This window comes from Bacillus sp. COPE52 (assembly GCF_003355115.1).
Classification (GTDB): Bacteria; Bacillota; Bacilli; order Bacillales; family Bacillaceae_G; genus Bacillus_A; species Bacillus_A toyonensis.
In genome coordinates this window covers 3,188,150-3,245,820 of the sequence record NZ_CP031292.1, presented here as the reverse complement: position 1 = coordinate 3,245,820, position 57,671 = coordinate 3,188,150, and the positions used below count along the sequence as shown (strand labels likewise).

Below are 57,671 nucleotides of genomic sequence, written 5' to 3'. Positions count from 1 at the left end.
ATACCGATAACGCCAAATACAGGGCTATATCCTTCGAGAGACTGTGCGAGTTGATTAACAATTGTATCAAGTAATTTGCCTTGTTCTAGAATGACTGAAATAGAGCGAGCCATTCCGACGATCAAAGCACCGTATATGAGATTTTGGCAGCCTGCTAGAAAAGTAGAAGCGATATCGTTCGCTTTCATACCGCCTATTATTCCTGCTGTAATTGCGATGAAAATAAAAGTAGCGGTCATTTCTGCATCTGTCCAATGTAGTCGAAAAGCCCCTATTAAAAATACAATTAATGATAAAGCTGAGACGAGTAAAATTAATTTGTGACGTATTGTCCAAGGAACTTCAGTTTTCTCTATTTCTCTCTCTCTTGAAAGAGCATTACTTGGAAACCAGTTATCGCCGAGTATGCTTCCTTTATTCGATTTTTTTAAACGTTTTATATACCAATTAATATACAAAATGGTAGCAATTAAAAAAGAGATATAGATTGCTGTACGTAACCCAATCCCTGAAAACATCGGAAGTTCTGCGATTTTTTGTGAAATGCCTAAAGGTGAGGGAGATAATATAGTAGCATTAAAACCAGCATAAGTGCCTAAATAAATAATTGCTACGCCAACGATAGCGTCCCATTTCAATGTGCGTGCAACGATGATGCCGATGGGGATAAAGCCGATAACTGAGTTAACGATAATGCCAGTCGTTCCGAGAAGAGAAAAGAGTGCGGCGACAATACAAATGAAAAGTAATTGCTGATTCCGAAATTTGTTAATCACATGATAGATTAAACCGTCAAGAGCACCTGCTTTTTCAAGAATGGCAATGGCACCACCTGTAAATAAAATTAAGAAGATGATAGGAGCAGCAAGTGTCATTCCTTTTTCAATAGCGGTAAAAAAAGAAACAAACCCTACCGGTGATTGCGGAACAGAATGGTAACTTCCTGGTATTGTCGTTGTAACAGTCCCGTTTGTTACTCTTTTAAATTCTCCAGCAGGAACGAAATAAGTAGCTATGGCACAAAGTAAGGCAATAAAAAATAGTAGTACGTACGCGTCAGGCATTTTAAACTTTCGTTTACTAGGTTGTTTTTTTATCTCAGTTTGTAATTGCATAAAATCCCTCCTTTTTCACTTGGTTAATTTTTAATATTCTGAAATTTATCTGTGAAATAGATTATAATAAAGGTGGCTTCTTAAGGCAATAGTTTTTCTGTCCTTTCCTGCACATACAAATTATTGCAACATTAGACAGGGAAACGAAAATAATCCAAGAATATGTTAAATAGAAAGTAAAAGGAAAAGAGGGAAAAAGATGTGGAAAACTACGGATCTATGTGATGAGTTTGAAAAGGAGCTACAAATATGTCGCCAGTCTTTTCGATCTTTTGGGAAGAAAGAACAATTCCACGGGAAAATTGCAACGGTGAAAGTGAAGGATGATAATGTACTAGTGAAGGAAGGATTACAAACATTACCGGAAGGAACGGTATTAGTTGTTGATGGTGGAGCGTCTACGAATTGTGCGTTACTCGGTGATAATTTGGCAGCTATTGCAGAGGAAAGAAAGCTGGCAGGAATTATTGTAAATGGATATGTTCGTGATTCTAGTGAACTAAAGAATATTAATATTGGTATTTTAGCGTTAGGGACGATGCCAAATAGAAGTGTAAAAGAAGGGAAAGGAGAACGAAATATTTCATTGCAATTTGGACAAGTAGAATGGAAGCCAAATGATTATGTTTATGTGGATGAAGATGGCGTCATTATTAGTGAAAAAAGTTTGCGTCGTTAAAGGTTAGTAAGTTACTATTCTTAGAAAATAAATCCGATAAAGCATGGACAAAATTCTTTGTCAATAGTAAAATAATACAGAAATTTAAAATTAACAGAATGTATAGGTTTATCGTTTTACGATAACTTAAATGGAAGTAAGTCGTGCCTAAAAAAGTGAATGTTATCACAATGATACGTTCATGAACAAAATTATTTTTCCTATACAAATATAGCCGCGAATGATGCGGGTAGGAGGTGTTGCACAGTTTGTTCGACACTTATAAAAAAGAGTGTCAATTGCACGCCCTTGAAGGGTCTTTTTTTGTGTGAATAGTAGTAAGGGAGGAAATTTTGGGATGGCAATGTTGAAAAAATGGCTGCTTACGTCGTTAATGGCAGTTATACTTGTATTTGTTTCTTTTGCGAATACAGTACATATTACGTTTGCTGAAGGAAATACAGCAAAACTTGCAATTGTTGGTGAATCACAAAATGGCATTATGTTATGTCCGAAAGAAGAGCAAATTAAAGATGGGGAAACAGCTTTAAGTTTGCTGCAAAAAGTCATGGGGGACAAAGTAGAAGCTGAAACGATGTCGTTTGGAACGTATGTAAAAGGCATTGATGGGCTAATGGCCGGGGCTACAAGTGGTTGGCTGTATGATGTAAATGATAAATCTGCAGAAGTTGGAGCGGATAGTTATAAATTAAAATCTGGAGATGTTGTTGTTTTCCGTTTTGTTTCAGACTGGAGCAATATGAGTCAAGAAACATTACAACAAACATTAGATAAATTTGGTACTTGTAAAACGGTAGAAGAACCAAAAACAGATGATCCAAAACAAGAAAAACCAGAAGAACCAAAGACGGATGATCCAAAACAAGAGAAACCAGAAGAACCAAAGACGGATGATCCAAAACAAGAGAAACCAGAAGAGCCAAAAACAGATGATCCAAAACAGGAAAATCCAGATGGAACAAAAACACCAGAACAACCCAAGCAAGAGAACATTCAAGTTCCAGCAGCGCAAGTAAACGAAGCAATTTCTAAAACGTCTGAAAAGATGTTACAAGATGGAATAGAGAGTGATTGGGTAGCTCTAGGGCTTTCTCGTTCTGGAAAGAATGTACCAATTGAGGCGCAATTAAATTATGTTAAGGCAGTAACAGAAAAAGTGGAAAAGCGTATAAATCGTTTTTCAGCAACAGATTTAGCTAGAACGATTATTATGATGAATGCAATGAGTGCAGATCCTAAAAAGGTAGGCGGACATAACTTAGTTCAAAAATTGTATGAATCTGATAAAGTAAATTCTGTTACAGGTTATACATTTGCGTTACTTGCCTTTGATACGAATAAATATGAGATTCCAGTCGAAGCAAAGTGGAATCGAGTTGCTTTAGTAGATGCAATTTTAAACACGCAACATACAGATGGTGGCTGGACTTATACTAGTTCAGGTAGTAAAGATAGTGCTAGTAGCGTCGATGTAACAGGTATGGTTTTATCCGCGTTAGCACCTTATCAAGATCGATCAGATGTGAAACCAGCTGTACAAAAAGCTGTTGCGTATTTATATAACGAACAGCTAAAAAATGGTGGTTTTTCTGCTGATGGACAAGAAAATTCTAATAGTACTGCGCAAGCAATTATTGGATTATCACTTGTTAAAGATGTAGATCAAAATCGTCTTCATAAGGCAGTGCAAAGTCTGCTGTCATATCAACTTCCAAATGGTGAATTTAAATGGTTACCAAGTGATCAAAATGGTAACGGAATGGCTACAGAGCAAGCTCTTTTAGCGTTAGTTCAATTTAAAGAAATCGGAAAGTCTATTTATGACTGGTCTAATGTAGGCGATGATGAAGTAATTAAGCCGAAACCGATTGAAGAGCCAGAAAATAAGGTAATAGAAAAAGAAATTACTGAAGAACCGAAAGAACAAAAACAAATACAACAAGAAACAAAAGATGAAGATGTAAAAGTTGTTGTAGATAATAAACCAGTTAAAAATGAAAACATGCTACCGAAAACAGGAGCATCTTCTCATAGTACAGCAACAGAAGTAGGTATGGGTGTATTATGTATTGCTTCTGCATATGTATTATGGAGACGTAAAGCAGCTTAACAAAAATTAGGAGCAATGATTTGCTCCTAATTTTTATATGAAAGGTGAGAGAGAACATGAGTAAGATGAAGTGGTTCATTTCTTTAATGCTTTCACTCGGGCTACTTGCCGGATGTGAAGAGGCGGCTGTAAAGCCGGAGAAGAAAGCAGAGCCAAAGCAAGAAGAGGTAGCAAAACAAGAAGAACCGAAAGAAGAAGTGAAACCGGAAGAGAAACAAGCTGAGCCGGAACAGAAACAAGAACAAAAAGTAGCAGAGAAGCCGAAAGAGGAAAAGCCGCAGGAACAACCTGAAGTAAAGAAAGAAGAGAAACCTCAGGAGCAATCTGCTACTAAACAACCAGAACAACAAAAAGCAAACGAAGAGAAACAACAGCAACCGAAAGCACAGGAAGTAAAAGAAGAAGCAAAGGTTGTCAATCAGCCGAAAGAAACACCAAAGCAGGAGCAAAAGGTAGATCCGAATAAAGAGAATAAAACGATACCGACTCCGCCCGTACCAACTCCTGTACCACCAAAACCAGATCCAGTACCGGTACCTAAACCACAGGTAAAACAAGTTACTATCTCCGTAAAAGGACATGAAGGATACTTATTAGGTGCGACAAAGGTTGATGTACAAGAAGGCGATACTGTTTATAAAGTGTTGCAGCGTACAGGATTAGATGTTGATGCAAGTGGATCAAAAGATAGCATTTATGTAAAAGGTATTAATGATTTATATGAAAAAGATATTGCTGATACTAGTGGATGGAAATATCGTGTGAATGGTGCATTTCCGAACCGTAGTGCTGGTGTAGTTACAGTAAAACCAGGAGATACAATTGAGTGGGTATATGTATTAAAATAAGAAAGGCATTCGGTAAAGGACTATGAAAATAAGTTTTTCTTCTTTACATCCTTTTGTGAATTTTTTCTATTATATTGGGGTGATGATACTATGTATGATGTGTCTTCATCCTCTTTTTTTAATTGGAGCAATTTTACTAATCGTTATATTAAATGTGATGCAAGGGAATAGCGAAAAGATAAGAAAGATGTTACCGAGCACAATCGTATTCTTTTTTATGGTAATTTTATTTAATTCGTTATTAACGCATAGAGGTCGAACTACGTTATTTTGGTTAGGTGATAGCCGTATTAAGCTGGAGGCAATTATGTTTGGACTAGTAATGGGGTTATTACTAGTTGCGATTATGTTTACGTTTGCTTCGTATAATGATATTATTTCAAGTCATAAATTTTTATATTTGTTTTCGAGAATTTCACCGAAAGTTGCATTGTTAACGATGATTACAGTGAGATTTGTGCCTTTGTTTATTAGACGATTACAGAAAATAACACTCGTCCAAAAGACAAAAGGTGTGCAGGTAGATTCAGGTTCAATTGTTGAACGAGTGAAAAATGGCATGCAGTTACTGCAAGTATTATTAATTTGCTCGTTAGAAGATGCACTTCAAACGGCAGATTCTATGCAAGCTCGTGGATTTGGTGTAACGAAACGTACGACGTATATTCGGTATAGAATGGAAAAACGTGATTGGTATACGCTCAGTTATTTAATGATTTTATTTATAACTGCTATCATATGTAGTAAGTATGGCGGGGGAAAATTGATCATTTATCCGAAAGTCGAATCTATTCTATTCCAGCAATACGATGGAATGATGTTTGTAGCATTTACGCTGTTTATTAGTTTACCAATCATAATGGAAGGAAGGGAATGGATATGGTGGCGCATGCAGAAATAAACAATTTATCATTTGTATATGCTGATGAAAATGAAAAAGCGTTACAGCATATTTCTCTTTCTATTCAAAAAGGAGAGTTTATAGCGCTAGCTGGAGGATCCGGATCTGGGAAGACGACATTATTAAAACATTTTAAAAAGGAGTTACTTCCAATTGGCACGCGTTCGGGAGAGCTGTTTTATGAAGATGTATTATTAGAGGAAGTACCTGATTTATTATCTGCGCAAGAAATTGGGATGGTATTTCAAAACCCAGAAAATCAGCTCGTAATGGATACAGTGATTCAAGAATTAGCATTTTCTTTAGAAAATATCGGATTACCATCACATATTATTCAAAAACGAATAGCCGAGCTCATTAGCTTCTTAGGATTTCAAGATTTATTGCATCAATCTGTTCATACGTTATCTGGTGGGCAAAAACAACTTGTCAATTTAGCTGCGGTATTAGTTATGCAGCCGAAACTATTATTATTAGATGAACCGACAGCGCAATTAGATCCAATTGCTGCGAAAGAGTTTTTAGGATTGTTAAAACGTATTAATGAAGAACTTGGAATTACGATTATTTTAAGTGAACATCGTTTAGATGAAGTGATACCACTTGCAACACGCGTTGTTTGTATGGATAACGGCCGAATTGTTTATGATGGTAGTCCTAAAACAGTTATAGCGAAAATGTGGAAAGTAGAAAACTTCCGTCCATTTATTCCGCAAATTCCAAGGTTGTTTTTAGAATGGAATGCGAGAGATATTCCGTTTACAGTGCGAGAAGCACAAATGAAAATGAATGACTTTTCAGCGATATCATATGTGAATGAGCAGATGGTACAACGTGAAAAACAAGAAGTAATGTTAAGTGCAGAACATATTTCTTTTCAATATGAAAAAAATAGTCCGCTTATTTTACGAGATTTAACAGTTGCGATTGAAAAAGGAAAATGGGTAGCGCTCGTTGGGAAAAATGGTACTGGGAAGTCTACACTGTTAACGATTTTAGCAGGATTACAAAAAGCGAGAAGAGGGAAAGTAAAGTGGCATGGTAAAGTGATACATAAAATTGATTCGAAAGAACGATTTAAAAGGATCGGGTATGTATCACAGCATCCGTATTATCATTTTACATTTGATACAGTGTGGCAAGAAGTTTATGAACGTGCTCGTGAATTATATGGAGAACAAGGAAAAGAAATAGCAGAAGATATGTTGAAACAGTTTTGGTTACATTCGCTTAAAGAGCGCCATCCACATGATTGTAGCGGGGGAGAGCAACAACTACTTGCATTATGTACAACGTTATTATCAAAACCAACGCTATTACTACTTGATGAACCGACAAAGGGGTTAGACCCATGGAAGAAAGAAAGAGTAGGGGAGCTATTTAGGAAATTAAAAAAAGAAGGTACAACCATTGTAATGGCAACGCATGATATTGAGTTCGCAGCGAAATATGTTGATCAGTGCATGATGTTATTTGATGGAACAGTCATTATGAATGATGCACCGAAAGAATTTTTTAGCGGTAACTTCTTTTATACAACATCTATTAATCGATTCATTCGAAAAGAATTGCCATATGCATTAACGTGGGAGGATGTGTACGAAGCGTGTCCAAACGATATATTGCATTCATAATATGTATTTTTGCGTTTATAATAGGCACATTACTCTTTACTACACTCCTCATGGACGGCTATTACATGGTAAGTAGTTTGTTTTTATTAGCTGTTATTATGTTACCTTTCTATATCCGTTTTGAAAGGAAGGCGTTTGTTTCACGTGAAATTGTTCTCGTTGCCGTGTTAGCAGCAATTGCTGCGGTTAGCCGTGTACCATTTTCTATTTTACCGAGTGTACAACCAACTTCTTTTGTCATTATCGTTTCTGCAATCGTGTTTGGGAGTGAAACTGGTTTTATGATCGGGGCAACAGCGGCTATCGTATCGAACATTTTTTTAGGACAAGGTCCGTGGACGCCGTGGCAAATGTTTTCGTGGGGTATGATTGGTTTTATAGCTGGACTATTACGTAATACATTTTTCATGAAAAAGCTCTGGGGAAGACTCCTATACGGATTAATTGTTGGATTTTTATTTGGTTGGATTATGAACTTCTGGGGACTTCTCGGTTTTATACGAGAAGCAACGTGGGAGACCGTCATTGCGTACTATGTCGCGAGTTTTTACTTTGACTTAAGTCATGCGATTTCAAATGTTATTTTCCTACTACTATTTAGTACTTCATGGATTACGATTCTCACAAGGTTTAAAAAGAAATACGGTATATTAGATGAGCATAACATGACATAGAAAAGCATACTTATATAAGGTAGGGTCGCGACTTACATATTCGTTTGCCTCTTTCATGCTTCTTACATATTGTAAGGAGCATTTTTTATTGTCAAAAAATAGATCCAATATACATCCGTTAGTATATAAAATTATTTGTATAATAGTAGGTGAGAACTTTTTTCAAGAGGGAGGTGTATAGTTAATGAAGTTAGTTATTCCGAAGCAACATGGTGCATGGGCTATGCTTGTTATCCCATTTCTATTAAGTGTCATACTTGGGAAACCTACTTTTTATCATATTCCATTGTTTTTAGCTTGGTTCTGTATCTATTTAGCTACGTATCCATTTCTCATGTACATAAAACAAAAACGAAAAAAAGAGTTTTTACATGCAGCAATTGTATATTTTATTATTGCGTTCGTATTTGGGATGATTTCTCTATTATATGAATGGCGAGTTCTTTTATTCGTAGCAGCAATGATTCCATTATTTATAGTAAATATGTATTACGCTCGTCAAAAGAATGAAAGAGCACTGTTAAATGACATTTGCGCAATCATCGTTTTCTGTATAGGTGGTTTAGTTAGTTATTATTTTTCAATGAAACTTATAGATAAAACAGCATTATTTATTGCGCTTATTTCATTTTTATATTTTTTAGGAAGTACGTTTTATGTGAAAACGATGATTCGTGAGAAGAATAATCCGAAGTATCGTTTTATATCTTGGGGGTATCATATCGTGTTAACGGTCATCGTATTTGCTATCAATCCATGGTGCTCTCTTATTTTTATACCAAGTGTCATTCGAGCAATTATGTTGTATGGCAAAAAAATTTCTATCATAAAAGTAGGGATTTTAGAAATTGTTAATTCTGTATATTTTTTAATCATAACGGCAATAATTATGAAGTATGCCATTTGAAAAAACTTCCCACCTTATGATGGGAAGTTTTTTTCAATCTTGTTCTAAAATGTGAACCGTGTAATCGCAGCGTTGAATAGCTTGTTCGATCGCATAAAGAGATTGCTCAATACGAGCACGATTAAAATCTTTTTCGACAGTCTGTAATGCTTCTTCTAAACAATGTTTTGCTTCTTGTAATGATTGAAAAGAATCTTGTACATATCCGCGAGCATTTTCGTGCATTTCATAATCCTCCTTGCATATTCATATATGTATAGTATGAACAGGAAGAAAGAAAATATAATTTGTTGTATTTGTTTGACAATTGAAATGAAATTACGTATAGTAAGATTTAAGTGAATATTTTCTTATCCAGAGAGGTGGAGGGACTGGCCCGATGAAACCCAGCAACCGCGATGCAGGTGCTAATTCCAGCAGAACATATTTGTTCTGGGAGATAAGACGAAGATATATACGTAACTTCTTCTTATCGGAGAGGTTTTTTTGTTGCAAAAAAACCGATTACGAAAATTTATATTAAGAAGAAAGGGGTTGCGGATTACTGTGACACTCGAAAAATACGTAAAACTGCGTAGTACAGTTTATGAATATATGATAGAGCAAGATAAGCCAATATCATTGTTAGATATTCAAGAACATATCGTTTCGCATCATGAAGGAAAATTCACGAAAAAAATGTTACATCAATTTTATTTATCAAGACTATTAGATGAACTCAAACTGGATGGGAAAATTACATTAGCTGATGATGAATATCTCTATACTGAAAAAGGGGTATTTTATAAGGCGAGAAAAGGGAGCTAGTCTCTCTTTTTTTCTTGAAATAGCGAAGTATGTAGAGTAAAAGACTGCTAATGCAGCCTGATACAGGGAATGGTGTTGAGTGTGTAGTGTCAAAAATTGAATGTGCCTGAAAGAGGCAATTCATATCGGCTGCAAATGAAAAGAGACACCTCCGCCGAATAGGTGTCAGTCGTTTTGTCACGTAGACTCGCTACTTGACAGTTATTAGAATAACATGCAGGTTTTTTAAAGTCAAAAGGGAATTAAAGGAAGAGGTGCAAATATGTACGCTTACTTATTAAAAGATATAACGAAATGGATCCCAAAGTACATTATAGATAAGGGATATGAATATTATGAAGATGGACATGTAGAAGATGTTGAAATACAAGACAAGAAAGTAATTGCTTTCGTTACTGGAAATGCAGGAAATTATGAAGTGATTATTGATCTTGAAGATTTTACAGAAAGTAGCTGCGAGTGTCCTTATGAGAATCTTTGCAAGCATATGGCGGCAGTTGTTTATGATATTCAAGGTGCTGGTGAGCGTACGGTGAAAGAGAAACTGAAAGATTTAGACAAGGAAGAGTTACTTACCGTATTAAACCGTTTATTACAAAGTTCGAAAAACGTACAAATTGTAGAGAAGATGTTAAAGAAGGGGAAACTTTAACTATAGAGGGAGTTGTTTTGTAATGAACGTATTAATTATATACGCTCATCCTAATCCTTCCAGTTTTAATGAGGCGATTTTAGAGCATGTGCAAAAAGGACTACAGGGGACAAATCATTCTGTTACAGTACTTGATTTATATAAGGAACAATTTGATCCGGTGCTCGTATTTAATGAAGAGAAGAAAAGGCGTGATTTAGTAAATGAAGAAGAAACAGCTTGGTACAGAACGTTAGTGGCAGAAGCAGATACTCTTTTATTCATATATCCGATATGGTGGTGGGGGATGCCTGCTATTTTAAAAGGGTTTATTGATCGCATTTTCGTAGCTGGATTTGCTTATAAATATGAAGGTGCCTTGCCGAAGGGCTTATTGAAAGGAAAGAAGGCGTGGGTAATTAATACGTTAGATTCACCGTTATGGTACGTCGCCCTATTATATCGATCAGCAGATTGGATTATGATGAAGAGAGGTGTTTTACGTTTTTGCGGCATTCGCGATATAAAACGATCTGTTTTTCAATCTGTGAAAACGAGTAAACGAGAGAAGCGGGAAAAGTGGTTATTACAAATAGAAGAAAAGGCTCGTACATTATGAATGAAATTGCTCGTATTATAAATTGTTGTCAGTATGATAACGAACTTTTTCGTACCTATATTAATTGCTTAATCCAATTGAAGAAATATAGTGAAACGTTTCAACAAATGAAGATCCAATTAAGAAATGATTATTTAATAAGAGGGATTTGTGAAAGAGAAGTCGATGAGGTAGTAAGAGGAAGTAAAGAGTATGAAACGTATTTTCTCCCTAAAGCGTTACAGTGGAATTTCTTGAGGGAAAATCCATATCTGATTGAAAAGATATGTAAAGATTTTTTTGCATTTGAGGCATTAAACCTTACGGAGATAGAGTGGAAGATGATTATAAATTGCGTGGGAAATAAAGTGAAACTTTAATCAGTGGGGGTTTTGTTCTTCCCACTGATTATTAGCCTTCACCAATCGGGCATTTACAGGCAGTTGATTTCCCACCTAACCGCTTTGCTCTAGCTGGTATGGGTGTATGGGTGGGAGTTTACTGCCTGTTAATGCGGGGTAAATGATTTATTATGTAAAAAAGCTAGTATAAAACTAGCTTTTCGTTTAAATAAATAAGAAGCATAAACTAATGATAAATCCTGCATATAGTAAGTTCACAACGCAAAATCCCATAATATCACGAGCACCTAAACCAGCTATCGCTAACGCTGGTAATGCCCAGAAAGGTTGAATTAAATTCGTCCAAGCATCGCCCCACGCAATTGCTATTGCTGTTTTTGCAGCAGGTACACCAAGTTCAGCACCAGCTGGAATCATAATGGGTGCCTGTACAGCCCATTGACCGCCACCAGATGGAACAAAAATATTAACGATGCCAGCACTTAAAAAAGTAAAGAGCGGGAAAGTCGTTTCGTTTGAAATACTAATAAAGAAATTAGAAATAGCTCCTCCAAGAGAAAGACCTTCACTATTTACTCCAATCATCATACCCATAATTCCTGCGTAAAACGGAAACTGAAGTAGAATGCCAGAAGCACTTTTTGTAGAGTCTGAAAAAGCACGAATATATTGAATCGGAGTCCGGTGAAAAATAAGACCAGCAATTAATAACATAAAAATAACGATATCGAGTGTAAGGTTAAAACCTTTCGTATAAAAGTAATTGAAAATATAAATGAGACCTAATAACCCAACGCAAAGTGTAATAATGATGCTATTTTCCATTTTTTCAGCGAGTGTTTTTGGCTCTACTTCTATAGCAGCAGCTTCTTCATGAAATAAGCTAGGATCTACTGTTACCGTATGTTTTTCATCGGGATGCATTGCCCTGTTAATGAGTGGCATCGTAATGAGAAAGATAATAACTGGAACGAGAGCGTATGGTGAGAATAACGTTTCTGTTATTGGAATCGCTTCTTTAATACTTCCAGCTGTCGTTTTAATTAACGTTTCACCGCCCGTAGCTAACGTAAGAGGGATAGAAGCGGAAAGACCCGCATGCCAAATGAGAAATCCAGAGTAAGAAGAAGCAATTGCTAATCTGTAATCTAATCCTTCAAGTTGTCTTGCAACTTCTTTTGCATATAAAACAGATACAACAATACCAAATCCCCAGTTTATGTATGCACCAAGTAAACTTACAATTGAAATGGCAATAATACCTTGGCCATTCGTTTTCGGTAGCCTGGCAGCTTTCGTTAACCCCTTTTTAATAAGAGGAGCGTTCGCTAAAGCAGATCCAGTGACAAGTACTAGTGCCATTTGCATAGAAAAGGCGAGAAGTCCCCAAATGCCATTACCCCAATGATTAATCATTTCGACCGGTGTTTGGTGAGTTGCAAACATGCCGAAGAAGATAACAAAAACAGTTAATAAACATGATAAAATAAACGGTTCTGGCAAGAAACGTTGCACTAAGGCGACGCAACCATTTGTAAAGGAACGAAACAAAATAGATCAACCTCCTTATGTATGTTTCTTACAATGTTCGAGGTTGTTTGGAGGATAACCTTTAATAAAAAGAAAATTCTGATATTTATAGATTTTTGTTGTAATGGATTGATAGATTTAATTTATATTTCAAAACGTTTTTTCATTTTGATTTGAAATATTTTTAAGAGGGGAGTACTACATGCCTTTTAATATAAGAGGAACGAATGGAGCAAATGCTTATTTCTACCTGTAAAAAAATGAATGAACTTATAGGAGCATTGTAATGAATATAAAAGAGAGGTGAAAGGATTGGTAAGGAGAAATTTGAATGTATTTACTAAAATATCCTCTTTGATAGCGATTGCTACGATTATTATCTTACCAATTTATTAAGTAGTGTAGACGATAGTGGGAATTATATGATAAGAATGTTAGTATTACTCACATTCTATCTTTCTATATTTAGTGTACCTGTAAGCATTCTTTCAATGTTCAGCACAGAGAAATTAAGTAAAAGAATTTTCGCTTTAGTTGTAAATGTATTACCTATAAGTCTTATCATTTATGCTTTGATTATGAAATTTATAGATGAATTTGTCAGACTAGTACCTTAGTTAAAAAGGGTTCTGCAACACCTCATTGACGGCATGTTTTAAATCCTCGGCCGATAATTGCTGAATATGTAACATAAACCCTGCGCCAAGTTCGTGTACTCGTTCAGCGATTGTATGCTGATCATTTATTAAAGGGAGCATAACTAGAAGAACTTCAAAATAAAGTGATTCACTTATGCTGTTTATCCCACAATGGCTAATATTGTGCGCCTGTTTGTTTCAAAATCATTTGCTGAATACTAGACACTATTATCTCCAAGTTCTATTAAATTGTGCACTAATCTTAACGTTGGATTTAAGTGTCACATGAAGTGATTTGTTTTTATCGTTGTGGGGGACACCAAAAGCTCAGGGTGATGGGCATATGGTTCTATTCCATCATCAATCTAGCAAAAAAATGTTTTTCCTCCAATATGTAATATTGCATATAAAAATGAATTGATGCAAATGTAAAAGCTTATTATAATGAAGACATAAATATTCAACACATCTTTAATACAACAAAGAGGAGGAAGTAATATGGAAATCGCAATGGCAGTTTTGAAATTTTTAGGTGGGGTAATTCCGTTAGTTCAAGAACTTTTAAAAGCATTTATGTAAGTTTATTAATTAGCAATCATTATCATATTTAATATAAAAAAAGAACGAGGTGATTTTTCTGAAAATTAAGAAAAGTAATAAAAAAATAAAATTCCTAGCATGTGTATTAGTTAGTTTATGCACTATTCATTATTCATCTATTTCTTTCGCGGAAACGCAAACAGGTAATGCAACTGATGCAACAAAAAATGCTAGTGACATTAATAATGGTATAGCAAATTTAAAGTATGATAGTAGAGATATTTTAGCAGTAAATGGTGATAAAGTAGAGAGTTTTGTTCCGAAAGAAAGTATCAATTCAAATGGTAAATTTGTAGTAGTTGAGCGTGAAAAAAAATCACTTACAACGTCACCGGTCGATATTTCGATTATTGATTCTGTAGCTAATCGTACGTATCCAGGAGCAGTACAACTTGCAAATAAAGCTTTTGCCGATAATCAACCTAGTTTATTAGTGGCTAAGAGAAAACCTATAAATATTAGTATAGACTTACCTGGAATGAGAAAAGAAAATACGATATCTGTCCAAAATCCGACATATGGTAATGTGTCTGGAGCAGTAGATGATTTAGTATCTACTTGGAATGAGAAGTATGCATCAACACATTCGTTACCTGCAAGAATGCAGTATACAGAATCTATGGTATATAGTAAATCACAAATCGCAAGTGCTCTTAATGTCAACGCTAAATATCTTGATAACAGTCTAAACATTGACTTTAATGCCGTTGCAAATGGAGAGAAAAAAGTGATGGTTGCGGCATATAAGCAAATATTTTATACCGTAAGTGCTGAACTACCTAACAATCCATCTGATCTTTTTGATAATAGTGTTACTTTCGGTGAGTTAACTCGTAAAGGGATAAGTAATGCGGCTCCGCCTGTTATGGTGTCAAATGTAGCCTATGGCAGAACCATTTATGTGAAATTAGAAACAACATCTAAGAGCAAAGATGTACAAGCTGCTTTTAAAGCGTTACTTAAAAATAACAGCGTCGAAACGAGTGGACAGTACAAAGATATTTTTGAAGAAAGTACCTTTACCGCTGTAGTATTAGGCGGAGATGCAAAAGAGCATAACAAGGTTGTTACAAAAGATTTTAATGAAATCCGAAATATCATTAAAGATAATGCAGAGTTAAGTAAAAAAAATCCAGCATACCCAATATCATATACGAGCACTTTCTTAAAAGATAATGCAACTGCTGCTGTTCATAACAATACAGATTATGTTGAGACTACAACTACAGAATATTCAAGTGCGAAAATGACGCTTGATCATTACGGTGCATATGTTGCTCAATTTGATGTATCTTGGGATGAATTCTCATATGATCAAAATGGGAAAGAAGTACTAACACATAAAACTTGGGAAGGAAGCGGCAGAGATAAAACTGCTCACTTCTCTACAGTTATACCACTTCCACCGAATTCAAAAAATGTAAAAGTCGTAGCGAGAGAATGTACAGGTCTTGCATGGGAATGGTGGAGAACAATTATTAATGAACAAAATGTTCCATTAACAAATGAAATAAAGGTTTCAATTGGAGGAACGACATTATACCCAACTGCTAATATTAGTCATTAGGTTGGAGCAAAGCGCCCTGTGTACAGGGCGCTTTTTTACTTGTTTGAAAGTATATCGGTGTTTTTAGATGTATCATAATCAATTCGCAAATCTTGTAATCATATTTTTAAATGGATGTATCAATGTTTTTAATGATTGCATTCTCCATTATTAAATCCCCATAAATGTAGCCTATCTTAGGTTGATAGTGATGCATGGTGCCTCCATGTATATAAATGCATTTTGTCGAAATTATTAAAAAGGGGAATTTTTCTATTTGAAGAACTAATAATTGATTGTCAATATGTATTAGAAATCTCAATCTAAACTAAAGGAGAACAAAATGGGACAAAACAATAAGGGCTTTTCTGAAACAGGATTGCGCAAAATGCGCAATGTATTGGCGCGGCATGTCGATTCTGGAAAGATTCCTGGGCTCGTCGCCTTAGTCAGCCGAAACGGCGAGACGCACGTCGAAGCGCTTGGAACAATGAGGCATGATGGCGGTGCACCAATGCGTCGGGACACGATTTTTCGATTGGCGTCCACTAGCAAGCCAATCGCAGTTTCACCAGTAATGGTTTTGCTCGATGAGTGCAAACTGCATTTAGACGACCCAGTAGACAAATGGCTACCGGAACTCGCCGACCGGCAAGTGTTGAAACAGCCCGATGGCCCGTTAGAAGAGACCGTCCCAGCACGGCGTCCTATCACTGTACGAGACTTGTTGACCTCCACATTCGGGCTCGGAGTGGATCTCACGTTGATGGGTTCTCCCATCATGAACGCGTTCTTCGAGAGTGGGATATTCGACACGCCAGGGCAGGATATGCCCGATCCAGATGAGTTTATGCGTCGCCTAGGTGCACTTCCGCTAAGCTATCAGCCCGGAGAGCGGTGGCAGTATCATATCAGTTTAGAAGTAATCGGCGTTCTTGTTGCCAGGGTCACGGGTCAGACGTTCGGGTCGTTCTTGCGCGAACGCATATTCGATCCGCTAGGAATGAAGGACACTGGATTCTACGTACCTCAGCTCAAGATTGACCGGCTTCCACCAGCCTTCAACCCCGATCCGCAGACAGGTGAATTCGTCGTGTGGGATGAAGGTGTGGGCGGACGTTACAGCAAACCTCCAGCATTCCAAGCAGGCGGTGGAGGACTGCTTGGAACCGTCGATGATTATCACGCGTATTTGCAGATGCTTTTGAATAAAGGGATGTACGGTACTAAACGGATCCTGTCTAGGCCCGCAGTCCAGCTGATGACCACCAACCGTCTTACTCCTGAACAACAAGTATACCGAGACGATTTGGCCAAAAATAACATCCATTTGTCGTTCGGACAAGGGATCCAAGGTGGCTGGGGCTTTGGGATGGCGGTGCGTACCTATCTTGGAGACTACGCGTCTATCGGTCAATTCGGCTGGGATGGCGGAACCGGCACTTCAGCTTACGCTGATCCAGATAAACAGTTTATTGGAATTCTGTTCACACAGGTTGGGATGTCCACTCCAGCCCCATCGCATCTTATCCAAGACTTCTGGACCACGGCCTACCAAGCGATCGAAGATTAGGGTATCGTTTAAAGGAAAACGCCAAGACGGATAGATAATCATAGGCCTGATGGCCACGATCAACACCATGGTTAAAAGTTATGATAGGACGGTGTTGGAAGTACTGCGGTAACAGTTGAGCATTATTAGTAATAGCACAACAAAAAATCCTCTTGGATGCAAGAGGATTTTTTTATTGGGAATAGTAAGGAGGAGGGAGGTGCATTACATATGGGAAAAGGTAGAAGTAATAATACTGGTAAAAAGCAACCAAATTTTGATGATTCATCTAATTTCGCTAAACAAAGCCAACCGACAGAAAAGAAGAAGAAGTAAAAAAAGGATCTCTCTATATTAAGAGAGATCCTTTTTTACTATATTGACGTTTCAGCACAACATATCGATTGATTAATCAAATAGTCATTCATGCAAGGATTAAAATCCTGCTTCCACTACTGTGAAAGCTTCTCCAAATGATGGGCAATATCAACATACATATTGGAATAAACCGAATGTATTTCATTACTAGGTGTAGCATTAGAAGAGAAGTGGACGATTACCATATTTGCTTTCGGGTCGATATAAAGTGTTTGTCCGTAACTGCCTAACACTTCGAAAGCACCTTGTTCATTGTGTGGAATCCACCATTGATTATGATAAGAAATAGAAGCGCCATTGCCAATTGCGAGTTCACCTTCTTGTACATTTTCCACACTTTCTGTAATGGAGGAAGGGATGATTTGTTTTCCGTTATATTCCCCGTTATTTAATAGTAGTTGACCGAATCTTGCCATATCTCTAGCAGTTGCATTTAAACCAGCGCTTGCTTGTTCTACTTTTGTTTCGTCTGTAACGTAATACGCATTTTCTTCCATACCAATTTGAGACCATATTCGTTCGCTAACATTTTCAGCTAATGATTTACCAGTGATAGTTCGAATAACCCAAGCGAGTGTTTCCGCTGATCCGTTATCGTAAGAAAAACCGGAACCAGGCGGTGCAGTTTCTTCTGCTTCTCGTAACATATCATAAATTTTCATCGGACCGTCGTAGTTTTTACCTCGGGGTAAAATATTGCTCGCTAAATATAGTTGTGCATCTTGATTTTCTAACGCTGGATGTTCATATCCATGAGTAGGGTACTCTACAGAAACTTGCATGTCCATTAATTGCTGGAGTGTAGCTTTACCGAACGGTGTATTGTTTAATTCTTTTATATAAGTGTCAGCTGTTTTCTCTAAATCGATACGATTTTCTTCAGCGAGAGATTGTATCATTGCCCCAGTAAAGACCTTTGCTAATGAAGCCATACCATGCGGTTCACTCTCGTTATATCCATTGAAATATCGTTCATATACAAGTTGCCCATTATGTACAACGACAAAAGCATCTGTTTTGTTATCGTCTAAAAGTTTTCTTAAAGGAGTCGTAGTTCCAAATCCACGCTCCACAGCAAAAGCATCTAATTTTTGTAACGCAGTAGGGAAGTGAGCCACTTGGTCGGGATTGTTTTTGACTTCATTAATTAAAGTGAATTCTTTCATATGTGTGTACGACCAACGTAAGTAAGGATCATCTAACCAATTCTCCTTTGTCACGTTATTTTTTGATGGGGTTGTTTTATTATGTTTGAAGTATGTAAAACCAAGCCCTGTAATTACAAATATGCATGTTAGTATAAGTAAGAGTAGGGGAGATTTTTTTAGTTTCATATAGGTCCCTCCTTTATTTGCTACTATAAGTATACGCTCGTCTTAAAAGAAATACAAAATAAGGAAAGTAAACGGGGAAGTTTACTTTCCTTATTAACGTTAAGCGGAAATTTGTCCGTCTGTACGTTGTTTCTTGAATTTTTGTTTTCGACCGTGTAATCCATAATATAGAAGTAAAGTGAACGCAACGATAATAGCTGCGATAAAATACATATTATGATAACTTGATTTCGCTGCGACGATACCTAAAATGAAAGAACCAAAGCCAATACCACTATCAAAGAATGAGAAGTACGTAGCTGTCGCAGAACCACGTCGATGATTTGGCGCCGCAGAAATTGCAATCGTTTGGAAACTTGGAATTAATGTTCCATAACCTAAACCGATTAATACACCTGCGCTTAGGAACCAAAATGGAGTTTGCGCTTGACTTAATGCGAACATCCCAATTGTGAAAATAATAATAGCTGGATAAACAAGTACGTTTTCGCCGTAGCGGTCAAAAATCTTTCCTGTAAATGGACGAGAAATTACAACAACAAGTGCGTATACAATGAAGAAATAACTTGCAATATCGGCTAAACCGAGCTCTTTCGCATATATAGGAATAAAGGATAAAATACCACTATAAGAAAAGGCTAAAACAAATCCTGTCAGAGCGATTGGAATAGAAGATGGTTCAATTAAATCTTTCCACTTCATTTTTTCTCGTTTTTGTTTTTTCACTGGTGCTTCATGTGGAATATTTACAAGTAATCCTAATAAAAATGCAAGTAATGAAAATACGGAACAAACGATAAATAGTACAGTAAACGAAAAATGAGAAATAATTGTTAAACCTAAAAAAGGACCAATTACCATCGGCAGACTCATAAATACGCCGAAATAAGCAAGTGCTTCGCCTCGTCTATGAGCTGGCGCAACATCAGTTACAATCGTACCAGTTGCTGTCGTCGCCATCCCAAAGCCAATACCATGTAAGAAGCGAAGGGCAAGTAATAAAAATAAACTTTGCGCACCGAAATACATAACAGTAGCGGCTAAAAATAATGAAAGTGAAATAAATAATATTTTCTTTCTTCCTAAGTCATCGAGCCATTTTCCTGTAAATGGTCTACATAAAACAGAAGAAATAAGAAAAACAGTTGCAACTAAACCAATTTCCTCAGGTCTTCCTTTTAGGCCGTCTATTACATAGACAGGTAAAGTAGTCATAAGCATATAGAATGTTAAAAAGAGAAATAGACTACTAAAACAAGTTCCGAGGAAATCCTTGGTCCAAAGTTCTTCACTTTGCATCGTCATCCCTCCAATTTAATCTAAGTTTTTAATAATTTGTTGTAACACTTGAAATGCTTGATGTAAGTCATCTTCGTTAATACCATCTAGCGTCTTTTCTTCGAAAGTATCCACTTCTTCTTGCCATACTGGAATCATTTTTATAGCTGTTTCGGATAAAGAAATAAGCTTCTCACGGCGATCTTTTCCTTCTGTACGAATAATCCAGCCCATCGTTTCCATACGTGTTAACGTACGAGTCATCGTTGGTGATTCAACATTTAAATACTGGCATAATTCTGTTTGTGTACAAGAACCGGTTTGATTAATGCGAAAAATAACAGCCCACTGCGCACTAAATAACCCAGTTGGAGATACGCGTTCATTAAATTTCTTCGTAAACTTTCGAGAAGTCTGGCTGACGATGTGAAAAAAATGTTGTTTTTCGTCCATATATTTTGATCCTTTCAAATTAGTTACCTAGCTAACTATATCTTTTTTTATTATAGTTGTCTAGTAATAGGCATTTTGTTTTATGTAAAAATTTCGCATAGGTTTTATGTTGAGAACATATATTCTGTATGTTATTCTTTAATTATATAAAGAATTTTCTTTCTATTAAAAAGAATGGGGGAACTTGTGATGATTAAGCCTGCAACAATGGAGTTTGTTTCACTATCGAATGGAGAAACGATTGCGTATCAGGAAGTTGGAAGGCGAAATACAGAAACTCTCGTACTCATTCACGGGAACATGACATCGTCACAACACTTTGATTTAGTTATCGAAAAGTTGCAAAATCAATACCATATTTACGCTCTTGATTTAAGAGGATTCGGACAATCGACGTATAATAAGTCGATAGATTCATTACAAGACTTCGCAGAAGATGTAAAATTATTTATCGATCAATTAAAGCTAGAGAAGTTTTCGTTAATGGGATGGTCAATGGGCGGTGGTGTTGCGATGCAATTTACAGCGAATCACCCAACTTTTGTAGAAAAGTTAATTTTAGTAGAATCAGTAGGGATGAAAGGCTATCCAATCTTTAAAAAAGATATTAACGGGGAACCGATCGTATCAAGTTTAGTAAAGACGAAAGAAGAAATCGCGCAAGATCCCGTAGAAATTGCTCCAGTACTAGATGCGATAAAAAATATGAATAAATTATATTATCGTACAGTGTGGAATCTATTAATATATACACACAATCAACCGGAACCGGATCGTTATGAGAAGTATTTAGATGATATGTTAACGCAGCGTAATTTCGTAGATGTGAATTATGCGCTCATCACATTTAATATTTCGGATGAACATAATGGTGTGGTAGAGGGAAATAAACAAATTCATCGTATTAAAACTCCTACACTCGTCATACAAGGTGACAGGGATTACGTCGTACCGCAAGTAGTCGGTGAGGAATTAGCAAAACATTTGCCAAATGCAAAGTTGCAGGTGTTAGAAGATTGTGGGCACTCACCGTTTATTGATTGTTTAGATGTATTTATAAATCATGTAGAGAATTGGTTAGAACAGAAATAGTCCCCGAAAGCAAAAGTATTGCATATACTATAACATTTGTAGGTAAAAGGGGAGATTACTAGTGCATCAACCGTTTTTAATTGCGTATTCGCCATATAATCATCACTTATATGCAAAAATAATGATAAGCCCGATGTATTTGCAAGTTTCACCAGCTGTAGTTCCTTTACAAATACAGCAGCCACCAATCGCTCATTCACATCCGTACTTATATGGCCCTTCATTTTATGAAAATCCATATTTTAAACATTTTCATTACAATGTGAAAGCACAAGTTTGGGAAGGATAAGAAGCTAAAAGGCTCATTCTTTTAGCTTCTTTTTATTGTTAATATTCGTACACGCATTTGAAGAAACCGTTTATAATGAAAAGTGGAAAGCGTGAGAAGGAGAGGGAACAGGATGTCGATGCGTTTTACTTTTTGGATTATGGTTGGGATTGTGGCAATCTCAGGTTTATCACAGGGGATGCTCTTACCTGCCATTGCAATGATTTTTGAACAAGAAGGGGTTAGTTCAAGTATTAATGGTATTCATGCGACGGCATTATACATTGGGATATTAGTTATTTCACCGTTTCTTGAAAAACCGATGCAAAAGTTTGGAATGAAGCCAATTATCGTCATTGGTGGGTTTCTTGTTATTATTTCATTATTCTTTTTTACACAAACATTTTCGTTTTGGGTATGGTTTATCCTTAGATTTCTAGTTGGAGTCGGAGATCATATGCTTCATGTTGGAACGCAAACATGGATTACGACAACATCGGATCCGAGTAAAATAGGTAGACAAGTATCGATATACGGTGTATTCTTCGGAATTGGTTTTGCCGTCGGTCCGTATTTAGCAAGCACTGTTCAGTACGGTCTTGCAACACCATTTATCATATCTACTATACTTTGTTTAATAGGTTGGCTTTTACTACTCCCAACGAAAAATGCATTCCCAGCACAAGATGAAAGAGAAGTGAAGAGTGAATCATCATTTTCTCGTTATAAACAAGTTGTTGGATTAGGGTGGATTGCATTACTGGGACCACTTGCATACGGTGTGCTTGAAGCAATGTTAAATAGTAACTTACCAGTATACGCACTTCGTAAAGGGTGGTCTGTATCGGAAGTTTCCTTCTTATTGCCAGCGTTTGCAGTTGGGGGCATTATTACACAAATTCCTCTCGGTATATTAAGTGATAAATACGGAAGGGACCGTATATTAACGTGGACGTTCAGCATAGGTACGAGCATTTTTCTACTTGCGGCCGTATTTGATCAATATTACTGGATAGTCTTTGCCTGCATGCTGTTAGCTGGTATGGTCATTGGATCTTGCTTCTCTTTAGGACTTGGATTTATGACAGATTTATTACCGAGACACTTACTACCAGCAGGTAATATATTATCTGGAATCGCCTTTAGTTTAGGAAGTATTATGGGGCCTGTATTAGGAGGCGTATTTATAGAAAAAATACAGTATACAAGCTTTTTTATTGCGGTTATGATTATAATAGGGATTCTCGCAATGGTATATATGATCTACATGAAGAATCAATTCGCATCAAGAAAAATAGAAAGTAGGTTAGGGCATGACAAAACAACCTAATAAAAAGAAATTTGAAGTACTCGAAAACGAAACAATTACAGACTGCTTAGCTCGCATGGAACAAGAAGGATACGCCCCGTCTCGTCGTATGGAAGAGCCAATCTTTCATGAAGTGAAGAAAGACGGAAAAACAGTAGTTGAACCGTGTGGTAGAAAAATTGTTTTTGAGGGAAAATTGAAGTAATACAAATAGAACATTTTCTTTATAGTATAAGGCCATCCAATTCGTTCGAGTTGGATGGCTTTTTTTTACGACTGGTCAATGGAGGAAAAGGGATTTTAGGAGGGGGATAGAATGAAGAGATATTTTCTGGGAAGAACGAATAAAAATGAGTTGCGCTGTCTTCGTTAGTAAAGGTAGTACTGTGAGACCTTTACTAAATAAAAAAATCTAATAGTAGTCCGAAGAATGCTAAACGTATAGAGTTTTGGAGTTGGGACAGGAACTATAGAGCCGTGACTATAATTCATTTAAATAAGATTGATATGTAAACGTTGTAGAATGAAATTGGCAAATCGAAAATGGTAGTGCGGGTGCTGATACCCGCACTACCATTTTAGCTACAAAGGTGCTACTCATTTGTGAAATAGTATATTTTTCGGACAAATACTTTTTGTATGCTATTTGTTCGTACTAGCCAAATACATGAGCATGTGGAATTTTTCGTCTATTACATGATAATCGAAATAAGGTCCTGGATCTGTACAGTAACCGATATTTTCACTTTGCGTAATTTGAAATCCATTGACTGATAAATTTTCTTCTAAGTATTTGGGATACAAAATATGCTCGTTGGAATTTGGATATAAGCCTGAAATGTTTTTCAAGGATTTGGCCGAGCTATCATAATACGAGTATCCGCCGACAATTGTTGAACTGTTATGTAAATAGTTTTTTAGAACGTGAATGGGGAATTGCGGATTGAGCAATGAAAAATCAGTTACTGAAAAACTATCTACAAAAACATCGATGCTAAGCGGTTTCAATGGCAAATTTAAATCGGAATTCAAAATATAAAGGACGCGTGGCTTCGGATTCATACGCTCAATTCTGTTTCGAACCTTCTTGAGCATCTCAAGTGAATAGCCACTGAATACATAGGATGCGCTCGTTTCAAGAACATCGATATATTTAGGTAGTGACACGAAAGCGTCAACGTTTGTTTCCACAATTAATTTGTTTTTCAAATCTATATTTTGTAGAACTTTTTGAAAATGAAAATTAATTTTTTCAAATAAGTTAATCATTTTGGGATTAATCTCTTTAATCGTTTCTTTATCGTAAAAATAAGATGGATAAGGAGACGTCTCATACAAGTTCGCGGTAATGATAATACCTTCCTCGATAGCTGCTTCGTATCCACAGGTACAAGTTAAACTTCCCGTGTGAATGTAAACTTTTTTAATCGTTACATCTTTCATTTCAAGGGGAATTTGGCATTTCGGACAATAGAGCAGATTTACAAAGTCAAGCGGGATTCCTGTAATATTCTCTTCTTTGGATGAAGGCGAACTGGTTTGAACCGCTTTTTCAATCAATTGGATAGCTTTTGATATGTCTTCTTTTTTTTGGATCAGTTCGTTCTTTTTATCAGTGAGCAAGTTGTTGTAGTAGTCGATATCCTCATGGTCCGAGAAGCTTGTAACACGCCGATACGATAAAATTCGTTGGATTTCTAACAATGAAAAATGAAATTTTTTCAACTCGGTAATAAAAGCCATGTCGTCGAAACACAATTGGTTCATTTGATACTGGGTGTTTTTTTTGTCTGGTATTAATAATCCAAGTTCAATGTAATAACGAACGGTATCAGTCGTAACATGAAAAAGTTTTGCAAATGCACCAATTTTCATAGATGTGTCCCTCCGATGAAAAAAGTGGAGTTACTCCACTTTTTTCGTAAAATGAATTCAAAAAACTCTTAAATGACTATTGACTTGGAGGAAACTCCAAATCATATTATTAATTCAATAAGAGTGAATATTGCGAATATTTTTGACTGTATTGTAACATACATGTCACGAAAGGAGAAGGATTAGCTATGGAAAAGATGGATCGAATGGATACGCTCTCTCTGTGGACAGCGACTGGAAACAGCTATGATAAAGGAAAACCTCTTGAAGGAAATGAAGAGGCGGATGTTGTCATTATTGGCGCAGGTTTCACAGGTCTTTCTTCTGCATATCATTTGCAAAAATTAGGAAAGAGTGTCATTGTCCTTGAGCAGGAAACAATCGGATATGGCGCAAGCGGTCGCAACGGCGGAATGGTATTGCCGGGCTATAAGTCAACGATGCAGGAGCTTGCTAAAAAATATGGTGCCGAAGAGGCGAGACAGCTTAACGATCTTTCTCTGCTTAGTGTTGAATTAGTTAAAAACATTATCGACGAGCATCAAATCAACTGTAATTTTAGAAAGACAGGTCACATTGTGGCAGCTTACAAAGCCAAACATTTTGAAGGATTGAAACATGAAAGTGAGTACTTAAACAAAAATTTTGGATATGAATGTAGCGTGCTTAATCGAAGTCAGTTGCATCAAGAAATTGATTCCCCGCAATATTATGGTTGCTTAGTCGACAACTCGAGTTACTCATTCCAACCACTGAACTATGCAATTGGTTTGGGAGAAGCAGCGAAATCAATTGGTGCAAAAATCTTTGAGCATTCGAAAGCATTATCTATTGAGTACGGCCGGAATAGTGTGAAAGTTGTTACAGAAAAAGGTACTGTTACAGCGAAAGACATTATTGTTGCTACAGATGGTTACTCTGGAAAAATCATGGCTGAACTGAATAAAGGCGTACTGCCAATTTCGGCACGCATTATTGCTACTGAACAGCTTTCAGAAACACTTTTGAATAGCGTTATTCCTAAAGATCGCATGGTTTTTGATACGAGTAGTTTCCTTTACTATTTCAGGCGTACACCAGATAATCGAATCGTATTTGGCGGTGGTGATATTCGTCCGAACTTAGGTGATGCCGTTTATCAAAGTGTGTACGATGCTATGGTTAAAATAATGCCAAAACTAGAAGGAAGCAAGATAGATTACAGGTGGGGTGGATTTATCGGTGTGACAATTGATACGTTCCCGGTTATCGGTAAATCTAAAGAAGGTGCATATTTTGCAACTGGTTATACAGGCCACGGCGCGTCTCTCTCAACATTGTTTGGTAAGTTATTGGCACAATGGATCGTTACGGGGAATGCAGGTGGATATCGATTTGAAAAGGAACGTCTCAAATCATTCCCATTCTATAATCAGAAAACGATGCTGGTCAATATAGCACATATTGGTTTCAAGCTGGTAGATATTATTGCGTAAAGGAGAGGTGTTTATGGAAATAAACATGTTCATTGACGGAAAATGGGTAGAAGCATTATCGGGTGCTAGACGAAATATTATCAATCCTGCAACTGAAGAGGTTATTGCAACGTCCGCTCATGGATCAGCAGATGATGCGAAACTAGCAATAAAGGCGGCTCGTAAAGCGTTTGACAGCGGAATTTGGTCAGATTTATCGGCTGATGAAAGAGCTGATTATCTATATAAGATTGCAGATCGTCTTGAAGAGAAGACAGCTGAAATTGCCCGTTTGGAAACTGCAAATAACGGTAAGGTTATTCGTGCAACAACCTATGTAGATATTCCAGTATCGGTTCAATGCTTCCGCTATTATGCTGACTTGATTAAAGGTATAAAAAAGGAATCTTACAATCGTGATGATTCTTCAGAAACGATTGTTATTCATGAACCGATTGGTGTTTGTGGACTGATTGTACCTTGGAACTTCCCGCTTATGCTAGCTGTTTGGCAAATTGCTCCTGCACTTGCCGCAGGGAATACAATTGTAATTAAACCTGCTGAGGTCACTCCTGTAAGCGTATTCAAGTTATTTGAAATTATCGAAGAGATTGGGCTTCCAGACGGAGTGGCAAACTTAGTATTGGGACCTGGTTCAAAGGTTGGGAATGAGCTTGCAGAGAGCTATGATGTTGACAAAATTGCCTTTACAGGTGGAACAAAAACAGGTCAAAGTATTATGCGAGCAGCCGCGGGCAATATGAAAAAAATTACACTGGAACTAGGGGGGAAATCTCCACTTATTGTGTTCGACGATGTGGATTTTGAAACTGCTGTCGATAATGCGATGTTTGGTATTTTCCACAACGCTGGGCAAGTTTGTTCAGCTGCATCCCGTTTGCTTGTACAAGAGACCATTTACGATAAATTTGTTGAAAGATTGGCCGAGCGTGCAAGTACAATTGTAGTTGGCAACGGGGAAAGCGAGAATATCGAAATGGGAGCTCTCACAACCGAGTCTCATATGAATGACGTTTTACATTATATAAAGAGTGGAATGGAAGAAGGTGCAAAATTAGTTTGTGGTGGTAAACGTTTAACAGAAAATGGGCTTGATCGAGGTTTTTTTATCGCACCAACAATCTTTGCTGATGTAAATGCAGATATGCGTATTGTTAAGGAAGAGATTTTTGGACCAGTCCTTGTTGTACAGAAATTTAAAGGTGAGGAAGATGCGATCCAAAAAGCGAATGATTCCATTTATGGATTAGCCGGTGCTGTATTTACTGAAGATATGGACCGAGCAAAACGTGTCATTAGTAAATTGCGTGCGGGAATTACTTGGATTAATAGTTATCATCTTGCTTATGTTGAAGGTCCTTGGGGCGGGTATAAGCAAAGTGGAATCGGTAGGGCTTTAGGTGTTGCCGGGCTGGAGCACTTTATGGAAACGAAGCAAATCAATATCCACCAGCATGCCAAGCCTGTAGGTTGGTATGTGAATTAATTGAGCTTAACTTGCTATATAAATTATTTGTAAGGGGATATGCTCATGAAAATAGTGGACAACCGTCCGTCATCGAACATAGAGAAGCCAGAAGGAATGAATAAGTCGGTGGATGATTCAGTGCTCGGAACCAAAAGTATTCCGTTACTATATTTACGGTTTGCTTTGGCAGGAATTATGGCTAATGTAATTCTAGGAGTTGTATCGGTTATTGATGGCTATTTCGTCAGTGGCTTTCAGGAGCTAGAAATCGAAGGAATCGGAATTGGATTTACGGTCATGGTTATTACCCGTATGATTGGGGTTCTTTTGGGGATAGGAGCCGGAGCGGTCATTTCACTTCGAATGGGGAAAGGGAAGATAGAAGAAGCTAGAAGTATTATGGGACAAACTTTATGGTTTACTCTTTTCCTTTCCACTTTGATAGCTGTACTTGGATTGGTCTTTGAAACTGATATTATGATTCTATTTGGAGCAAGTGATGAAGCACTTCCGTATGCGGTGCAATATAGCCGACTACTATGGATTTCGTTGCCATTAACGATATTGGCCGTTGTATTAAGTATTTTAGCTAATATCGATGAAAAACCTATATTGTCAATGAACAGTTGGTTAGTCGCAGCAGTTGTTGCTGGAGTTATGGAATGGATTATGGTAGTGAAGTATGACATGGGGATGATGGGTTCTTCATGGGCTAATACGATTTCGCAATCGATTCCTGTTCTCTTAATCTTTTATTTCTGGTTTGGTAAAACAAAACTGAAGCCAAAAATGAAAGATGTGATGATTAATCTTAAGAAGATTGGTGAAGTAGTTTGGACGGGGTTTGCATCTTTCTCTAGTCAGTTCATGATGTTTATAGCAATTATTTTCACCAACAATTTACTGCAAAGCTACGGAGGTGGTCTGCACGTTGCAGCTTTCACGATTCAAAATGGTTACATTACAAATCTTCTCGCTTTAGCGGCGCTCGGTGGAATGACAGGGCTTCAACCGATCATTAGTTATAATTATGGTGCAGGCAACCTTGATCGTGTGAAACAAGCAATTAAGATGGGACTCATTTTTACAGTTTCCTTCTTTGTAATTGTGACAGCTATATTAATCATTTTTGCAGATCCAATTGTGTCATTTTTTTCCGGTGGTAATCCTGAATTGCAAAAACTGGGCATTTGGACGACGGTTGTATTCAATTGTTTGTTTACACTTAGTGCAGTTAGTTTGCTTGTCTCTGGTTATTTTGAATCACAGGAGAGAAACTGGTCCGCAACGTTTATTAGTGTTAGCAAAATATTGTTGTTCATGATACCGTTTCTATTTGTTTTTCCGAAGTTCTGGGGTGTAGAAGGTGTATGGTACGCTGCTCCTGCTGCCGAAATTCCAGGCGTTCTCATTGCCATATACTTTATGAGAAAAGAGTTCAAACGTTTAAAGGTTACCAATGTTAATACAGATACCAATGTTAAAACAGTAGATGTATAGGAACGTATTCCGTCAAAATTACTAATAAGAGAGAGGGGTATCATCATGTTTTTTGCGAAAAAAATTACAGCAGAAGAAGCAGAGCAACTAGGTGCCAACACATGGGAACCATGGGTAGGTGAACCAAATAAAGGAACGTGGCATGTAGAAGAACAGGAAGTTTTCTATGTGACAGACGGTGAAGTGTTTATTATTGTTGATGGAAAAAAGTATCATGTTACAAAGGGCTGGGTTGTTTCCTTGGATAAGGACCTTGTTTGTGAATGGGATTGCCCAGTATTTTTGAAAAAGAATTATAAGATGAACCATGAGATTAATCTGAAATAATGTGAACTGGGGAGTGGACAAATGCTAAGCAGATGACTGCTCCTGCATATGCAATCGATAAGAGTAAGATTAGTAATGTTAGAGAAATGTATATAAATAAGTTTATATACCGTCTAATGAATACGCTTTCTTTTTTGTGAATGCAATACATACATAGGACGGCTATCTTAAAATTAGGAGGTTTCACCATGGTAGTAACGAAAAATGTACAAACGTTAAAAAATTATATTGGTGGACAATGGATAGAATCTAAAAGTAAACAAGTAGAAGATGTACCAAATCCAGCAACAGGAGAGACTATTGCTCGTGTGCCGCTTTCGACTAAAGAAGATTTGGATAGAGCTGTAGCAACTGCGAAAGAAGCATTCCAAACATGGAAAAAGGTCGCTGTACCTCGGCGTGCTCGGATTCTATTTCGCTACCAACAGCTTTTGATTGAAAACTGGGAGGAGTTAGCGAAACTCGTTACCTTGGAAAATGGAAAAAGTTATAAAGAAGCTTACGGTGAAGTACAGCGAGGGATTGAATGTGTTGAATTTGCAGCAGGTGCACCTGCTTTAATGATGGGAGGGCAACTTCCTGATATTGCTACTGGTGTTGAATCAGGGATGTATCGTTATCCAATCGGAGTAATCGCAGGAATAACGCCATTTAACTTTCCGATGATGGTGCCATGCTGGATGTTCCCACTCGCGATTGCATGCGGAAATACGTTTGTATTAAAACCATCTGAAAGAACACCGTTGCTGGCGAATCGCATAGCTGAACTGTTTAAAGAAGCAGGTCTTCCAGATGGAGTACTAAATGTTGTACATGGTGCACATGACGTCGTGAATGGCATTCTTGACAATGAGGATGTGAAGGCTGTATCTTTCGTTGGTTCTCAACCTGTCGCTGAGTATATATATAAAACAGCAGCAGCAAACGGCAAACGTGTACAAGCTCTTGCAGGTGCAAAAAATCATTCGATCGTATTAAAAGATGCGGACCTTAGTTTTGCAGTGAAAGAAATTACAAGTGCTGCCTTCGGTTCAGCGGGTGAAAGATGCATGGCGGCGGCTGTTGTTGTCGTGGAAGAAGACGTTGCAAATGAGCTCGTTAATAGACTGCTTCAAGAGGCGAATGCAATTACGATTGGTAATGGTCTGGAAGAAGATGTTTTTCTTGGTCCCGTTATTCGTGACGGCCATAAAGAGCGTACACACGGATACATTCAATCTGGTATAGAGCAGGGAGCGACACTTATTCGTGACGGACGTGAAGATGATGCAGCAAACGGTGACGGTTATTTTGTCGGTCCAACGATTTTTGACAATGTGACACAGGAAATGAAAATCTGGCAAGATGAAATCTTCGCACCGGTTCTTTCTATTATACGCGTAAAAGACTTGGCGCAAGCAATTCATGTTGCTAATGCATCACCGTTCGCAAATGGTGCATGCCTATACACCGATAGCGCGAAAGCAATTCGTGAATTCCGTGAAGAAATTGATGCAGGTATGCTTGGGGTCAATCTTGGGGTTCCTGCTCCAATGGCATTCTTCCCATTCTCAGGTTATAAGAAATCCTTCTATGGTGATCTCCATGCAAATGGAAAAGATGGCGTAGAATTTTATACGCGCAAGAAAATGCTTACGGCTCGTTATTGATAGAGTGATAGAAAATCATAAACGGATAGAATGGAGTTGGTGATTGTGCAAGCGACAGAGCAAACACAAAGTTTGAAACAAGCAGATGAAAAGTACCTTTGGCATGCAATGAAAGGAGCATCCCCTAATCCAACGAATTTAATTATTACAAAAGCAGAAGGAGCATGGGTGACGGATATTGATGGAAACCGTTATTTAGACGGCATGTCCGGTCTTTGGTGCGTGAATGTTGGATATGGCCGTAAAGAGCTTGCAAGAGCGGCTTTTGAACAACTGGAAGAAATGCCATATTTTCCTCTGACACAAAGTCATGTTCCTGCTATTAAATTAGCAGAGAAATTGAATGAATGGCTTGATGATGAATACGTTATTTTCTTTTCAAACAGTGGATCGGAAGCAAATGAAACAGCGTTTAAAATTGCTCGTCAATATCATCAGCAAAAAGGTGATCATGGACGCTATAAGTTTATTTCACGCTATCGTGCTTATCATGGTAACTCAATGGGGGCTCTTGCGGCAACAGGACAAGCACAAAGAAAGTATAAATATGAACCACTTGGGCAAGGATTCTTGCATGTAGCACCGCCTGATACGTATCGTAATCCAGAAGATGTTCGTACACTGGCAAGTGCTGATGAAATCGATCGTGTCATGACATGGGAGTTAAGTCAAACAGTAGCCGGCGTAATTATGGAGCCGATTATTACTGGGGGCGGCATTTTGATGCCTCCTGATGAATATATGGCAAAAGTAAAAGAAATTTGCGAGAAGCACGGTGCGTTGCTCATTTGTGATGAAGTAATATGTGGATTTGGGCGGACAGGGAAGCCGTTTGGATTTATGAATTACGGTGTCAAACCAGATATCATTACGATGGCAAAAGGTATTACAAGTGCGTATCTTCCTTTGTCGGCAACAGCAGTTAAACGAGAGATTTATGAGGCGTACGTAGGCAGCGAAGATTATGATCGATTTCGCCATGTGAATACGTTCGGAGGAAACCCTGCAGCTTGCGCCTTAGCTTTGAAAAATTTAGAAATTATGGAGAATGAGAAACTCATTGACCGTTCCAAGGAATTGGGTGAACGACTGTTAGATGAACTAGAGGATGTAAAAGAACATCCAAACGTAGGAGATGTTCGCGGAAAAGGTCTTCTTTTAGGTATTGAACTAGTGGAAGATAAGCAAACAAAAGAACCGGCTTCCATTGAAAAGATGAACAAAGTCATCAATGCTTGTAAAGAAAAAGGTCTAATTATCGGTAAAAATGGTGACACTGTTGCCGGTTACAATAATATTTTGCAACTTGCACCGCCATTAAGCATTACAGAGGAAGACTTTACTTTTATCGTTACAACAATAAAAGAGTGTTTAGCTCAACTTTAATTTGTTAAAAGGCGGAAGATCCTATTGAGAGATGTAACTGTAAATACGGAATGAATTACTCGAAAAGGGTAATTCCGAAAGGGTTGAGTTTATGAAAGCTGATGTTGTCTTGTTAAATGGAGAAGTTATTACAGTCGACCAAAAGAATACAGTAGTCAAAGCTGTGGCAATACAAAATAATCGTATCGCATTTGTTGGTTCGAATGAGGAGGTTAAGAGTTTTATAGGAGAAAAAACGGATGTAATTGACTTGCAAGGAAAAACGCTTCTTCCTGGATTCATTGATTCCCATCTGCACCTCATTTCTTATGGACAAAATCAGTTGGCTGTAAGTTGTAAAGCTGAACATATTGATTCTATCGAAGCTTTGTTAGATGACCTAAAAAAGAAGGCATTAGAAACGCCAAAAGGTGAATGGATACGTGCTTGGGGCTTTAATGAAACCGCTGTGAAGGAAAAGCGTTATCCAACAATTACTGAGCTGGATGACATTTCAGTTGACCATCCTATTATTATAACTCGTACTTGTCACCACATAAGCGTAGTGAACAGCAAAGCATTAGAAATTGCGCAAATTAACGAGAACACACCGAACACGAGTGGGGGAGTTATTGAAAAGGATCAGGCAGGAAAGCTTACAGGAAGGTTAATTGAAGCAGCAAATATGGAGATGAGTGAAGTTGCAAGTTATAAAGAAAGTGAAATGATGAAGGCTGTGAAAATTGCATCAGATCATTTCGTTGCAGCTGGTATAACGAGTATACATGACGCAGGTGGAGATGGACCTGAGAGTTTTCGTTTACTACAACGAGCTGTGAAGAGTAGGGATATTCGTGTCCGAATATATGCAATGATATGTCAAATAAATAACTCCCATGAATTTGTTAATAAAATGGTCGAAGCTGGTGTGATAACTGGTACCGGAGATGAGAGGTTCAAGGTTGGACCAGCTAAACTGTTTACAGATGGAAGTAGCACTGGACCTACAATTGCAACCCGTGAGTCGTATTCGAGTGATCGTAACAATTATGGCATTCTTTATTATAATGAGGAAGAAATTTATCAAGTGTTAGGCGAAGCACACAAAAAAGGTTATCAAATCACTGTGCATGCACAAGGTGATAAAGCTATTGAAATGTATTTAAATTGTGTAGAAAGGGCGTTAGAGGAATCACCAAGAAAAAATCATCGTCATCGAATCGAGCACGCGGGAATTTCTTCACCAGATTTACAAGAGAGAATGAAAAAACTTGAGATAGTTCCAATTCCAAACCCTCCATTTCCATATGAATTCGGAGAGATATATGTACGGCACTATGGTGATCGTGTTAATCATATGTACGCTGCTCGTGATTATATTGATCGAGGCATCATTGCAGCAGGTAGTTCGGATGCACCAGTTACCGACTATAACCCTTTATTAGGAATTCATGTTGCTGTCAATAGAAAAACGAAGTCTGGAATAGAGGTTGGTGTGAATCAATCTATAAGTGTAATGGAAGCTATTAAACTATACACATGGAATGGCGCTTATGCGAGTTTTGAAGAAGAGATAAAAGGAAGCATAGAGGTCGGAAAGTTGGCGGATTTAGTTATATTAAATGACAGCATTTTAAGTGTGAATCCAAACCGAATTAAAGGTTTAAAAGTAGAAATAACTATTATTGATGGTGAAATTATTTATCAAGAAGAACAATCAGTGAAAATTTAATATTTCATCGTTTACATACCACGTAACTCTTGTAATGTTACGTGGTATTTTAGTTTGTTAGTTTTATGGAAATATAACGGTGCCATCGTATAGTCGTTTCATAACAGTATTCATTTACATAATTTTCGATATAGGAAATAACTATTTTTTCTTTTAACTGTTGTTAATAGTACAGATTAACTTTTTTAATACTTGAGTTACATCATCTTTATCAATTGTACGATAGAGATAACGACTTCCTTTTTCATTTCTCCTAATTGGCTTCTTTATATGAATCGCAGGTGATATTGCTACTTTTTTAATATATTGGTAAAATAAGTTCTTGGGTCTTACTTATTGTGATTCGTATAATGATTGTCGCTCGACTTAAAGAAAATAGGTACAAAAATTTTGCACTATCTAAAGAGAGGACGGCAACGATTCCCTCTTTTTGGAGCCACTCACAAATGTAAAGCAAGAGAAGAGGCTATATCTCCTCTCTTGTTTAGATTAACCAGCTACTACAATTGGAAGAGGTATATCAAATTCAATATATGGAGGATGTTGATTGGAATCTAGTCGGCATCCTGGTGGATAATGCTTTTTTAGCAATCTATCAATTCTAATAGAATCGATAGATTTCTAGAAAGTGGAAAATGGTTATCCGTATATTCCGAAGCAGTTGTAACAAAGTGTCCTTCCATAATGAAGTGTAAAACCAAAATACGTTGTTTAAAAAGTTATTTGTTAAAATTGGTTATAAGTAATAGAACAGAAAAGAGGATTACATGTTACATAATTTACAGAGAAGTAAAAATAAATTTTTATTATGTCTTATTTTTTTAGTACTTTTAACCGCTTGTGATAATACAGATATTAAGTCATCTAAAGCTTCATCACCACCGGCTCAATCAAATACAGATACATCATTAAAAGCACCAAACTGGGTAGAGAAAAGTCCCATTCAACAGTCTCCTAATTTTATTGAAGATAAAAAAGTAAAATCGGTTGTGAATGTAATGGCAACGGGTGATAATTTATATCATGATGCAGTAATTAAAGATGGCAAACAAAAAGACGGTTCATATGATTATCACTATATTTATGAAAATATCAAAAAAGCTGTTCAATCAAGTGATCTTGCTATAGTGAACCAGGAGACTCCAATAGCAGGAAATAATCTAAAAGTACAGGGATATCCGACTTTCAATACACCTGAAGAAGTAGGTCAATCTTTAGTGGACACTGGATTCAATATAGTGACGCAAGCGACAAATCACGCTATGGATATGGGTATTAAAGGTGTTGCGAATACAAGAGAATACTGGAAGAAATATCCGGATGTTATCCCATTAGGCATTAATGAGAATCAAAATGAGCGTAATGAAATAAAAACGATTACAAAAAATGGTATTCGTTTTGCGTTACTAAATTATACATACGGTACGAATGGAATTAAAATTCCAGCTGATAAGTCTTGGGCATTAAATGTAATGGATAAAAAAGCGATCCAAAATGATGTGGAAAAGGCAAAGAGTAGCTCTGATATGGTGATTGTTATGGTGCATTGGGGAGTAGAATATACCTCTACACCTTCAAAGCAACAAAAAGAAGTTGCTCAATATTTAACAGATTTAGGTGTAGATGTAGTAATTGGAAATCATCCACATGTAATTCAACCAATTGAGTGGAAACAAAATAAAGATGGACATGAAACGCTAATCTATTATTCTCTTGGAAATCTTATTTCTGCTCAAGAAAAATTAGAAACATTGGTAGGAGGATTATCTTATATACAATTTGTTAAGTATGAAGATAAAACTTTTGGTATACGACAAGCGGCACTCGTACCGACAGTAACCGACTATGCTGATGGTAAGAAACAATTTAAAATTCAATTTTTAAAAGATTATTCGGATGAAGATTCTAAAAATCATGGGATTAAAAAATTTGTCGGCCCCGTTTCTTTAGAGGATTTCAAGGAGATTCCTAGAGATGTGTTGGGAAATTGGTATAAAGACTAATAAACAAAAAGGGAATGAGATACAATTAAAAAATTTATAATTTTAGCATTGGTATTGGCAATGGGATGGAGCCTTGCTGCTTGTAGTGGAAAGCAAACATCTCAGGAAACTACTAATAATAACGATAAAAATAAAAATGAGATAAATGCGAATAAAAAAGATGTTTTACCTATCTCTGATGTTAATGATTGGAGAATTATTCTTGTAAATAGAGAGCATATGTTATCAAAGGAACTAGGAATTGAATTAACAAGTATTACTCAAAATGCGAAGCCAAATATGAAAATAGATAGTAGAATTGCAACTTCCTATCAGGATATGGTAGCAGCTGCAAAAAAAGAGGGAATCAATCTTTATTTAAGATCAGGTTATCGAGCTATAAAATTACAACAAACTTATTATGATGCTTCAGTTAAAAGCTATAAATCTCAAGGTTTGTCGGATAAAGAGGCTAGTGCTAAAGCATTGGAATATCTTCAGTATCCTGGTGCAAGTGAACATCATACTGGATTAGCGTTAGACATTATTTCAGTTGAATGGCAGAATACGGTAGAAGATTTAAATGCAAAATTTGAAACGACTGATGCATTCAAATGGTTAGATAAGAATGCTGCAGAGTATGGGTTTACTCTCCGCTATCCGAAAGATAAAGAGAATATTACTGGTATTAAGTATGAGCCATGGCATTATCGTTATGTAGGAAAAGAAGTTGCTGTGTATCTAAAAGAAAAAGGGTTAACTTTAGAAGAGTATAGCGAAAAAATTAAGTCAGGCAAGTAAAAATACACTTGGATTCTATTAAAAATTATGCACTGCCACAGGAAAAGGTGGATCTGAGGATGTGTTAACCTTCCGCCTAGTATTGTAAAAACTGTGTATGATAATTTGAGCACGTATGAACCAGTTATCGTATGAAACGATGTATGTATCAAGAAATTAAATTTATAAAAGAAGCAGTGGAAAAGGATCTGATATTTATATCAGATCCTTTTTCATTCGTAACATAGAATACTTACTTAATTAGGCCTTAAAGACTGCCTGCTTTTGAGGTATTACAATTGAAGAAAAATGCGAAAGCTATTTATAAAATATGGAAATGTTAAAACCCCTTTGATAAAATAGCAATATGCAAAAATAATTATTTGTTAATTCTTAATGTAATGAATATTCATGTTTATATATACGAATTTAACTACATAATTATTGTAATAAAGGGGGAGAAAGATGTTAGATGAATTGTACAATGCTTTTTTAAATGCCTCTGGTTTTACAGAAAGTGCGAGGAAACGAGATCGGTATGATGATTTACATGATTATTTAAAAGATAAAGAAAGAGAGTTAAAGCAATTCATTCAAGAGGCTGAATCAGCGAAGAGAGATTATGAGAGTAAAAGTAATGGCTTGGAAGCTAATAAAATTCCGGCAGTTGAATTTGAACAAAAACGTCATGAAAAGGATGAAGAATTAAATACATTAGTATCCTATTTTAAAAGTGCATTAAGCGATGTTGGATCTGCAAAAGGTACAGCTTATGCAAAGTATTTGGAATATAAAGCGAAAGCAGAATCGGAGAAAGCGTCAGCATACGCTGCAGCGACTAAGGCTTTTGAAGAAAAGAAAAAGGAAATTGAAAAACTTATCCATTAAGCATACAAAGAATGGAGGGAACCAACATGAGTGGTAAAGAGGTTGAAATTATAGGAAGTAACACTGCAAGTGCCATTTCTTACGCACAAAACATTGAAAATGGTATGAAGGATTCTTTAAACGAAGCGAAAAACTTAAAAGCATACGTTACATGTGCAAACTGGAATGGAAAAACGAGAGATGCCTTTTTAAGTTATCTAGATTTAATCATTCAATATAACTCAGAACTGGTAGATGCATTTGAAGGACATACGAAAGCTTTGAAAGAGTTAGATAAAAGTATTCAAACGTACGGAGATAGATCGGAAGTAAGGGCGATAAAACAGTTGTGATGGAGAAATGAGGGATAAAAGAATGGGGAAAGAAATGAGTTTTGCACCTGCTGAATTATATGTTCTCGCAGGTGCAGCTGGGGTTACCGATATATTTGGATTGCCAAACCGTGACGTAATTATTTTACTTGATGCAGAATGTGTCACGAAAGCAACTACGAGTTTAAAAGAAAAAGGCCTACTTACAAGTGAAAATGGAATTACACCTGCAGCTTTTCAAATAATTGAACTATTAAAGGAATATGAAAATTGTCATGAATACACGAGAATGAATAATGTATTAATTGGCTTTTTGAAACATGATAAAGACCGAGTGGCTGTATTAACAGAAGTAGAGCCAAATAAAAAATACGAGATCGACTACATACCAAAGCCAGATGTATATTTTTCATTATTAACACGCATCCCTTTCTTATTGAGAGAACCGAGAGAAATAGAAGATACATTTTTCTCAAAGAGAATGACAGAAACAGAACAACAAACATTTGAGGGAAAAGATTTATCAAATAAAGACGTTATAGCGATAGAAACGTATACGAGGCCTCGAAGTAATAGAGGAGGAAAATGGGAATGTTTCTTATATTTCACTGAAGGAGAAGATTTCGTTCAAATAGATGTAGATCGTAATCGATATGACTGGGTGAGCCTCTATGCGGTTAATAAGAAATTGTATGACGTGTTAAAAATGCCATATAAAAAGTTAATTGACCCGAGACAATTCTCGTTAGGAGGTATTCAATAATGCAAGTATCAATGGGAGATAGTGGTTCTGGTGGTGGAGAAGAAGTATTAGTTAATTTTCAAGAACTACTTGATATAGTAATGAAGTTAGAAAATATATATAAAATCCATTTAGACGTCATTGGAACAAATATTGAGAGTTTATTAAGCAGTGATTTTTATCAAAAAGGTGAAGCGATGAGAGTAATTGAAAAATATCCTGATATATTACACAAAACACTAGAATTGGCTGAACACTATTCTAGGTCGGCGACAGTTGTAGGAAATGTATGTGTAGAAATGCTTGAAAAGGACGAACAATTACGTGAAAGATTAAGTAAGTTGTAGAAATCACCATATGGCTGGGGGATGAAAACGAAATGGATGTGAAATATAGACCTGAACCATGGCAAGACATGGGAGATGGTATGAATCGAATCAAACTAGATGCACTCATGAAATTACGGGACGCAAATGAATCATTAAAAAAAATTGATGGAAGAATACGAGAATTAGACTCGGATGGTAGTATACATTTTAACCCAAAAGATCAATCGCAAAAAATTGGGGAATTACTTGATAGCTATTCGACATTACAAAAATATTGCGGAGAAGTAGGGCGAGTAGTCTCTGAACATATAGATAAACCTTTTTTAGTAGAAATGGATAAATTCGCTCAAAAAATGAGAGATACATCTATTCTCAGTTTCGAAACAGATAACCGAATTGGCTCCACAACAACGACAGTATTACCAGATGCGCATGCAGGGTACGGAAGTGTACCACAAACAATAAAAACAAAAAAAGATAAAATAACAATAGAAGATATTTTTAAAGATTCACCTGCATTTGATAACGTACTGAGAGAGGAATACAAAGAACTAAAAAAACAAAATCCGGATGCAAAACTAAATTATGAAGAATACAAGAAAGTAGTCCCATCCACACGAGGATTTGAATACAAATCGATAGAAGATGAACAGAAAAAACTAGAAATGGTGCGAGACATAGGAATAGGCGTAGGAATCATCATCACAACAATCCTTTGCCCACCACTCGGGGCCGCTGCCGCAGTAGTATACGGCGCTGTACAAATAAAAAGCGGTATCGACGGAGAAGACTGGGGAACACACCGGAAATTGAGCCAAGAAGAGCGGGTAGGAAACATCATTTTTGGCGGATTAGATGCAATCCCAGTTGTTGGAGCAGTAGGAAAAGGAGTAAAAGCATTCAAAGGCACGAGTGAATTAGCTGATTTAGCGAAATTATTAAAATTCAAAGAAGGAATGCCTGGTTTTAATCCAAATTTGGGTAAAAATGTGGTACAATCGCTTAAGGAAAATAAGACTTTAAAAAATGCACTAGATGCTATGAAAAATACTCCTATTCCAGTAGCAGTTAGGACGGTGGATACTGGAATAGGAATGAAGCTTCCTTATATAGAATCTTCAACTGTTGGAGAAGTAGCTGGAAAGTTTTCAAAGGCAAGTACGACAGCTAAGGATGACGCTTATCAATTTGCTAAGGGTACGGGTAATAGAGAGGTTGAAGTTCCACCTGCTTTTAGACAAACTGATTTTGCTAGTTCGTATGAATCAAGGATTAATCAAACACCTGCACAGATTAATCCAAAGATTGAATTTGAAGGAATTAGGGGAGAATCTTTAAGTACGCTTAAGCCGCCACCAGACCCTAAATTGAAAAGCATATTAGATGAGGCTGGTATAAAGGGTATTCAATATAAAAATGGAGTTCCTGATTTTTCACCAGTATCAAAAGCACAGGTAGAAATCAATCATATGGTAGGCGGCACTGGTGGAAATGGATCCGCAGCAAGACGTCTTAATTTCACTCAAGCAGATGAAAAATTGGCTGAGCAATTGAATAATTCTCCTGAATTAGCACGTAAGTTTGGGATGGAATCTGGTGAAATTACATGGAAGCAAATAGAGAAATATCGACGTGCACACAAGTTAACTTGGCATGAATTGAATGATGTAAAGACAGTGCAACTTGTACCGACAGAGATAAACAGTAAATTTGGACATCTTGGTGGAGTAGGTGAAATCAATGCAGGAGCGTTTATGCCAGATGGATTTGCTAGTAAACAATAAAGGAGAGATATATAATGAAAATAAATGATGCAGTTTTTGGCGAACTTGAGTTTAATAATTATGATTGGATTGGATATAAAAACATTGAGTTTTTTGGGAACGAAGTTAAGGTGGCATTAATAGTCAGGGGAGAAGATGATGGTCAGTTTGAGGAAGAACAATATATGGCATATAATTTTTTAATAGAAAGATGGCAACAATTACAACAAAGTATTTTGGAGCCTATATTAGATTATTATAAACAAAAAAGATATGAACTTGGTTACGATGTTGAATTTAACGAAAATTATCCTTTAATAGAAACAGCTACTCAAATTCTTGAAAAAATAACCTTAGTTGGAATTTTTGTTCCAGATAATGACCTTATCGACTTTCTTGATATCGGACTTACGTTTGACTGTACATGGGATATGGAAAATGGATTAGGCCTTTGTTTTGTGAAAGGTGAAGTAACTGAGGTAGGTTATCAGGACGTTGTACTTTAAACTTCGAAGTTTATTTTTATAGAGACAATAAAATTGTTTTTTTATTCATTCGGAATATATGGGCTGATAGAATTAAGGGATAGTTGAAGTGTACAAAAAAGAAAAGGTCATTTTGAAGTACGCACTTCATGATGGTTGTACCGTCATGGAGTACTGTGTGCAATGATAGAATAGAAAACGAAGTACGAGCTTAGGCGAGATGACATTTTACATGGCGATGAATATAAACACATGGAATGTACATTAAACTAACGAACTCGTACAAACTCGTAAATTTTAACGTAACACTTGTCGCGATATGTAAAAGGTGTCATACTTGTGCTACAAAACTTACAAAATTAATGCTACTTAAAAACATATGAACTTAAAGCACTTGATTGTCAATTATGGCAACAAGTGCTTTTTTGCATTTTAGCGTAGAAATAAGTTGGTAAACGTATAATTTTATAAGTGTATTAAGTGTTAAATTTTATAGATTGTAGTGGCGTCGTACAGTGTACGACATTACTAGAGAAAAAATTATTTTAAAAATTAAGGGTTGTATTATGTTTTGAAGTCATCGTAAAGTACGTTTTAACGGATTTACGTTATGAACACGTTATCCGCAAAAAACAGGTAAACGTTACAGGGACTAAAATTACTGTAACGGGAGGGAATTTATAATGGGAGAGAAAGTAGTTGGTTACGTACGAGTTTCAACGGAAGGACAAGTACGTGATGGGTATAGTTTAGCGTATCAAGTAGAAGAGATTGAACGTTACTGTAACGAAAATAATTTAGAATTACTTCGTATGTATGAAGATAGAGGGTTAAGCGGAGCGACTGTTGATGAAGAGGGATTAACAGTTGAACGTGATGGACTACAAGAGCTATTGTCCGATATGGCGTATAAACAAGTAAGCTATGTTGTTGTTTTGAATACATCACGATTGTGGCGCTCTGATATGGCGAAAGTATTAATACAACGAGAACTAAAGAAACATAAAGTAGATGTGAAGGCAATTGAACAATCAAGCTATAGTATTTACACACATGATCCAAATGACTTTTTGGTGAATGGCATGTTAGAACTATTAGATCAATATCAACGACTTGAAATTGCATTGAAGTTAAGTAGAGGTAGAAAGAAGAAGGCTGAACGAGGTGGATATGCAGGTGGTGGCGTACTTTTTGGCTACAAGGCCAAAAAAGGACAAAAGGTGTTAGAAGTAGATGCTAGGAAAGCAGTTGTTGTACGTAGACTATTTGAGTTAAGACAAATTTTTAAACATTGGTCACTTAACCAATTAGCAGAACAATTGAATGTAGAAGGCTACTGCACAGCGAAAGGTAAACAATTTACGAAAGTACAAGTAAAACGCATGTTAGATAGAGAGAATTTTTATCGTGGCATGTATAAATACGGGAAAATACAAACAAAAGGAGAACATGCAGCAATTATTTTATAAACTCACTTAAAAAATTAGCTCATTTTACTATACATACCACTAGAGTTATGAAAAATGGATAGGCTTGCGTACCTATGCGCATCGAAAGATGTACGCTCGAACTAAGGTTGCCGACATTTTTGTATATGACTAAATTATTGAATAGAGGGATGAGTTATGCATATTAGGCAGAACTATTTGTATGTAGGAGTAGATTTACATAAGGAGCATCATACGGCTGTTATAATTAATTGTTGGCAAGAGAAATTAGGAGAAATACAATTTGAGAATAAACCATCGACATTTTCGGAGTTTTTATTAGAAGTAGAGACATATGTGAGTAATGGTTTATCAGTTGTATTTGGTTTAGAAGATGTTGGTGGTTACGGAAGAGCGTTAGCGAAATATTTAGTAGATCATGAACAAGTAGTGAAAGAAGTAAATCCAGCTTTATCATTTTTAGAACGAAAGAGCCAAGTGATGATACAAAAAAATGATAGTTGGGATGCGGAATGTGTGGCACGTATATTGGTAAACAAATTTAATCAATTGCCAGATGCAAAGCCAAACGATTTATTTTGGTCGATACAACAATTGGTTTCAAGAAGGAATGCATTAGTAAAAGAACAAAGTGCATTAAAGAACCAATTACATATTCAATTAAATCACCATTATCCAAGTTATAAAAAGTTTTTCTCAGAGTTAGATGGAAAAACAGCATTAGCGTTTTGGCAGCAATATCCGTCACCCTCTTGTTTAGAGGGGACGAATATAAAGCGATTAACAGCTTTTTTATTAGATGTTAGCAACAATACATGTTCAGTAAAGAAAGCAAGCGAAATATTAAAACTTGTAAAAGAAGATGGACATACAATGAAGGAATATCAAGAGACACGAGATTTTTTAGTAAGAAGTATTGTACGGGATATTGAGTTTAAAAAGACAGAAATGAAATACATCGAGAGAGAATTAAAACAGCTAGTAAAACTACTAGATTATCAATTAGAAACGATGCCGGGAATAGAACTTGTGACGGCATCAGCATTAATTGCAGAAATTGGAGATGTAAGACGATTTCCAAATGCCAACAAATTAGCACGATTTGCGGGGATTGCGCCTGTTTACTTTGGTTCTGGTGGGAAAGGTAAGGTGCATAAAAGCAAACAAGGAAACAGGGCGCTACACGCTTTATTTTATAATTTAGCTGTACAGCAAGTGCAAGTAGCAAAAGGAAGTAAGTTACCTAGAAACCCAGTGTTTCATGCATACTATCAAAAGAAACTAAAAGAAGGAAAAACAAAGGGACAAGCATTGGTATGTATTATGAGAAGGCTTGTAAATATTGTATATGGCATGATGAAATATAAAGCAGCTTATGAGTTGCCGGTAGTGGAAGAAAAAGAAGTAGTTCAATAAGGTTTACATGGTTTGTTTTTTATTGTGAGGGTTTAAGATTAGAACATAGGGTACGGGTGAAGGTACTCAAACTAAAAAAATTAAACCGACTAATGAAAGAACTGCAGAATATGAAGAAGCTATGACAAAAGCAGCTAGAGATTTACCTCCTTATAGTAGAAAACCTAATAAACCAAGAGATTTTGAAGAAAAAGTAGTAGATGATTCTACAGGAATTACTACTTATACATTTACATCTAAGAAAAATGAGGAAACTTATAAAGTTAAATATGATAAAGATGGTTACCCAATTTTTAATTCAAAATATGAAACATCTTTATCAGAGTCATATTATATAGAGCCTGACTCAGTGCAGTTTAAATATCTCTCACAAAAATTATATGACGATATAATGAAAGATCCAAACTTGGCAAAACAATTCAGCCAAACAGATATTGAGCTATTCAAATTAGGTAAGAAGCCAAAATCAGTCACATGGCATCATCATCAAGAGACTGGTAAAATGCAACTTGTTGATTACTATGAACATCAGGTTGCGGGTCATACAGGTGGTAGAGCAATTTGGGGTGGTGGAGATGACGGTAGAACAGGTAAACTGAAGAAAATTATTTTGGAGATGATAAAATGAGCCGAGTAACTTGGCTATTTACGGATGGAGCGATAGATGAGCAAGTAATTATTGCTGTGGAGAATTCATTTGGTGTCAGATTTCCAGATGACTACCGTGAATGCATTAAAAAAAATAACGGTGGTTATCCTGAGCCTAATATTTATGATATTAATGATGATGAGGGTGGAGCAGTCTTTGATTGTCTATTAAGTTTTACAAGCAAAGATGCAAATATAGAAGTTGTTTATGAATTAACTTCACTTCCGGAAGGTATTATTCCATTTGCAAGAGACCCATTTGGGGGACTGATTTGTTTTAATTACTGTGATACTAAAGATTCTCCGTCAGTAGTTTTCTATGATCAGGAATCAGTGAATGAGGATAAAGTTAAATTAATATGCGACTCTTTTTCTGAATTGATTGAGAGATTATACTCTGATTGAGAAAAACAAAATGAACAGGAAAGAAGGTTAAGTGTATGAGGAATTTAGATTTTGAATATACTTTTACCCCTATTGGCATTGAAGATATCGAAGATTTCGAAAATAAGTATGGTATATTGTTACCTGATGATTATAAACAATTTTTGCTGTCTGAAAATGGAGGGAAAACTGAGCAACGAAGATTTAAAACTAATGATACAACTAAGAAAGGCGTAATAACATCGTCTGTTGCAATGTTTTTTCCTCTATCAATAGAAAATGAAATAAATCTAGAAGAGAAATTAAGAAGTTATAATTTGATGCAAGTGGTACCAAGTAATTTTCTTCCAATTGGAATTGACCCAGCGGGGAGTTTGATTTGTTTATCAATTGATGGGAAAGATAGAGGTAGTGTATATCATTGTGATATGGATTACTTTGAAGAAGATAACGAGTTAAGAGAGGAATACATCCGACTAATTTCTAAAAGTTTCTCTGAATTTGTGGATAATTTATATATTCCTGAAAACTAATGATAGGATTTTATTGATTGGAATTAGTTAATAGTTGGTTAATCTCTTTAATTTAAACGGGGCTTTCTTTAGGGTCTAACGACCCAGAGAAAGCCTCTTCTTTTTCCCCGAATTATTTAAAAGTACAACATAGGGGACGGGTGAAGTTCCTATGGTTCTATCATCATGGAGTGCAATGAAAGAACAGAAAACAAAGTACGAGCTTAGGTGAGATGAGGTTTTATTAGGCTACGAATATATACACTTAAAATGAACCTGAAACTATTGAACTCGTACAAGCTCGTAAGTTTTAATGTACTTGTCACGATGCATATAAGGTTTCATACTTTTACTAAAATACTTATAAATTTATGCTACTTAAAAACACATGAACTTAAAGTACTTAATTGTCTATGATAGGCAACAAGTGCTTTTTTAATTGATTGGTATGCTTTAACTTTATAAATAGTTGGTAAGTTGGAAGAAGTAACGGCATTCATGAATAAGTTGCCGAATAGTATGAAGAATGTCGGAGAGAAGATTAAAAATATTCATATCCCGAATGTATTCCCTGAACCTTTGGCAGCTGGTGTTGGGAATGTAGGAGAAAGAAAAACACTTGGAGCGTTATTTTCTGTTGCTAAGAGTGAAACTAAGGGTACGGGTAATCCTCCTAAGATAACGGAAATACAAGAGGGGGACCTTGGGAAGCACATTATTAAAGGGAAAAATGGAAGAAAAGAACTGGCACCAAACGTGCGTTATATTACCGAGGATGGTTATAAATATACAACAGATGAGCTTGGTAGAATAGTAGATGTTGAGGCAGGAGAATTAATACTTCAAAAAGGAAAACGAAACAAAGGAATGCAAGTGGCAGCAGGCCGTGAAGATAGGTTACCTGATGATGATGGTGGCCACTTGATAGGAACTCAATTCCATGGTTCTGGAGATATTGATAATTTGATTGCTCAAAATAGACAAATTAATCGCTCTGGTGGAGAGTGGTATAATATGGAGCAAGAGTGGGCTAATGCGTTAGGTGGAAAGCCTCCTAAAAAAAGTAACAGTAAAGATTGAACCAGTTTATCAAGGAACGTCATTAAGACCAAATTATTTTGAAATAGTTTATGAAATAGAAGGAAAAGGGATATTTGAGAAAACGATTAGAAATCGCGCAGGAGGTTGATTAAAGTGGAAAAAGAAATGAACAAGTTGTATAGAGAAATAGCTGAAACGGTTAATGAAATGATTCCAGAAGAATGGGAGAAATTTTATTTTTATGCTCAGATATCGGAAACTGGAGGGGGAACGTACTTTTTTTATAATACACCTGAAAATAGACAATGCTTTAATTATAGTGTGAAAATCCCATTTAACTATGCTATTGATAAAGAAGAATTTAAAAAAAATAAAAGAAAGCTGTTTGAGTTGAGTGATGAACTAAGAAATGTTTTTAAAGATAATCAGCAAGAACTTTGGTATTCCTTTACAATGACTCTTGAGAGTAGTGGGAAATTTAAGATGCATTATGATTATACAAATTGGTTCAATACAGAATATGGTTTTAGTGACCAAATGATTATTTGGAAAAATAAATACTTAGGAGAAGTACCAAATGATGGAGAATATAAAGCGTTAATCGATAAATATCATAGTGAATTTCCGAATAATCCTATTTAACTAAATGAAACACAGAAAAAATAATAGGGTGTTTGAAAATAGATACTCCATGATGGTTGTACCATTATAGAGGAGCGTTATGTGCAATGATAGAATAGAAAATAAAGTACGAGCTTAGGCGAGATGACATTTTAATGGGTGATGAATATAAACACATGGAATGTATATTAAACTAACGAACTCGTACAAACTCGTAAGTTTTAATATAGTATTTGTCATGATGTACAAAAGGTGTCATACTGTTACTACAAAACTTACAAATTTACGCAACTTAAAAACATATGAACTTAAAGCACTTGATTGTCAATTAAAGGCAAAAAGTGCTTTTTTGCGTTTTAGCATAGAAAATTTATAGGAAACTATAATTTTGTTATGTAAACTTTTTCTGTTTTTTTGCATGGTTTATAAAACTAAAAAGAAGATAAATATTCACTATTACTTTCATTCCTGTTATAAAAAATTCTACAATAGAAGACAGAACGTATATTTGGTATAATCGAAACATACTATATGGAATTACGGACATGAGTTTGAAATTCATGTAATAAGGTAAGTACTACATAACAATACATAATATTTAAAGTTCCAGTACATATAGGATTCAGTTCATGTTATATAAATCAATTGTGAGAAAGGAAAAGATGTAATGAATCAAATTTCATTTGAAGATTTATTTGAAGAAGAAAAAGAGAAGGTGGAGGTAGCTGAGATACCCGTACCGTTATCGCCATTGCAAAAAGCTATTTTGGAATTACTTAATTCTGAAGAAATAAGTGCACTTGAGCTATGCGAACGATTAATACGATTTGGTAAAATACCCGATGAAAGATTCACAACAAATAAGCCTAAAGCATATGGTCAAGTATGCTTAATATTAGAAGGTTTTGTTAAAGAAGGAAAACTTATTTTTATCAAAGATGATGAGAAAAGAGATAGAGTATATAAATTGAAAGAAGAAGTTTTAGATGTATAGAGGGAAATGAATGATTGGTTCTCTTTAACTTTGAGTCCGATTAATCTAGTAATGTCCATAAAAAAAGGTGTCAATCTCACTTAGATTGACACCTTCATACTTTTAACACCTTACATATTTACGTTTGAAACCAAGTCTGCCTCTATCAAGTTCTTTTTGAATACTTTCTGAAGCATTTAGTAAACTGCTTTTTTTCTTATCACGTTTTACTTCAACTATACCAACTTCTTTTGCAGTCTCAACTGCCTTTTCGTGTAGTGGTACATATGAAATTGCCACGGTGTTTAGGAAATTATTCATAGCGGATTTTGTTCGTTCTGGAGAATGATGAATTGTATTTTTCACCATTTCAAGCATATCGGAAATTTTGCTTTCAGAAAACTCATTGTCTTTGCGATTCCCTAAAAGCCAGCAGTAGCAACTCCAGCCTGCAGACATTTTAAGCTCATCCCCACTTGTAATCCATTTATCAGCAACATCTTGTGCAATATTTGCCTCTGATAAAGTTACTGCCACTACATAATCGGATAGCATATAAAAATATGCCCCGTCTATCCAGCGATCAAAATCAGACTCACTCATAGATTTTGGATCTGCAATAATGCCTGCAAAGTACATAGCATCGTAGTTACCTGTGGCATAAAGTTCCTCAGCCAACTCTTGATTTAATTTTATTTTCTTAGCGATTGGTTTCATAGCGCCCGTAGCTACGCCGAAAACTGGCTCGTGTGCACCGTTAGATATGTATATTTTTTTCGTTCTTTCCTTACCGAGGGATTCAAGCTCTTGCATAACTGTTTTAAAATCCATAGCTGTGCACTTCCTTCCTTAATATAAAGACCATTTTAATTGTAATGATATAGTTTATATTTTTTATCGAGTTTTCCATACCTCTCAAATTTAATACTAATCGTATGTGAGTAGGATGTCTACTTTCTATAATTCCTTGGCAATTCAGTTTATGATTTTGATCTTCCATCTAATTATAATCATGAGAATATTACATTAAGGTAAACGGTAAAGAGACAAAATAGATGTATAACTTTCCGCATCGGTTTTTAAAGTGGGAGAATGTAAATAATATTTTATCTTTGGCATCTTCTCTGTAGTATTATGTTATTATTTGGTAAGGGGATAAATGGAATTTAAAGTTAAACATGTGAGGTTGGTTACAAATGATAAAGAAATTTACTAGAGTAGTATTAACGGTGGTTATGCCGATTGGTCTTATTACGGGTTGTGGAACTGCTGAAAAAACTGAAGCAAAAGAGCCGAAAGCGGTACAAGTGGAGAAAAAGGATTATACGGATTACTCATATGGTAGCAAAGGTATATTAGTAAGCGGAAAAGCGAAAGAACGTCTACAATACGAGGTAGGATATATGGATGATAATAAGTTAATTGGGATTGACGAAAGTATTGAGGACTGCATTATTTTAGATAATAAAGATGAAGCAGGTCTCATTTGGAAACAAATAGAGCGTGGATCTATTATTGAAGTGCAATATGGTAAGGACCGAAAAGACATCGTAGGGGTACAATTAGTAGAAGATCGTAAGCCATACGAAATTAGTGATAAGTTTGATCGAAATACGATAAATGAGATTGTTGGACAAGTTAAAGGTAATTTGTAATAGAGGTATTTCGTTAGTATAGGAACCATTAACATGACATGGCGAATCGCATACATAAAAGTTTGGAATCAACGGCATTTTTAATATGAAAATGCCGTTGATTTATTTTAAAAAGTAAATGGTATTCTATAGTCTTGTAGAAAAATGCATATTAGAAAATATATAAATGAATTATTCTTTTTTTAGTTGTGATGATTGCTGTAAGGTCATTGCCCAAAATAAAAGAGCAAAAGCACTAAAGGATACACCTAATAGGCATACTCCGTTCCATCCGTATTTTGCATAAACATTTGTTGAAAGAATGGCACCCGTTGCACTACCGATAGAATAAAAAATCATGTAACTGACAGTGATTCGACTTCTTGCTTCAGGGCGCACTGTGAAAAGCATACTTTGATTGGTGAAATGTATAGCTTGCACAGCTAAATCTAAAAGGATAATGCCGAAAATTAGTAACAATAGAGAGTAGTTAATAAATTTAATTAGGAGCCATGAAAGTACTAATAAAGATAAGGCTATGCCAGTTGTTCGTTGTCCTAATCCTTTGCTAATTGTCCCGCTTTCGTAGCAGCTAATGCACCTGCAACTCCAGCAAGGCCGAATGCACCAATAGCTGTATGTGATAGATTATGAGGTGTAGCACTTAGAGGTAATACTAAAGAAGTCCATAAAATACTGAATGAAGTGAAAATAAGCAATGCTAATATTCCGCGAATGCGTAAGAATCGTTCTTCTACAAATAATAAGCGAACAGAACGTATTAATTTTCGGTAAGGCATAGTTGTTATTCTTTTATGTTCAAGAGTAGGTAAATTCCAATGTAATAAAAAAGATATGAAGAGTAAAAGGATATACGAAGAAAATTCAGTACTTTTATTTTCGGAAACAATATAATTTTATAGGTGTACACAGTATAAGAAGATTGTAAGAGGCGTGTGTAATTAAAAATTAGACGAGAATAAAACATTATATAGCCCCTTCAAAGCCCCTCATAAGCACCTACCAAGTAATAAATCACTAAGAAAAAACAAAACAAAAACAAAAACAACTACAAGAACAAAACAAGCGCGAAAACATAAAACGTCGTTGTAAGTGTTCACAAATAATATAGTTGTTCAAAAATAGAGATGGTACGATGGATCATTATGCTATTTTTTCTTTCATGTATAATAAGATGAGGGGACATCTCAATATTTAACTAATTAAAATAAGGGCAGTATATCAGTAAAAGGGGGAGAAGGATGGATAAGTTATTGCAAGAAATCATAAATTGGATTAGTAGGACTAATGAACAGGTTGTTATTGGTGTTTCAGGACATGGCGCTGCTGGAAAAACAACGTTTGCTAATATGCTTGTAGACTTACTAGATCAAAATGAAGTGAATTATATTAATACAGATCCATATATTGTTAGTTCAGACATACGAAAGCATGCAATTATTGACTATACATATCAAAACGAAAATCATCATTATAAAATGACGGCTTGTCATCCATCAGCGCATCATTTGTCTGCTTTAGAAAGAGATGTTCAGATGGTAAGGGCTGGTTTAGATTTTTATACGATAGATACGCATTATATGAAAAGCGAGTTAATTTCTTCAAAAAACAAAGTGACAATTGTAGAAGGAATGTGTGTCGCATTTATTAATCCCGATCTATTTGATTTAAAAATTTACTTCTATACAGATGATGAAACGGAATTAATGAGAAGGTCTAGCCGAGATATTGCTGAAAGGGGAGCCGATATCAATTATTTAAGGCGGTCTCATGCAGAACGTCGGATTCAGTATAAAGTGTTTATGCATCCATACAGTCAACGTTTTGATATTATTATTAAAAGTTCCGATGAAGCAATATGTCTAGAAAAAAATACATTTGGGTTTTATAAAGTTTAAATGAAAATACTCTATTTGTTATGTTTATTATGAGGGTACATTTTCATTATTTGCCTCCCAAATGAAACAACTTTATTACTCACTTAAAAATCCATTGTTTATGAAACAACTAGATTTTTAAACGACTTTAATAGACATCTGTCATTTACATAGACAGATGTCTATTGTGTTTTTGGCGGTAAGAATAAATAACTTTTTTGTTACTTTACAGGAAGTAGTAAAAAATTTGTAATTCGAATGCCAAAACAGTTCTCACATTCCTATATTTATATTGAAGGATTGGGATTTCTTATTTGCTAGCAAAGAGTGGAGGGAAATAGATGGCGGTGTACCGTAATGTGCAGGTGAACTTTTGGCAAGATGAATTCATATTAGATTTAACACCAGAGGAGCATTATTTTTACATATATTTGTTAACGGGAACGAAAACGAAGCAATGTGGTATTTACATATTACCGAAGCGAGTGGCAGAGCTTGAAACAGGTTACAGTATGGAAACTGTTGAGAAGCTATTAAACCGGTTTGTTGAATATGGGAAGATTTTTTATGATATGGAAACGAAAGAGTTATTCATAGTAAATTGGCTACGTTATAACCCTATTTTAAATACGAATGTAGAAAAATGTGTGTTACGTGAGTTGAAGACTGTGAAAAATAAAGAGTTCATACATATGTATTTACGTAGATGTCTTGAAGAAGAATGGAAGATCCCATTGTTATTGCAGCATTTTGGTATGCCTGAAGAAGAGGATACTAGTAGTTTACAAGAAGTTATTGAAGAGAAAGAGGTAGAAAGTATAGAAGAGGCCGTTCCCAATAGTAAAGTGTACAAGTTTTATGAACAACATATTAGTAGTTTATCCCCATATATCGTGAAGGAATTGAAGGATTGGATACAAAGAGTTTCAGGAAAGGTAGTACTAGAAGCACTTAAAATTGCGTTTGAACATAATAAGCGAACGTTCGCTTATGTGAAGGGGATTTTGAGGAATTGGTGTAAGAAAGGGCAAGTAGATTTAAGTGAAGAAAAGGAAGGATTCATTTTGTATGATCCGTAGCATATAAGGATTTTTCTATTTTAAAAGGTTCTTTCAAAATAGAAGCGAATAGTTTGAGAAAGGAGGGGGTATATGGAAGTTGTTATAAAGAAGAAACGAACTAGAGGTAAGAGAATTTTTATTTGGTCTAGTAGTATCGTTCTTTTATTGATTATTTGCAGTGTGATTTTTTTGAACGTATATACGCTGAGATCTATGCCAAAGATAGATGGAACGAAAAAGCTAGAGGATTTACAACATGCTGTTACGGTGAAACGAGATAGTAACGGGGTACCGCATATTAAAGCGGAAAATGCACATGATTTATATTTTTCGCAAGGGTATGTGCAAGCACAAGATCGCTTATTTCAAATGGATTTAAGTAGAAGGCAAGCTTCTGGTATGTTAAGTGAAGTTGTTGGAGAAGCAGCCGTTGATAGAGATAAATTGTTTCGAACGCTCGGTTTACGGCGAGCAGCAGAAGCGTCTGTTAGTCAATATGATGGGGAAGCAAAATTTGCTTTGCAGTCATTTGCTGATGGGGTGAACGCTTTTATACGTGAAGCGAAAGCGGAAAAGAGATTGCCAGTTGAGTTTACTATATTAGGTTATGAACCTGCTGAATGGTCAATTGTTGATACTTTAACGATTGGGAAGTATATGGCGTTTGATTTAGGAGGACATTGGCACGGGCAAGCGTTTCGTTATTGGGCGCTGAAAAATCTTCCGAAAGAGCAAGCAAATGAGATATTTCCTACATATCCGAAAGATGCCCCTAGATTGCTCGCTGAACTGAAAAATACAAATGTGGACGTAGCACAAAGTTTTTCAAAAACGATAATTCCGCCGGAGTTTAACGGTAGTAATAACTGGGTTGTGAGCGGTGAGAAGAGTGCGTCAGGTAAGCCAATTTTAGCGGATGACCCTCATTTATCTCTTGCGACACCTTCTATATGGTATCAAACGAGACTTGAAATGAAAGATTTAAATGTGAGTGGCGTTATTTTCGCTGGAGTGCCAGGTGTTATATTAGGACACAATGACAAAATAGCATGGGGCGTTACGAATACCGGTCCTGATGTGCAAGATTTATATATTGAAAAGAGAAACCCTAATAATGAAAATGAATTTTTGTATAACGATAAGTGGGAAAAGGCTACTGTTGTTGACGAATCTATTAAAGTAAAAGGCGGGAAAACAATTCCGTATAATGTGACGGTTACGAGGCATGGTCCAGTCATTTCAGAGTTTGCGGATAAAGGAAAAGAGAAAACGAAAACAGTATTCGCTTTGAAATGGACTGCTTTGGAGCCTTCTGCTGAATTAAAGGCTGTATTAAATATGAATAAAGCGAAAGATTGGAATGAGTTTGAAACGGCACTTCAAGATTTTCATACACCAACTCAAAACTTTGTATTTGCATCAAACGATGGCACGATTGCTTATAAAGCGAATGGAAATATACCAGTGCGTAAAAAAGGTGATGGGAGTTTGCCAGTGCCAGGGTGGACTGATGAATATGAATGGGAAGGGTATATCCCATATGATCAACTGCCAAAAGTAATAAATCCGAAAGAAGGATTTATTTCAACTGCGAATAATAAAATTGTGGATGATAATTATCCATACCATATTAGCAATACGTGGGCGCAGCCATATAGACAAATGCGTATTCAAGAGTTTTTGCAAGAGAAGGACAAGTATACGGTGAAAGATTTAGAAGGATTACAGATGGATCAAAAGAATTTATACGGGAAAGAGTTTACTCCAATATTTTTAAAAGAGTTACATAAAACAGCTTTAAATGAAGTAGAGAAAGAAGGCGTAAAACAATTAACAAAGTGGAACTTTTACGATAGTAAAGATGAAGCGGCACCATTAATTTTTCATTTGTTAATGAAAGAGATTTCGAATACGTTATTTTCAAAAGAAATACCGAAAGATGTGATGGAGTTATTTGAAGGAAAGTCACAAGTTGTTGATGAATTGATTCGGAAACAAGTAGCCGGAGAAAATAGTGTATGGTTTTCTAAGTATGGAGGCTTCACAAAAGTTGTGCATACATCGTACGAGAATGTAATGAAGAAATTGCAGAAGGAGTATGGACCCGATGTTGCAGAGTGGAAGTGGGGCGATTATCATCAACTTGCTTTTACACATCCAATTTCGAAATCATCTAGTATGTTAGCGTTATTTGCTTTTAATCGTGAGAAACCAGTTCCGATTGGCGGAAGTCAAGTTACCGTTCAAGCCGCGAGTTACGGCGATAACGGTATTGTAAATCACGGGGCTTCTTGGCGATTCGTGATTGATACGAAGGATATGTCAAACGGTTATCATATAGTGGGACCAGGACAGTCAGGACATTTTAGAAGCGATTGGTATCATGATCAAATAGATGATTGGGTAAATGGCACGTATCATATGACTACTTTAAATACAGATGGAATTGAAGGGAAAGTATTAACTTTACAGCCGAAGTGATAGTATGTTTTTGTTTGCGGATGAGACTGCTTAATGAAGTAATAATCCTTCCGCTAATGAAAGTGTTACTTTAGAAAAAAGACTCTTATTATTGTAAGAGTCTTTTTTCTACGGTAATGGATAAAATATCTTTTTTGTAGAAACGCGACAAATTTTGACAAAATATTGTAAAGGGACTTGTTATAATACCTTTTGGAATATTATGTTTATTAAACGGAGGATGAAGTAGTGTGCAACAAGGGGAATTTCTTAATAGTTGCAGTGAAATCTAATAGGGGGATTTAATATGAGCATTAAAGTAATAAGAGCAACAGGGATAATGGGCGGAGCAGCAAGAGTTGCAGTAAAGGTAGATAACGAAGTAGTAATGAAACTTGAGAATAACGAAGAATATACGCTTCCTTTTGAATTAGATGAAGCGAATATTAAAGTAAAACAATTTTTTTTTGGAAGTAAAGAAAAGAAAGTAAAGGATGGCGACATAGTAGAAATTAAGATAAATAGTATCGCCATGCTATTACTGATGGTGTCAATGATGGCTGTTTTATTCGGTTCATCAATTGGTATAAATATTGTTGTTTTTGGTGTAATAGGAGCATTAGTTACGTTAGTATACGGATTGAATAACTGGTTTAGTTTAGAGGTTAAATAATTATTGTATATATATTTATTTCAGTTGATTTACTATACATGAAATGAAAATATTTTTAAGCGGGAAATGGGGAGAATCAGTATGAAGAAAATGGTTGTAATATCTAGTTTGGCTCTAATAGTAGGTTTAACAACTGGTTGTAGCAGTGAAAAAACAAGTGGACCTAAAACAGTATCTGTAAAAAAAGAAAAAGAGTTAGTAGCGAAGGATATTTTTAAAAAAGCAGCTGACGGATTAAAACAAGAGGAATATCTTACATTGACATCTCTTATGTCAATGAAGGGGAGCAGCCAATCAGAAGAGATTAAAATGAAAATACAGATGGAGCCGAAACTGAAGAATTCTAGAGCTGAAATGAAAATAAGTGGTACAGATATTGTAACGTATGAAGTAGATGGAAAGGTCGCTGCTCAAGTGAAAAACCCTGATACAGGAGAGTTAGTTACGATACCTAATGATCAATTTAATGTAAATGATGTAATGGTCAGTAAAAATTTACTGAATGAGTTAGATTTACCGGAAGCTTTGGCTAAGAAAATGAAAGCAAAGAAGGATGGGGACACATATAAACTTACACTTGAATTAAAGGGAAAAGAAGCAGTAGATACGTTACAAAAAATTAATGGAGATATGAAAAAATTAACGGAAGGATTTAGTATGGATGCGTTTAACATTGAATATATAATAACAAAAGATTATAAATTTGAAGAGATGCGAACAACTATAAAAGTGAGTGAAAGTAACGCAGATAAAAAAGCTAGTACAGATAAGGAAAAGTTGGATGCAGTTGTGAGTATAAAGATTGATTCATATGAAAAGTTTGATTCAATTAAGTTACCAGAAGGGATTCAATAATTTCAATTGTAAAAGGATAAAAAAGAGCGGAAATTGAAGTGACCCCTAAAAGTTAGACACGGTTATTTCATTAGGCAGCTTGATCCAAATGAGTCCGGTATTGCACCGGGCTCATTTTTAATTTTGCCTTTA

General features: G+C 36.0%; 54 protein-coding genes, 2 pseudogenes and 1 riboswitch (1 of these 57 cut by a window edge). Of the genes and pseudogenes, 46 read left to right on the top strand and 10 right to left on the bottom strand.

Annotated features, from left to right (window positions below; translation table 11 throughout):
• Positions 1-1,115: the 5' portion of a YfcC family protein gene (locus tag DPQ31_RS16300; RefSeq protein WP_208730719.1), read on the bottom strand. The gene continues 316 nt to the left of window position 1, outside the view; only the first 1,115 of its 1,431 coding nucleotides appear in the window; the start codon lies at positions 1,113-1,115; the stop codon falls past the left edge of the window.
• Positions 1,116-1,314: 199 nt separating this feature from the next.
• Between DPQ31_RS16300 and rraA the strand changes: the two genes are divergently transcribed.
• The 7 genes from rraA (at position 1,315) to DPQ31_RS16265 (ending at position 8,868) form a co-directional block, all read left to right on the top strand.
• Entirely contained in the window at positions 1,315-1,794 is a 480-nt protein-coding gene (gene rraA / locus DPQ31_RS16295; protein ID WP_000266041.1) for a ribonuclease E activity regulator RraA, read from the top strand.
• 337 nt (positions 1,795-2,131) lie between these two features.
• Positions 2,132-3,904, top strand: coding sequence for a DUF4430 domain-containing protein (locus tag DPQ31_RS16290; RefSeq protein ID WP_001241040.1), 1,773 nt, complete (start codon positions 2,132-2,134; stop codon positions 3,902-3,904).
• Positions 3,905-3,960: 56 nt separating this feature from the next.
• Positions 3,961-4,752, top strand: coding sequence for a DUF4430 domain-containing protein (locus DPQ31_RS16285; RefSeq protein WP_208730718.1), 792 nt, complete (start codon positions 3,961-3,963; stop codon positions 4,750-4,752).
• A gap of 22 nt (positions 4,753-4,774) precedes the next feature.
• A complete protein-coding gene (locus DPQ31_RS16280; protein WP_087968969.1) occupies positions 4,775-5,653 on the top strand; it encodes an energy-coupling factor transporter transmembrane component T in 879 nt (292 codons plus the stop codon).
• Entirely contained in the window at positions 5,626-7,287 is a 1,662-nt protein-coding gene (locus DPQ31_RS16275) for an ABC transporter ATP-binding protein (protein ID WP_208730717.1), read from the top strand. Before DPQ31_RS16280 ends, DPQ31_RS16275 begins: the two co-directional genes overlap by 28 nt.
• Entirely contained in the window at positions 7,260-7,961 is a 702-nt protein-coding gene (locus DPQ31_RS16270) for an ECF transporter S component (RefSeq protein ID WP_002093568.1), read from the top strand. Before DPQ31_RS16275 ends, DPQ31_RS16270 begins: the two co-directional genes overlap by 28 nt.
• A 184-nt stretch (positions 7,962-8,145) precedes the next feature.
• The gene (locus DPQ31_RS16265) at positions 8,146-8,868 is read left to right on the top strand and encodes a YwiC-like family protein (protein WP_208730716.1); all 723 of its coding nucleotides are present in this window, start codon (positions 8,146-8,148) and stop codon (positions 8,866-8,868) included.
• 33 nt (positions 8,869-8,901) lie between these two features.
• Here the strand turns inward: DPQ31_RS16265 and DPQ31_RS16260 are convergent, their stop codons facing one another.
• Positions 8,902-9,093, bottom strand: coding sequence for a hypothetical protein (locus DPQ31_RS16260; protein ID WP_000545000.1), 192 nt, complete (start codon positions 9,091-9,093; stop codon positions 8,902-8,904).
• 122 nt (positions 9,094-9,215) lie between these two features.
• Positions 9,216-9,314: riboswitch (SAM riboswitch) on the top strand.
• 40 nt (positions 9,315-9,354) lie between these two features.
• Here DPQ31_RS16260 and DPQ31_RS16255 point away from each other — a divergent pair.
• From DPQ31_RS16255 to DPQ31_RS16240, 4 genes are all read left to right on the top strand, one after another.
• Positions 9,355-9,675, top strand: a complete 321-nt coding sequence (locus DPQ31_RS16255) for a hypothetical protein (RefSeq protein WP_073990648.1) — start codon at positions 9,355-9,357, stop codon at positions 9,673-9,675.
• 262 nt (positions 9,676-9,937) lie between these two features.
• Positions 9,938-10,327, top strand: coding sequence for an SWIM zinc finger family protein (locus DPQ31_RS16250; RefSeq protein ID WP_000271514.1), 390 nt, complete (start codon positions 9,938-9,940; stop codon positions 10,325-10,327).
• 22 nt (positions 10,328-10,349) lie between these two features.
• The gene (locus DPQ31_RS16245; protein WP_001101577.1) at positions 10,350-10,925 is read left to right on the top strand and encodes an NAD(P)H-dependent oxidoreductase; all 576 of its coding nucleotides are present in this window, start codon (positions 10,350-10,352) and stop codon (positions 10,923-10,925) included.
• Complete coding sequence (locus DPQ31_RS16240; protein WP_208730715.1) at positions 10,922-11,284, top strand: group-specific protein; 363 nt, start codon at positions 10,922-10,924, stop codon at positions 11,282-11,284. Before DPQ31_RS16245 ends, DPQ31_RS16240 begins: the two co-directional genes overlap by 4 nt.
• A 186-nt stretch (positions 11,285-11,470) precedes the next feature.
• On the opposite strand, the gene DPQ31_RS16235 is transcribed toward DPQ31_RS16240, so the two are convergent.
• Both DPQ31_RS16235 and DPQ31_RS16230 read right to left on the bottom strand, forming a co-directional pair.
• Entirely contained in the window at positions 11,471-12,817 is a 1,347-nt protein-coding gene (locus tag DPQ31_RS16235) for a short-chain fatty acid transporter (RefSeq protein ID WP_208730714.1), read from the bottom strand.
• A 596-nt stretch (positions 12,818-13,413) separates the two neighbouring features.
• Entirely contained in the window at positions 13,414-13,614 is a 201-nt protein-coding gene (locus DPQ31_RS16230; RefSeq protein ID WP_255253933.1) for a glycosyltransferase, read from the bottom strand.
• A gap of 448 nt (positions 13,615-14,062) precedes the next feature.
• Here DPQ31_RS16230 and DPQ31_RS16225 point away from each other — a divergent pair, with 448 nt between their 5' ends.
• Positions 14,063-15,601 (top strand): thiol-activated cytolysin family protein, encoded by a 1,539-nt coding sequence (locus tag DPQ31_RS16225; RefSeq protein WP_208730713.1) that lies wholly within the window; start codon positions 14,063-14,065, stop codon positions 15,599-15,601.
• Between the two features lie 322 nt (positions 15,602-15,923).
• Entirely contained in the window at positions 15,924-17,153 is a 1,230-nt protein-coding gene (locus DPQ31_RS16220; RefSeq protein WP_208730712.1) for a serine hydrolase domain-containing protein, read from the top strand.
• Between the two features lie 431 nt (positions 17,154-17,584).
• Here DPQ31_RS16220 and DPQ31_RS16215 read toward each other — a convergent pair whose 3' ends face one another.
• The 3 genes from DPQ31_RS16215 to DPQ31_RS16205 form a co-directional block, all read right to left on the bottom strand.
• On the bottom strand, positions 17,585-18,844 hold the full coding sequence (locus DPQ31_RS16215) for a serine hydrolase domain-containing protein (protein ID WP_208730711.1): 1,260 nt from the start codon (positions 18,842-18,844) through the stop codon (positions 17,585-17,587).
• A 99-nt stretch (positions 18,845-18,943) separates the two neighbouring features.
• Positions 18,944-20,143: an MFS transporter gene (locus tag DPQ31_RS16210; protein WP_208730710.1), complete on the bottom strand. Its 1,200-nt coding sequence runs from the start codon at positions 20,141-20,143 to the stop codon at positions 18,944-18,946.
• Positions 20,144-20,158: 15 nt separating this feature from the next.
• Positions 20,159-20,575, bottom strand: coding sequence for a MarR family winged helix-turn-helix transcriptional regulator (locus DPQ31_RS16205; protein WP_000343676.1), 417 nt, complete (start codon positions 20,573-20,575; stop codon positions 20,159-20,161).
• A gap of 189 nt (positions 20,576-20,764) precedes the next feature.
• Here DPQ31_RS16205 and DPQ31_RS16200 point away from each other — a divergent pair, with 189 nt between their 5' ends.
• From DPQ31_RS16200 to DPQ31_RS16185, 4 genes are all read left to right on the top strand, one after another.
• Positions 20,765-21,667 (top strand): intracellular short-chain-length polyhydroxyalkanoate depolymerase, encoded by a 903-nt coding sequence (locus DPQ31_RS16200; RefSeq protein WP_208730709.1) that lies wholly within the window; start codon positions 20,765-20,767, stop codon positions 21,665-21,667.
• A 61-nt stretch (positions 21,668-21,728) separates the two neighbouring features.
• Positions 21,729-21,956, top strand: a complete 228-nt coding sequence (locus tag DPQ31_RS16195) for a hypothetical protein (RefSeq protein ID WP_208730708.1) — start codon at positions 21,729-21,731, stop codon at positions 21,954-21,956.
• A 112-nt stretch (positions 21,957-22,068) separates the two neighbouring features.
• Positions 22,069-23,265 carry an MFS transporter gene (locus DPQ31_RS16190; RefSeq protein ID WP_000062786.1) on the top strand — a complete coding sequence of 399 codons (1,197 nt, stop codon included), beginning with the start codon at positions 22,069-22,071 and terminating at the stop codon, positions 23,263-23,265.
• Positions 23,249-23,449, top strand: a complete 201-nt coding sequence (locus DPQ31_RS16185; protein ID WP_000166303.1) for an NETI motif-containing protein — start codon at positions 23,249-23,251, stop codon at positions 23,447-23,449. The genes DPQ31_RS16190 and DPQ31_RS16185 overlap by 17 nt, the downstream gene beginning before the upstream one ends.
• Before the next feature lie 437 nt (positions 23,450-23,886).
• Here DPQ31_RS16185 and DPQ31_RS16180 read toward each other — a convergent pair whose 3' ends face one another.
• Positions 23,887-25,119 (bottom strand): MerR family transcriptional regulator, encoded by a 1,233-nt coding sequence (locus DPQ31_RS16180; RefSeq protein ID WP_208730707.1) that lies wholly within the window; start codon positions 25,117-25,119, stop codon positions 23,887-23,889.
• Positions 25,120-25,307: 188 nt separating this feature from the next.
• Here DPQ31_RS16180 and DPQ31_RS16175 point away from each other — a divergent pair, with 188 nt between their 5' ends.
• The 23 genes and pseudogenes from DPQ31_RS16175 (at position 25,308) to DPQ31_RS16065 (ending at position 48,979) form a co-directional block, all read left to right on the top strand.
• The gene (locus tag DPQ31_RS16175) at positions 25,308-26,594 is read left to right on the top strand and encodes an NAD(P)/FAD-dependent oxidoreductase (protein WP_098710154.1); all 1,287 of its coding nucleotides are present in this window, start codon (positions 25,308-25,310) and stop codon (positions 26,592-26,594) included.
• 13 nt (positions 26,595-26,607) lie between these two features.
• Positions 26,608-28,080 (top strand): aldehyde dehydrogenase family protein, encoded by a 1,473-nt coding sequence (locus DPQ31_RS16170; RefSeq protein WP_208730706.1) that lies wholly within the window; start codon positions 26,608-26,610, stop codon positions 28,078-28,080.
• A gap of 45 nt (positions 28,081-28,125) precedes the next feature.
• Positions 28,126-29,562, top strand: a complete 1,437-nt coding sequence (locus tag DPQ31_RS16165; protein ID WP_000706168.1) for an MATE family efflux transporter — start codon at positions 28,126-28,128, stop codon at positions 29,560-29,562.
• Between the two features lie 45 nt (positions 29,563-29,607).
• Positions 29,608-29,889 (top strand): cupin domain-containing protein, encoded by a 282-nt coding sequence (locus tag DPQ31_RS16160; RefSeq protein WP_097959447.1) that lies wholly within the window; start codon positions 29,608-29,610, stop codon positions 29,887-29,889.
• Positions 29,890-30,077: 188 nt separating this feature from the next.
• Positions 30,078-31,538 carry a CoA-acylating methylmalonate-semialdehyde dehydrogenase gene (locus DPQ31_RS16155; RefSeq protein WP_208730705.1) on the top strand — a complete coding sequence of 487 codons (1,461 nt, stop codon included), beginning with the start codon at positions 30,078-30,080 and terminating at the stop codon, positions 31,536-31,538.
• Between the two features lie 30 nt (positions 31,539-31,568).
• Positions 31,569-32,924 carry an aspartate aminotransferase family protein gene (locus tag DPQ31_RS16150; RefSeq protein WP_179192225.1) on the top strand — a complete coding sequence of 452 codons (1,356 nt, stop codon included), beginning with the start codon at positions 31,569-31,571 and terminating at the stop codon, positions 32,922-32,924.
• A gap of 91 nt (positions 32,925-33,015) precedes the next feature.
• Positions 33,016-34,635 (top strand): amidohydrolase, encoded by a 1,620-nt coding sequence (locus tag DPQ31_RS16145; RefSeq protein WP_208730704.1) that lies wholly within the window; start codon positions 33,016-33,018, stop codon positions 34,633-34,635.
• 767 nt (positions 34,636-35,402) lie between these two features.
• A complete protein-coding gene (locus DPQ31_RS16140) occupies positions 35,403-36,638 on the top strand; it encodes a CapA family protein (protein WP_199631680.1) in 1,236 nt (411 codons plus the stop codon).
• Positions 36,639-36,686: 48 nt separating this feature from the next.
• Positions 36,687-37,418, top strand: a complete 732-nt coding sequence (locus tag DPQ31_RS16135) for a M15 family metallopeptidase (RefSeq protein ID WP_000241997.1) — start codon at positions 36,687-36,689, stop codon at positions 37,416-37,418.
• A 444-nt stretch (positions 37,419-37,862) separates the two neighbouring features.
• On the top strand, positions 37,863-38,285 hold the full coding sequence (locus tag DPQ31_RS16130) for a hypothetical protein (protein ID WP_000883460.1): 423 nt from the start codon (positions 37,863-37,865) through the stop codon (positions 38,283-38,285).
• Between the two features lie 26 nt (positions 38,286-38,311).
• A complete protein-coding gene (locus DPQ31_RS16125; RefSeq protein WP_000014533.1) occupies positions 38,312-38,617 on the top strand; it encodes a WXG100 family type VII secretion target in 306 nt (101 codons plus the stop codon).
• A gap of 22 nt (positions 38,618-38,639) precedes the next feature.
• Positions 38,640-39,359, top strand: a complete 720-nt coding sequence (locus tag DPQ31_RS16120) for a DUF5081 family protein (RefSeq protein WP_000514129.1) — start codon at positions 38,640-38,642, stop codon at positions 39,357-39,359.
• Entirely contained in the window at positions 39,359-39,685 is a 327-nt protein-coding gene (locus tag DPQ31_RS16115) for a hypothetical protein (RefSeq protein WP_001198199.1), read from the top strand. The genes DPQ31_RS16120 and DPQ31_RS16115 overlap by 1 nt, the downstream gene beginning before the upstream one ends.
• 32 nt (positions 39,686-39,717) lie before the next feature.
• Positions 39,718-41,451 carry an HNH endonuclease gene (locus DPQ31_RS16110; RefSeq protein ID WP_208730703.1) on the top strand — a complete coding sequence of 578 codons (1,734 nt, stop codon included), beginning with the start codon at positions 39,718-39,720 and terminating at the stop codon, positions 41,449-41,451.
• Between the two features lie 14 nt (positions 41,452-41,465).
• Complete coding sequence (locus DPQ31_RS16105) at positions 41,466-41,936, top strand: DUF6985 domain-containing protein (protein ID WP_071759431.1); 471 nt, start codon at positions 41,466-41,468, stop codon at positions 41,934-41,936.
• A 662-nt stretch (positions 41,937-42,598) separates the two neighbouring features.
• Positions 42,599-43,384 carry a recombinase family protein gene (locus DPQ31_RS16100; RefSeq protein ID WP_071759432.1) on the top strand — a complete coding sequence of 262 codons (786 nt, stop codon included), beginning with the start codon at positions 42,599-42,601 and terminating at the stop codon, positions 43,382-43,384.
• A gap of 156 nt (positions 43,385-43,540) precedes the next feature.
• Complete coding sequence (locus tag DPQ31_RS16095) at positions 43,541-44,779, top strand: IS110 family RNA-guided transposase (protein ID WP_208730702.1); 1,239 nt, start codon at positions 43,541-43,543, stop codon at positions 44,777-44,779.
• A gap of 121 nt (positions 44,780-44,900) precedes the next feature.
• Positions 44,901-45,407, top strand: a complete 507-nt coding sequence (locus DPQ31_RS16090; RefSeq protein ID WP_208730701.1) for an HNH endonuclease — start codon at positions 44,901-44,903, stop codon at positions 45,405-45,407.
• On the top strand, positions 45,404-45,832 hold the full coding sequence (locus tag DPQ31_RS16085) for an SMI1/KNR4 family protein (RefSeq protein WP_208730700.1): 429 nt from the start codon (positions 45,404-45,406) through the stop codon (positions 45,830-45,832). Before DPQ31_RS16090 ends, DPQ31_RS16085 begins: the two co-directional genes overlap by 4 nt.
• Before the next feature lie 35 nt (positions 45,833-45,867).
• Positions 45,868-46,344: an SMI1/KNR4 family protein gene (locus DPQ31_RS16080; RefSeq protein WP_098912073.1), complete on the top strand. Its 477-nt coding sequence runs from the start codon at positions 45,868-45,870 to the stop codon at positions 46,342-46,344.
• A gap of 477 nt (positions 46,345-46,821) precedes the next feature.
• Positions 46,822-47,512, top strand: a pseudogene (locus tag DPQ31_RS29380) (DNA/RNA non-specific endonuclease).
• A gap of 5 nt (positions 47,513-47,517) precedes the next feature.
• Positions 47,518-48,006 (top strand): antitoxin YezG family protein, encoded by a 489-nt coding sequence (locus tag DPQ31_RS16070; RefSeq protein WP_098711912.1) that lies wholly within the window; start codon positions 47,518-47,520, stop codon positions 48,004-48,006.
• 646 nt (positions 48,007-48,652) lie between these two features.
• Positions 48,653-48,979: a DUF3895 domain-containing protein gene (locus DPQ31_RS16065; protein ID WP_208730699.1), complete on the top strand. Its 327-nt coding sequence runs from the start codon at positions 48,653-48,655 to the stop codon at positions 48,977-48,979.
• A gap of 102 nt (positions 48,980-49,081) precedes the next feature.
• Here DPQ31_RS16065 and DPQ31_RS16060 read toward each other — a convergent pair whose 3' ends face one another.
• The gene (locus DPQ31_RS16060; protein WP_208730698.1) at positions 49,082-49,789 is read right to left on the bottom strand and encodes a DNA alkylation repair protein; all 708 of its coding nucleotides are present in this window, start codon (positions 49,787-49,789) and stop codon (positions 49,082-49,084) included.
• 365 nt (positions 49,790-50,154) lie between these two features.
• Here DPQ31_RS16060 and DPQ31_RS16055 point away from each other — a divergent pair, with 365 nt between their 5' ends.
• On the top strand, positions 50,155-50,613 hold the full coding sequence (locus DPQ31_RS16055) for a hypothetical protein (protein WP_208730697.1): 459 nt from the start codon (positions 50,155-50,157) through the stop codon (positions 50,611-50,613).
• Positions 50,614-50,784: 171 nt separating this feature from the next.
• On the opposite strand, the pseudogene DPQ31_RS16050 reads toward DPQ31_RS16055, so the two are convergent.
• Positions 50,785-51,464, bottom strand: a pseudogene (locus DPQ31_RS16050) (MFS transporter); the annotation flags it as partial.
• 390 nt (positions 51,465-51,854) lie between these two features.
• Here DPQ31_RS16050 and DPQ31_RS16045 point away from each other — a divergent pair.
• The 5 genes from DPQ31_RS16045 to DPQ31_RS16025 all read left to right on the top strand — a co-directional run bounded on the left by DPQ31_RS16045 (position 51,855) and on the right by DPQ31_RS16025 (position 57,539).
• Entirely contained in the window at positions 51,855-52,511 is a 657-nt protein-coding gene (locus tag DPQ31_RS16045) for a uridine kinase family protein (RefSeq protein ID WP_208730696.1), read from the top strand.
• 320 nt (positions 52,512-52,831) lie between these two features.
• Positions 52,832-53,569: a DnaD domain-containing protein gene (locus tag DPQ31_RS16040; RefSeq protein ID WP_208730695.1), complete on the top strand. Its 738-nt coding sequence runs from the start codon at positions 52,832-52,834 to the stop codon at positions 53,567-53,569.
• Between the two features lie 72 nt (positions 53,570-53,641).
• On the top strand, positions 53,642-56,032 hold the full coding sequence (locus DPQ31_RS16035) for a penicillin acylase family protein (RefSeq protein ID WP_097959457.1): 2,391 nt from the start codon (positions 53,642-53,644) through the stop codon (positions 56,030-56,032).
• A 286-nt stretch (positions 56,033-56,318) separates the two neighbouring features.
• A complete protein-coding gene (locus DPQ31_RS16030; RefSeq protein WP_000025019.1) occupies positions 56,319-56,684 on the top strand; it encodes a hypothetical protein in 366 nt (121 codons plus the stop codon).
• A gap of 81 nt (positions 56,685-56,765) precedes the next feature.
• Complete coding sequence (locus DPQ31_RS16025; RefSeq protein WP_000738998.1) at positions 56,766-57,539, top strand: DUF6612 family protein; 774 nt, start codon at positions 56,766-56,768, stop codon at positions 57,537-57,539.
• The last annotated feature ends 132 nt before the right edge of the window (positions 57,540-57,671 follow it).

Excerpts from the sequence above, each read along its gene's own strand:
- DPQ31_RS16100 (WP_071759432.1), top strand. The coding sequence starts at position 42,599 with ATGGGAGAGAAAGTAGTTGGTTACGTACGAGTTTCAACGGAAGGACAA.
- DPQ31_RS16060 (WP_208730698.1), bottom strand. The coding sequence starts at position 49,789 with ATGGATTTTAAAACAGTTATGCAAGAGCTTGAATCCCTCGGTAAGGAA.
- DPQ31_RS16240 (WP_208730715.1), top strand. The coding sequence starts at position 10,922 with ATGAATGAAATTGCTCGTATTATAAATTGTTGTCAGTATGATAACGAA.
- DPQ31_RS16040 (WP_208730695.1), top strand. The coding sequence starts at position 52,832 with ATGGCGGTGTACCGTAATGTGCAGGTGAACTTTTGGCAAGATGAATTC.
- DPQ31_RS16245 (WP_001101577.1), top strand. The coding sequence starts at position 10,350 with ATGAACGTATTAATTATATACGCTCATCCTAATCCTTCCAGTTTTAAT.
- DPQ31_RS16090 (WP_208730701.1), top strand. The coding sequence starts at position 44,901 with ATGACAAAAGCAGCTAGAGATTTACCTCCTTATAGTAGAAAACCTAAT.
- DPQ31_RS16030 (WP_000025019.1), top strand. The coding sequence starts at position 56,319 with ATGAGCATTAAAGTAATAAGAGCAACAGGGATAATGGGCGGAGCAGCA.
- DPQ31_RS16105 (WP_071759431.1), top strand. The coding sequence starts at position 41,466 with ATGAAAATAAATGATGCAGTTTTTGGCGAACTTGAGTTTAATAATTAT.
- DPQ31_RS16155 (WP_208730705.1), top strand. The coding sequence starts at position 30,078 with ATGGTAGTAACGAAAAATGTACAAACGTTAAAAAATTATATTGGTGGA.
- DPQ31_RS16170 (WP_208730706.1), top strand. The coding sequence starts at position 26,608 with ATGGAAATAAACATGTTCATTGACGGAAAATGGGTAGAAGCATTATCG.
- DPQ31_RS16250 (WP_000271514.1), top strand. The coding sequence starts at position 9,938 with ATGTACGCTTACTTATTAAAAGATATAACGAAATGGATCCCAAAGTAC.
- DPQ31_RS16205 (WP_000343676.1), bottom strand. The coding sequence starts at position 20,575 with ATGGACGAAAAACAACATTTTTTTCACATCGTCAGCCAGACTTCTCGA.
- DPQ31_RS16220 (WP_208730712.1), top strand. The coding sequence starts at position 15,924 with ATGGGACAAAACAATAAGGGCTTTTCTGAAACAGGATTGCGCAAAATG.
- DPQ31_RS16200 (WP_208730709.1), top strand. The coding sequence starts at position 20,765 with ATGATTAAGCCTGCAACAATGGAGTTTGTTTCACTATCGAATGGAGAA.
- DPQ31_RS16130 (WP_000883460.1), top strand. The coding sequence starts at position 37,863 with ATGTTAGATGAATTGTACAATGCTTTTTTAAATGCCTCTGGTTTTACA.
- DPQ31_RS16165 (WP_000706168.1), top strand. The coding sequence starts at position 28,126 with ATGAAAATAGTGGACAACCGTCCGTCATCGAACATAGAGAAGCCAGAA.
- DPQ31_RS16160 (WP_097959447.1), top strand. The coding sequence starts at position 29,608 with ATGTTTTTTGCGAAAAAAATTACAGCAGAAGAAGCAGAGCAACTAGGT.
- DPQ31_RS16285 (WP_208730718.1), top strand. The coding sequence starts at position 3,961 with ATGAGTAAGATGAAGTGGTTCATTTCTTTAATGCTTTCACTCGGGCTA.
- DPQ31_RS16185 (WP_000166303.1), top strand. The coding sequence starts at position 23,249 with ATGACAAAACAACCTAATAAAAAGAAATTTGAAGTACTCGAAAACGAA.
- DPQ31_RS16080 (WP_098912073.1), top strand. The coding sequence starts at position 45,868 with ATGAGGAATTTAGATTTTGAATATACTTTTACCCCTATTGGCATTGAA.
- DPQ31_RS16175 (WP_098710154.1), top strand. The coding sequence starts at position 25,308 with ATGGAAAAGATGGATCGAATGGATACGCTCTCTCTGTGGACAGCGACT.
- DPQ31_RS16025 (WP_000738998.1), top strand. The coding sequence starts at position 56,766 with ATGAAGAAAATGGTTGTAATATCTAGTTTGGCTCTAATAGTAGGTTTA.
- DPQ31_RS16275 (WP_208730717.1), top strand. The coding sequence starts at position 5,626 with ATGGATATGGTGGCGCATGCAGAAATAAACAATTTATCATTTGTATAT.
- DPQ31_RS16045 (WP_208730696.1), top strand. The coding sequence starts at position 51,855 with ATGGATAAGTTATTGCAAGAAATCATAAATTGGATTAGTAGGACTAAT.
- DPQ31_RS16210 (WP_208730710.1), bottom strand. The coding sequence starts at position 20,143 with ATGCAAAGTGAAGAACTTTGGACCAAGGATTTCCTCGGAACTTGTTTT.
- DPQ31_RS16065 (WP_208730699.1), top strand. The coding sequence starts at position 48,653 with ATGAATCAAATTTCATTTGAAGATTTATTTGAAGAAGAAAAAGAGAAG.
- DPQ31_RS16145 (WP_208730704.1), top strand. The coding sequence starts at position 33,016 with ATGAAAGCTGATGTTGTCTTGTTAAATGGAGAAGTTATTACAGTCGAC.
- DPQ31_RS16140 (WP_199631680.1), top strand. The coding sequence starts at position 35,403 with ATGTTACATAATTTACAGAGAAGTAAAAATAAATTTTTATTATGTCTT.
- DPQ31_RS16125 (WP_000014533.1), top strand. The coding sequence starts at position 38,312 with ATGAGTGGTAAAGAGGTTGAAATTATAGGAAGTAACACTGCAAGTGCC.
- DPQ31_RS16115 (WP_001198199.1), top strand. The coding sequence starts at position 39,359 with ATGCAAGTATCAATGGGAGATAGTGGTTCTGGTGGTGGAGAAGAAGTA.
- DPQ31_RS16120 (WP_000514129.1), top strand. The coding sequence starts at position 38,640 with ATGGGGAAAGAAATGAGTTTTGCACCTGCTGAATTATATGTTCTCGCA.
- DPQ31_RS16150 (WP_179192225.1), top strand. The coding sequence starts at position 31,569 with ATGGAGTTGGTGATTGTGCAAGCGACAGAGCAAACACAAAGTTTGAAA.
- rraA (WP_000266041.1), top strand. The coding sequence starts at position 1,315 with ATGTGGAAAACTACGGATCTATGTGATGAGTTTGAAAAGGAGCTACAA.
- DPQ31_RS16110 (WP_208730703.1), top strand. The coding sequence starts at position 39,718 with ATGGATGTGAAATATAGACCTGAACCATGGCAAGACATGGGAGATGGT.
- DPQ31_RS16280 (WP_087968969.1), top strand. The coding sequence starts at position 4,775 with ATGAAAATAAGTTTTTCTTCTTTACATCCTTTTGTGAATTTTTTCTAT.
- DPQ31_RS16085 (WP_208730700.1), top strand. The coding sequence starts at position 45,404 with ATGAGCCGAGTAACTTGGCTATTTACGGATGGAGCGATAGATGAGCAA.
- DPQ31_RS16260 (WP_000545000.1), bottom strand. The coding sequence starts at position 9,093 with ATGCACGAAAATGCTCGCGGATATGTACAAGATTCTTTTCAATCATTA.
- DPQ31_RS16055 (WP_208730697.1), top strand. The coding sequence starts at position 50,155 with ATGATAAAGAAATTTACTAGAGTAGTATTAACGGTGGTTATGCCGATT.
- DPQ31_RS16265 (WP_208730716.1), top strand. The coding sequence starts at position 8,146 with ATGAAGTTAGTTATTCCGAAGCAACATGGTGCATGGGCTATGCTTGTT.
- DPQ31_RS16035 (WP_097959457.1), top strand. The coding sequence starts at position 53,642 with ATGGAAGTTGTTATAAAGAAGAAACGAACTAGAGGTAAGAGAATTTTT.
- DPQ31_RS16095 (WP_208730702.1), top strand. The coding sequence starts at position 43,541 with ATGCATATTAGGCAGAACTATTTGTATGTAGGAGTAGATTTACATAAG.
- DPQ31_RS16215 (WP_208730711.1), bottom strand. The coding sequence starts at position 18,844 with ATGAAACTAAAAAAATCTCCCCTACTCTTACTTATACTAACATGCATA.
- DPQ31_RS16290 (WP_001241040.1), top strand. The coding sequence starts at position 2,132 with ATGGCAATGTTGAAAAAATGGCTGCTTACGTCGTTAATGGCAGTTATA.
- DPQ31_RS16180 (WP_208730707.1), bottom strand. The coding sequence starts at position 25,119 with ATGAAAATTGGTGCATTTGCAAAACTTTTTCATGTTACGACTGATACC.
- DPQ31_RS16190 (WP_000062786.1), top strand. The coding sequence starts at position 22,069 with ATGTCGATGCGTTTTACTTTTTGGATTATGGTTGGGATTGTGGCAATC.